General features: G+C 72.7%; 48 protein-coding genes (2 of these 48 only partly in view). 30 read left to right on the top strand and 18 right to left on the bottom strand.

Translation table 11 applies throughout. The features are described 5' to 3' along the window. The 3 genes from IE248_RS17045 to pgfA form a co-directional block, all read left to right on the top strand. A protein-coding gene (locus IE248_RS17045; protein ID WP_190031092.1) for a lytic transglycosylase domain-containing protein crosses the window boundary here: on the top strand, positions 1-309 show its final stretch. The gene continues 945 nt to the left of window position 1, outside the view; 309 of the gene's 1,254 nt are visible here — the last part of the coding sequence; its start codon lies off the left edge, out of view; it ends in the stop codon at positions 307-309. Between the two features lie 522 nt (positions 310-831). Then, a complete protein-coding gene (locus IE248_RS17040; protein WP_106433338.1) occupies positions 832-972 on the top strand; it encodes an SPW_0924 family protein in 141 nt (46 codons plus the stop codon). A gap of 13 nt (positions 973-985) precedes the next feature. Beyond that, the gene (gene pgfA / locus IE248_RS17035) at positions 986-1,981 is read left to right on the top strand and encodes a cell envelope lipid trafficking protein PgfA (RefSeq protein WP_190031091.1); all 996 of its coding nucleotides are present in this window, start codon (positions 986-988) and stop codon (positions 1,979-1,981) included. Here pgfA and IE248_RS17030 read toward each other — a convergent pair. Together IE248_RS17030 and IE248_RS17025 are read right to left on the bottom strand one after the other, a co-directional pair. Beyond that, positions 1,971-4,652 (bottom strand): ATP-dependent RNA helicase, encoded by a 2,682-nt coding sequence (locus IE248_RS17030; RefSeq protein WP_229895363.1) that lies wholly within the window; start codon positions 4,650-4,652, stop codon positions 1,971-1,973. The two genes, pgfA and IE248_RS17030, sit on opposite strands and share 11 nt — an antisense overlap. A 7-nt stretch (positions 4,653-4,659) precedes the next feature. Further along, positions 4,660-5,508: a class I SAM-dependent methyltransferase gene (locus tag IE248_RS17025; protein ID WP_100583420.1), complete on the bottom strand. Its 849-nt coding sequence runs from the start codon at positions 5,506-5,508 to the stop codon at positions 4,660-4,662. A 370-nt stretch (positions 5,509-5,878) separates the two neighbouring features. On the opposite strand from IE248_RS17025, the gene rpsA reads away from it, so the two are divergent. The 4 genes from rpsA (at position 5,879) to IE248_RS17005 (ending at position 9,707) form a co-directional block, all read left to right on the top strand. Continuing rightward, positions 5,879-7,390, top strand: coding sequence for a 30S ribosomal protein S1 (gene rpsA / locus IE248_RS17020; RefSeq protein ID WP_008741109.1), 1,512 nt, complete (start codon positions 5,879-5,881; stop codon positions 7,388-7,390). A 237-nt stretch (positions 7,391-7,627) separates the two neighbouring features. Beyond that, a complete protein-coding gene (locus IE248_RS17015; protein WP_008741108.1) occupies positions 7,628-8,566 on the top strand; it encodes a PAC2 family protein in 939 nt (312 codons plus the stop codon). Between the two features lie 58 nt (positions 8,567-8,624). Beyond that, the gene (gene coaE, locus IE248_RS17010; RefSeq protein WP_100583419.1) at positions 8,625-9,239 is read left to right on the top strand and encodes a dephospho-CoA kinase; all 615 of its coding nucleotides are present in this window, start codon (positions 8,625-8,627) and stop codon (positions 9,237-9,239) included. 135 nt (positions 9,240-9,374) lie between these two features. Further along, positions 9,375-9,707, top strand: coding sequence for a tetratricopeptide repeat protein (locus tag IE248_RS17005; protein ID WP_037792926.1), 333 nt, complete (start codon positions 9,375-9,377; stop codon positions 9,705-9,707). A 128-nt stretch (positions 9,708-9,835) separates the two neighbouring features. Here the strand turns inward: IE248_RS17005 and IE248_RS17000 are convergent, their stop codons facing one another. Then, complete coding sequence (locus IE248_RS17000; RefSeq protein WP_100583418.1) at positions 9,836-10,123, bottom strand: DUF6343 family protein; 288 nt, start codon at positions 10,121-10,123, stop codon at positions 9,836-9,838. A gap of 131 nt (positions 10,124-10,254) precedes the next feature. Between IE248_RS17000 and IE248_RS16995 the strand changes: the two genes are divergently transcribed. The 3 genes from IE248_RS16995 (at position 10,255) to IE248_RS38405 (ending at position 15,172) form a co-directional block, all read left to right on the top strand. Then, positions 10,255-13,065, top strand: coding sequence for an SCO1167/SCO6262 family helicase (locus IE248_RS16995; protein ID WP_190031090.1), 2,811 nt, complete (start codon positions 10,255-10,257; stop codon positions 13,063-13,065). After that, the gene (locus IE248_RS16990; protein WP_100583416.1) at positions 13,062-14,270 is read left to right on the top strand and encodes an SWIM zinc finger family protein; all 1,209 of its coding nucleotides are present in this window, start codon (positions 13,062-13,064) and stop codon (positions 14,268-14,270) included. Before IE248_RS16995 ends, IE248_RS16990 begins: the two co-directional genes overlap by 4 nt. Positions 14,271-14,443: 173 nt before the next feature. Beyond that, positions 14,444-15,172, top strand: a complete 729-nt coding sequence (locus tag IE248_RS38405) for a chaplin (protein WP_308438153.1) — start codon at positions 14,444-14,446, stop codon at positions 15,170-15,172. Here the strand turns inward: IE248_RS38405 and IE248_RS16980 are convergent. Continuing rightward, a complete protein-coding gene (locus tag IE248_RS16980; RefSeq protein ID WP_047960537.1) occupies positions 15,169-15,858 on the bottom strand; it encodes a DUF2293 domain-containing protein in 690 nt (229 codons plus the stop codon). The two genes, IE248_RS38405 and IE248_RS16980, sit on opposite strands and share 4 nt — an antisense overlap. A gap of 140 nt (positions 15,859-15,998) precedes the next feature. Between IE248_RS16980 and IE248_RS16975 the strand changes: the two genes are divergently transcribed. Continuing rightward, positions 15,999-16,370: a cupin domain-containing protein gene (locus IE248_RS16975; RefSeq protein ID WP_100583440.1), complete on the top strand. Its 372-nt coding sequence runs from the start codon at positions 15,999-16,001 to the stop codon at positions 16,368-16,370. A 55-nt stretch (positions 16,371-16,425) separates the two neighbouring features. Here the strand turns inward: IE248_RS16975 and IE248_RS16970 are convergent, their stop codons facing one another. Then, a complete protein-coding gene (locus tag IE248_RS16970; RefSeq protein WP_190031089.1) occupies positions 16,426-17,871 on the bottom strand; it encodes a WGR domain-containing protein in 1,446 nt (481 codons plus the stop codon). A 92-nt stretch (positions 17,872-17,963) separates the two neighbouring features. Here IE248_RS16970 and IE248_RS16965 point away from each other — a divergent pair, with 92 nt between their 5' ends. Continuing rightward, positions 17,964-18,608 carry a nucleoside/nucleotide kinase family protein gene (locus tag IE248_RS16965; protein WP_037797398.1) on the top strand — a complete coding sequence of 215 codons (645 nt, stop codon included), beginning with the start codon at positions 17,964-17,966 and terminating at the stop codon, positions 18,606-18,608. 41 nt (positions 18,609-18,649) lie between these two features. On the opposite strand, the gene IE248_RS16960 is transcribed toward IE248_RS16965, so the two are convergent. Both IE248_RS16960 and IE248_RS16955 read right to left on the bottom strand, forming a co-directional pair. After that, the gene (locus tag IE248_RS16960) at positions 18,650-19,573 is read right to left on the bottom strand and encodes a carbohydrate kinase family protein (RefSeq protein ID WP_229895362.1); all 924 of its coding nucleotides are present in this window, start codon (positions 19,571-19,573) and stop codon (positions 18,650-18,652) included. Next, positions 19,570-20,514, bottom strand: coding sequence for a pseudouridine-5'-phosphate glycosidase (locus IE248_RS16955; RefSeq protein WP_190031088.1), 945 nt, complete (start codon positions 20,512-20,514; stop codon positions 19,570-19,572). The genes IE248_RS16960 and IE248_RS16955 overlap by 4 nt, the downstream gene beginning before the upstream one ends. 353 nt (positions 20,515-20,867) lie before the next feature. Here IE248_RS16955 and IE248_RS16950 point away from each other — a divergent pair, with 353 nt between their 5' ends. After that, positions 20,868-21,248, top strand: a complete 381-nt coding sequence (locus tag IE248_RS16950; RefSeq protein WP_008741095.1) for a cupin domain-containing protein — start codon at positions 20,868-20,870, stop codon at positions 21,246-21,248. Here the strand turns inward: IE248_RS16950 and IE248_RS16945 are convergent. From IE248_RS16945 to IE248_RS16935, 3 genes are all read right to left on the bottom strand, one after another. Continuing rightward, the gene (locus IE248_RS16945; protein WP_073798901.1) at positions 21,238-22,542 is read right to left on the bottom strand and encodes an MFS transporter; all 1,305 of its coding nucleotides are present in this window, start codon (positions 22,540-22,542) and stop codon (positions 21,238-21,240) included. The genes IE248_RS16950 and IE248_RS16945 overlap by 11 nt on opposite strands. 233 nt (positions 22,543-22,775) lie before the next feature. Further along, complete coding sequence (locus tag IE248_RS16940; protein WP_190031087.1) at positions 22,776-23,339, bottom strand: methylated-DNA--[protein]-cysteine S-methyltransferase; 564 nt, start codon at positions 23,337-23,339, stop codon at positions 22,776-22,778. Between the two features lie 51 nt (positions 23,340-23,390). Continuing rightward, positions 23,391-24,311 (bottom strand): glycerophosphodiester phosphodiesterase, encoded by a 921-nt coding sequence (locus IE248_RS16935; RefSeq protein WP_073798899.1) that lies wholly within the window; start codon positions 24,309-24,311, stop codon positions 23,391-23,393. 280 nt (positions 24,312-24,591) lie between these two features. Between IE248_RS16935 and uvrB the strand changes: the two genes are divergently transcribed. The 4 genes from uvrB (at position 24,592) to IE248_RS16915 (ending at position 30,871) form a co-directional block, all read left to right on the top strand. Beyond that, entirely contained in the window at positions 24,592-26,727 is a 2,136-nt protein-coding gene (uvrB, locus tag IE248_RS16930; protein ID WP_008741090.1) for an excinuclease ABC subunit UvrB, read from the top strand. Between the two features lie 86 nt (positions 26,728-26,813). Further along, the gene (locus IE248_RS16925) at positions 26,814-27,392 is read left to right on the top strand and encodes a TerD family protein (RefSeq protein ID WP_008741089.1); all 579 of its coding nucleotides are present in this window, start codon (positions 26,814-26,816) and stop codon (positions 27,390-27,392) included. Positions 27,393-27,443: 51 nt separating this feature from the next. Next, positions 27,444-29,582, top strand: coding sequence for a TerD family protein (locus IE248_RS16920; RefSeq protein WP_190031086.1), 2,139 nt, complete (start codon positions 27,444-27,446; stop codon positions 29,580-29,582). Between the two features lie 305 nt (positions 29,583-29,887). Then, a complete protein-coding gene (locus tag IE248_RS16915; protein ID WP_073778739.1) occupies positions 29,888-30,871 on the top strand; it encodes a TerC family protein in 984 nt (327 codons plus the stop codon). Positions 30,872-30,886: 15 nt separating this feature from the next. Here the strand turns inward: IE248_RS16915 and IE248_RS16910 are convergent, their stop codons facing one another. The 3 genes from IE248_RS16910 to IE248_RS16900 form a co-directional block, all read right to left on the bottom strand. Continuing rightward, positions 30,887-32,203: an MFS transporter gene (locus tag IE248_RS16910; RefSeq protein ID WP_190031205.1), complete on the bottom strand. Its 1,317-nt coding sequence runs from the start codon at positions 32,201-32,203 to the stop codon at positions 30,887-30,889. 168 nt (positions 32,204-32,371) lie between these two features. Beyond that, entirely contained in the window at positions 32,372-33,028 is a 657-nt protein-coding gene (locus tag IE248_RS16905) for an MBL fold metallo-hydrolase (RefSeq protein WP_008741084.1), read from the bottom strand. 9 nt (positions 33,029-33,037) lie between these two features. Further along, positions 33,038-33,727: a maleylpyruvate isomerase family mycothiol-dependent enzyme gene (locus tag IE248_RS16900; protein WP_190031085.1), complete on the bottom strand. Its 690-nt coding sequence runs from the start codon at positions 33,725-33,727 to the stop codon at positions 33,038-33,040. 189 nt (positions 33,728-33,916) lie between these two features. Between IE248_RS16900 and uvrA the strand changes: the two genes are divergently transcribed. After that, complete coding sequence (gene uvrA, locus IE248_RS16895) at positions 33,917-36,901, top strand: excinuclease ABC subunit UvrA (protein WP_037797395.1); 2,985 nt, start codon at positions 33,917-33,919, stop codon at positions 36,899-36,901. Between the two features lie 699 nt (positions 36,902-37,600). Here the strand turns inward: uvrA and IE248_RS16890 are convergent. Continuing rightward, positions 37,601-38,473 carry a carbohydrate kinase family protein gene (locus IE248_RS16890; RefSeq protein ID WP_073798895.1) on the bottom strand — a complete coding sequence of 291 codons (873 nt, stop codon included), beginning with the start codon at positions 38,471-38,473 and terminating at the stop codon, positions 37,601-37,603. A 74-nt stretch (positions 38,474-38,547) separates the two neighbouring features. Here IE248_RS16890 and IE248_RS16885 point away from each other — a divergent pair, with 74 nt between their 5' ends. From IE248_RS16885 to pgi, 12 genes are all read left to right on the top strand, one after another. Continuing rightward, entirely contained in the window at positions 38,548-38,979 is a 432-nt protein-coding gene (locus IE248_RS16885) for a Rieske (2Fe-2S) protein (protein ID WP_073798894.1), read from the top strand. A gap of 185 nt (positions 38,980-39,164) precedes the next feature. Further along, positions 39,165-41,174 carry an excinuclease ABC subunit UvrC gene (gene uvrC / locus IE248_RS16880; protein ID WP_037792887.1) on the top strand — a complete coding sequence of 670 codons (2,010 nt, stop codon included), beginning with the start codon at positions 39,165-39,167 and terminating at the stop codon, positions 41,172-41,174. Beyond that, positions 41,171-42,136 carry an RNase adapter RapZ gene (gene rapZ, locus IE248_RS16875; RefSeq protein WP_073778715.1) on the top strand — a complete coding sequence of 322 codons (966 nt, stop codon included), beginning with the start codon at positions 41,171-41,173 and terminating at the stop codon, positions 42,134-42,136. The genes uvrC and rapZ overlap by 4 nt, the downstream gene beginning before the upstream one ends. Next, positions 42,133-43,188 carry a gluconeogenesis factor YvcK family protein gene (locus tag IE248_RS16870; RefSeq protein ID WP_008741076.1) on the top strand — a complete coding sequence of 352 codons (1,056 nt, stop codon included), beginning with the start codon at positions 42,133-42,135 and terminating at the stop codon, positions 43,186-43,188. The genes rapZ and IE248_RS16870 overlap by 4 nt, the downstream gene beginning before the upstream one ends. After that, entirely contained in the window at positions 43,179-44,174 is a 996-nt protein-coding gene (gene whiA / locus IE248_RS16865; protein WP_037792880.1) for a DNA-binding protein WhiA, read from the top strand. Before IE248_RS16870 ends, whiA begins: the two co-directional genes overlap by 10 nt. 153 nt (positions 44,175-44,327) lie before the next feature. Next, a complete protein-coding gene (locus IE248_RS16860) occupies positions 44,328-47,300 on the top strand; it encodes a M14 family metallopeptidase (RefSeq protein WP_190031084.1) in 2,973 nt (990 codons plus the stop codon). A 230-nt stretch (positions 47,301-47,530) separates the two neighbouring features. After that, positions 47,531-48,538: a type I glyceraldehyde-3-phosphate dehydrogenase gene (gap, locus tag IE248_RS16855; RefSeq protein ID WP_008741072.1), complete on the top strand. Its 1,008-nt coding sequence runs from the start codon at positions 47,531-47,533 to the stop codon at positions 48,536-48,538. A 138-nt stretch (positions 48,539-48,676) separates the two neighbouring features. Beyond that, positions 48,677-49,888 carry a phosphoglycerate kinase gene (locus tag IE248_RS16850; protein WP_008741071.1) on the top strand — a complete coding sequence of 404 codons (1,212 nt, stop codon included), beginning with the start codon at positions 48,677-48,679 and terminating at the stop codon, positions 49,886-49,888. Between the two features lie 6 nt (positions 49,889-49,894). After that, positions 49,895-50,671, top strand: a complete 777-nt coding sequence (gene tpiA / locus IE248_RS16845) for a triose-phosphate isomerase (protein WP_124288656.1) — start codon at positions 49,895-49,897, stop codon at positions 50,669-50,671. A gap of 120 nt (positions 50,672-50,791) precedes the next feature. After that, positions 50,792-51,022 carry a preprotein translocase subunit SecG gene (gene secG, locus IE248_RS16840; RefSeq protein ID WP_037792874.1) on the top strand — a complete coding sequence of 77 codons (231 nt, stop codon included), beginning with the start codon at positions 50,792-50,794 and terminating at the stop codon, positions 51,020-51,022. Between the two features lie 179 nt (positions 51,023-51,201). After that, positions 51,202-51,537 (top strand): RNA polymerase-binding protein RbpA, encoded by a 336-nt coding sequence (locus IE248_RS16835; RefSeq protein WP_007263454.1) that lies wholly within the window; start codon positions 51,202-51,204, stop codon positions 51,535-51,537. 145 nt (positions 51,538-51,682) lie between these two features. Beyond that, positions 51,683-53,338 carry a glucose-6-phosphate isomerase gene (pgi, locus tag IE248_RS16830; protein WP_190031204.1) on the top strand — a complete coding sequence of 552 codons (1,656 nt, stop codon included), beginning with the start codon at positions 51,683-51,685 and terminating at the stop codon, positions 53,336-53,338. A gap of 100 nt (positions 53,339-53,438) precedes the next feature. Here pgi and pgl read toward each other — a convergent pair whose 3' ends face one another. The 4 genes from pgl to tal all read right to left on the bottom strand — a co-directional run. Next, positions 53,439-54,221, bottom strand: a complete 783-nt coding sequence (pgl, locus tag IE248_RS16825) for a 6-phosphogluconolactonase (RefSeq protein WP_100583404.1) — start codon at positions 54,219-54,221, stop codon at positions 53,439-53,441. Positions 54,222-54,408: 187 nt separating this feature from the next. Next, positions 54,409-55,467 (bottom strand): glucose-6-phosphate dehydrogenase assembly protein OpcA, encoded by a 1,059-nt coding sequence (gene opcA / locus IE248_RS16820; RefSeq protein WP_100583403.1) that lies wholly within the window; start codon positions 55,465-55,467, stop codon positions 54,409-54,411. After that, a complete protein-coding gene (zwf, locus tag IE248_RS16815; protein ID WP_100583402.1) occupies positions 55,464-56,990 on the bottom strand; it encodes a glucose-6-phosphate dehydrogenase in 1,527 nt (508 codons plus the stop codon). Before zwf ends, opcA begins: the two co-directional genes overlap by 4 nt. A 5-nt stretch (positions 56,991-56,995) precedes the next feature. Continuing rightward, a protein-coding gene (gene tal / locus IE248_RS16810) for a transaldolase (protein WP_008741063.1) crosses the window boundary here: on the bottom strand, positions 56,996-57,671 show its 3' portion. Its footprint extends 443 nt past the window's final position; 676 of the gene's 1,119 nt are visible here — the last part of the coding sequence; its start codon lies off the right edge, out of view; the stop codon is at positions 56,996-56,998.

Here is a 57,671-nt window from a genome sequence, read left to right as displayed (position 1 = left end):
ACCCCGACGCCCACGCCGAGCACGAAGCCCACGCCGAGCCCGACCCCGACGCCGACGCCGACGCCGACGCCGACGCCGAAGCCCACGCCGACGCCGACGCCGACGCCGACGCCGACTCCGAGCACGAAGCCCACCCCGAGCCCGACGCCGACGCCGAGCACGAAGCCGACTCCCACACCCACCCCCGCCACGACGCCGTCGCCGAAGCCCAGCCCCACGGCGAGCGCGAAGCCGACCCCGAGTACGACCCCGAGCCCCACGTCGACGTCGAAGTCGGCGCCGAGTGCGAGCCCGTCTCGGACCCCTTAGGGAAAGCGGGTGGCGGCCGGGCACCCCGCCGTCACCCGGAGCCCTCCGGCCCCCCGTGGCGCCGGGCGGTACCCGCGACACCGCTTAGACGCGCGGGCCGGCTCGAACCCGGCCCGCGCGCACCCCGGGTCGCCGGTCGAGCGGCCCGGGCGCGGGAACCCCCCGGCGGCAGTCGGCCGCCGCCGCTGACGCCGGCCCGCCTCCGGCTACCTCCGGAGGGACTGGCCGCGCTGGTGCCGGCCCGCCTCCGGCCGCCCCGGCAGGGACGGGCCGCCGCGCTGGCGCCGGGCCGCCCTCCGCCCGCCTCCGGAGGGACGGGCCGCCGCGCTGGCGCCGGGCCGCCCTCCGGCCGCCCCGGCAGGGACCGGCCGCCGCGCTGGCGCCGGGCCGCCTCCGCCCGCCTCCGCAGGGACCGGCCCGCCTTCCGGCCACCTCCGGAGGAACCGGCCGGTTCTCATCTCGGCCGCGCGTTGCTACGGTGCCTCCGCCCTGACGCCCAATCAGATTCCGGAGGAGGCCGGCATGCGCGCACTCATCGCCGCCGCCATCGGGCTTGCCGCCGCGCTGGCCCTCGTGTTCGCCGTCACGGCGCTCGGGGCGCCCGACGGCAAGACCTCGCCCAAGCCCCTGCTCACCACCGCGCCCAGCGCGCCCGGACAGTAGAGGAGGCCCGGCCTTGAGACGGACCGCCAGCCTCGTCCTGCTCGCCCTCGCCGTGTTCCTCGCCGCCCTCGCGCCGCTGCTGCGCTGGTACGCGTACCCCCGCCTCGCCAAGATCCCGCCGAGCCAGTACCAGGAGATGGTCCTGGAGGCGAAGGACGCGACGCTCCTCGACTACACCGCCGGCATGCAGCCCAAGAAGGTCGACAAGGTCACCATCGTCCAGACCCTCAAGGGCAACGTGGAGGCGTCGAAGCAGATCGAGGCGAGCGCCGGCAAGGACGTCGTCGTCTGGGACACCCTCTCGTACATCATCGGGCCCGACGGGAAGATGGTCTCCCAGATCCCCGAGCGCTACATCTTCGACGCGCACACCCAGGACCCGGTGCACGCCACGGGCGAGGCGGTCGACGGGGACCCGGTCACGCGCGAGGGCATCGAGTTCAAGTGGCCCTTCTTCACGGAGCCGCGCGACTACCTCTACTTCGACGCGCAGACCCGCACCTCCTCGCCGATCCACTACGCCGGCCCGCGCACGTACAAGGGGATGAAGGTCTACTACTACGAGCAGACCGTCCCCTGGACGAAGGTCCCCCTGCCGAAGAAGATGCCGATCGAGGGCGTCGACCCGGCGACCTTCGAGCAGAGCACCGGCACCAGCCTCTGGTACCAGGCCAAGGCGATGTTCTGGGTCGACCCGGTCACCGGCGCGCCCGTCAACGCGGAGCAGGTCATCGAACAGGAGATGCGCGGCGGCATCGCGGCCGGCGCGCCCGACGGCAGGCTCACCGTCTTCGCCGGGCACGTGAAGATCCGCCCGGACTACGCCGCGTACACCCTCGACCTGGTCAGGTCCAACCGTACGAAGGTCCTCGCGCTGCACACGTACGCGCCGATCGGCCTCGCGGCCGGCGGGCTCGTGGTCCTCGGGCTGGCGCTGTGGCTGGAGGCGCGGGGCCGGGGCCGGGGCCGGCGGGACGGGGCCGGTGCCGGGGAGCGGCTCACCGCCTGAGGCGGGCGTTGGTGTGCCGGGTGGGCTCGGCGGTCGCCGGGTCCTGCGGCCACGGGTGCTTGGGGTAGCGGCCGCGCAGCTCGGCGCGGACCGCGAGGTAGCCGCCCTGCCAGAAGGAGGCCAGGTCGGCGGTGACGGCGGCGGGCCGCCCGGCCGGGGACAGCAGGTGTACGAGGACCGGCACCCCGGCCACCCTCGGGGTCTCGGCCAGCCCGAACAGCTCCTGGAGCTTCACGGCGAGGACGGGCTGCCCGTGCTCGGCGGAGTAGTCCAACCGGATCCTGGAACCGCTGGGCACCTCGATCCGTTCCGGGGCCAGCTCGTCGAGCCGGGCGGCCTCACCGGTGGCCCAGGGCAGCAGCCGGTTCAGGGCCTGCCCGGCATCGATCCGGGCCAGGTCGGCGCGGCGGCGGGCCCGCGACAGCTCCGGCTCCAGCCAGTCGTCGGCCCGCGCCAGCAGCGCCCCGTCGTCCGCCACGTCGGGCCAGGCGCCGCCGAGCGTCCGGTGCAGGAAGCCGAGCCGGGCCCGGAGGGCTCGCGCGTCCGGGGTCCAGCGCAGCAGACCGAGCCCGTCGGAGCGGAGCCCCTCCAGGAGGGCGGCCCGGACGAGGGCCGGGTCGGGGTTCTTCAGCGGGCGGACGGCGAGCGCGATCGCCCCGAGCCGGTGCGTCGCGCGGGCGGCCACGTCCCCGTCCTCCCAGCGGACCTCATCGCCGGAGGCGAGCAGGTGCGCGGCGGCCGCGCGGGCGGTGTCCTCGTCGAGGACGGCGCCGAGCCGGACGCGGGCGGACGCGGAATGCGGGCCCCGGTCCGCGACGGCGACCGCCAGCCAGGGGGCGCTGCGCAGCCGCGATCCGTCGCCGAGCTCGGCCGCGGTGCCGGAGGCCATCAGGAAGGCCCCTTCTCCCTTGGCCTTCGCCACCCGCTCCGGGAACGCCAGCGCGGCGACGAGCCCGGCGGCGGCGTCGTCACCGGACACCGCGCCCGCGGCGGTCGCCGGCGCGGCCGAACCGTCGGCCCCACCGGCGCCGGAGGCAAGGAGGTCCGGGGCCGGAGCCCCCACGGCGCGCCGAGACGCGGCCTCGCGTCCGGGCAGGGGCGCAGCGGCCTCGGGTTCCGGCAGGGTCGGGGTCGGGGAAGGTCCCGCAGGAGTGGCGGCGGAGCGGCGCAGGCGGGTGGCTTCCGCGCGCCAGCGGGTGGCGTACGCGTCGCCGCCGGCCCGGGCCCGCCGCCACGCGGCGGCCAGGTCGTCCCCGTACTCCCGCGGAGGCTCCTCGCTCAGCAGCGCCACCAGCTCCGCCGCCCGCCGCGGGCCGACGGCCGCGGCCCCGTCCAGCAGCGCCCGCGCCAGCCGCGGGTGCAGGCCGAGGCGGGACATGCCGACGCCGCGCGGGGTGGCCGGGCCGTCCGGCGTCACCGCGCCCACCGCGACCAGCACCTCCCGCGCCGCGGCCATCGCCCCGGCCGGCGGCGGATCCGGCAGCGCCAGCCCGGCCGCGTCCGGGTCGCCCCAGCACGCCGCCTGGAGCGCGAACTGCGCCAGGTCCGCGATCCGGATCTCGGGGGACGGGAACGCCGGCAGGCGGCCGTCCTCCGCTTGCGACCAGCAGCGGTACACCGCCCCCGGGGCCTCGCGGCCCGCCCGGCCCGCCCGCTGGCGCCCCGCCGCGCGGGACGCCCGTACGGTCGCCAGCGCGCCCAGGCCCCGCGCGTGGTCCACCCGGGGCTCGCGCGCCAGCCCCGAGTCCACCACCACCCGTACGCCCGGCACGGTCAGGCTGGACTCCGCGACCGCGGTCGCCAGGATCACCCTGCGGTGCGCCGAGGGGGCCAGCGCCGCGTCCTGGACGGCCGCCGGGGCCCGGCCGTGGATCTGGAGCACCTCCGCGTCGACCCCGCCCAGCTGCCCGGCCACCCGGGCGAGCTCGCCGACGCCGGGCAGGAAGCACAGGACGTCGCCGGAGCGTTCCGCCAGCGCCCGCCGGACCACCGACGCCACGTGCGTCAGCTGCGCGGGGTCCACCCGCATGCCGTGCGGCGGCCGCACCGGCCGGGCCGGCGGCGCCCACACCGTCTCCACCGGGTACGACACCCCCGCGGCCGTCACCACCGGCGCGCCGCCGGGACGGCCGTGACCGAGCACCCGCGCCCAGCCGGCGGCGTCGGTCGTCGCCGACGCCGCCACCAGCCGCAGCTCCGGGCGCAGGGTCTCCCGTACGTCCAGCAGGAACGCGGCGACGGTGTCGGCGTCGAGGTGCCGCTCGTGGCACTCGTCCAGGATCACCACGTCGACGCCGGACAGCTCCTGGTCGCGCTGCAACCGCTGGAGCAGCACCCCGGTGGTGACGACCTCGACCACCGTCCCCGGCCCCGCCACCCGCTCCCCGCGCACCGTGAAGCCCACCGAGCCGCCGACCTGCTCGCCCAGCAGCCAGGCCATCCGCCGCGCCGCCGCCCGGGCGGCGATCCGCCGGGGCTCGGCGACCACGACCCGGCGGCGGGGACCGCCGCCGACCAGGCCGGCCAGGACCAGCGGGACCAGGGTGGTCTTGCCGGTGCCGGGCGGGGCGCACAGCACGGCGGCGCCGTGCCCGTCGAGGGCGGAGACCAGCTCGGGCAGGGCCTCCCGTACGGGAAGCGCGTCGAGCTCGGCCTGGCGGATCGCGGTCACGGGGGTATCAGTCCCTCTCGCAGACGAAGACCGCGGTGCCGGGGATCAGGTTGCCGCGCAGCGGGGACCAGCCGCCCCACTCCTGGGTGTTCCAGGCGGGCCACTCCGGCTCGACCAGGTCCACCAGGCGGAAGCCGCCCGCGACCACGTCGCGGACCCGGTCGCCGAGGGTGCGGTGGTGCTCCACGTAGACGGCGCGGCCCTGCTCGTCCTGCTCCACGTAAGGGGTCCGGTCGAAGTAGGACGCGGCGACGGACAGCCCCTCGGGGCCGGGCTCGTCGGGGAAGGCCCAGCGGATGGGGTGGGTCACGGAGAAGACCCAGCGGCCGCCGGGGCGCAGGACGCGGCGCACCTCGCGCATCACGTTGACGGGGTCGGCGACGAAGGGGACGGCGCCGTACGCGGAGCAGGCCAGGTCGAAGGAGCCGTCGCGGAAGGGCAGCCGGCCGGCGTCGGCCTCCACCAGGGGGACGTCGTCGCCGATGCGCAGGGCGTGCTGGAGCTGGCGGTGCGAGAGGTCCAGGGCCACCGGGCGGGCTCCCTGGGCGGCCAGCCAGCGCGAGCACTGGGCGGCGCCGGCGCCGATCTCCAGGACGTCCTTGTTCTTCAGGGAGGCGGCGGGGCCCAGCAGCCCGGCCTCCGCCTCGTCCAGGCCCTCCGGCCCCCATACGAAGCGGTCGTCGCCGAGGAAGGCGCCGTGTTCGCTCTGGTACTCGTCGGCGTTGCGGTCCCACCAGCCGCGGCTCGCCCGGCTGCTCTCCGTGTCGTCCGCCTCACGCCGGGTGGCCTCGGCGTCGTCGCCGGCGCCGCCGTCGGCTTCGTACGCTTCTTCGGGGGCGTAGTCCTCTTGGTTCATGGGGCCCGTCGTCGTAGTCTGCGGAAAGAGGTCGGAAAAAACAGGTCCGAAAGTGACCGGGAAGGGCCATCGGCGCCCGCCCGCCCACGAATTGTGCCGGATATGAGGCGATCCGCCCGGGGTGTGCGCCTTCGCGCATTGACCCTGTCCGGCTGCCCCCGTATGCTACAAGTTGCGCTGCGAGCCTGTGCTCCTCAGACCTAGCAGGCTGCGCTTGCATCTGTTGATGTCCCCTCGGTTTTCGAGGCCCCGCCGCTCTTCTCGCGGATCGGGGGCCTCCTTGGCTGTCCGGTCTTCGGTGGATGCCGATAAGGGCTCCCGGCGTAGCAGTACCTACGACTTTCTGTCCGTAACCGGAGCCCTTTCCCACATGACGAGCAGCACCGAGACCACCGCCACCACTCCGCAGGTTGCGGTCAACGACATCGGCGACGCGGACGCGTTCCTCGCGGCGATCGACGAGACGATCAAGTACTTCAACGATGGCGACATCGTCGACGGCGTCATCGTCAAGGTTGACCGGGACGAGGTTCTCCTCGACATCGGTTACAAGACCGAAGGCGTCATCCCCAGCCGCGAGCTCTCGATCAAGCACGACGTCGACCCGAACGAGGTCGTCAAGGTCGGCGACGAGATCGAGGCCCTGGTTCTCCAGAAGGAGGACAAGGAAGGCCGCCTGATCCTCTCGAAGAAGCGCGCTCAGTACGAGCGTGCCTGGGGCACCATCGAGAAGATCAAGGAAGAAGACGGCATCGTCACCGGTACCGTCATCGAGGTCGTCAAGGGTGGTCTCATCCTCGACATCGGCCTCCGCGGCTTCCTGCCGGCCTCGCTCGTCGAGATGCGTCGCGTCCGCGACCTCCAGCCCTACGTGGGCAAGGAGCTCGAGGCGAAGATCATCGAGCTGGACAAGAACCGCAACAACGTGGTCCTGTCCCGCCGCGCCTGGCTCGAGCAGACCCAGTCCGAGGTTCGCCAGACGTTCCTCACCACCCTGCAGAAGGGTCAGGTCCGCTCCGGCGTCGTGTCCTCGATCGTCAACTTCGGTGCCTTCGTGGACCTGGGTGGCGTCGACGGTCTCGTGCACGTCTCCGAGCTGTCCTGGAAGCACATCGACCACCCGTCCGAGGTTGTCGAGGTCGGCCAGGAAGTCACCGTCGAGGTCCTCGACGTGGACATGGACCGCGAGCGCGTCTCCCTGTCGCTGAAGGCGACGCAGGAAGACCCGTGGCAGCAGTTCGCCCGGACCCACCAGATCGGTCAGGTCGTCCCGGGTAAGGTCACCAAGCTGGTTCCGTTCGGTGCGTTCGTCCGCGTGGACGAGGGCATCGAGGGTCTGGTCCACATCTCCGAGCTGGCCGAGCGCCACGTGGAGATCCCGGAGCAGGTCGTCCAGGTCAACGACGAGATCTTCGTCAAGGTCATCGACATCGACCTTGAGCGTCGCCGGATCTCGCTGTCGCTGAAGCAGGCCAACGAGTCCTTCGGTGCCGACCCGGCGTCGGTCGAGTTCGACCCGACCCTGTACGGCATGGCCGCGTCTTACGACGACCAGGGCAACTACATCTACCCCGAGGGCTTCGACCCCGAGACCAACGACTGGCTCGAGGGCTTCGACTCCCAGCGCGAGACGTGGGAGCGCCAGTACGCCGAGGCGCAGCAGCGCTTCGAGCAGCACCAGGCGCAGGTCATCAAGAGCCGCGAGGCCGACGAGGCCGCCGCTGCCGAGGGCGCTGCCGCCCCGGCCGCCGGTGGCAACGCCGGTGGCGCGGGCATCTCGGGCGGTTCGTACTCCTCGGAGTCGGACGAGACCTCGGGCGCCCTGGCCTCCGACGAGGCCCTGGCCGCGCTCCGCGAGAAGCTGGCCGGCGGCCAGAGCTGATCGCAGCGCGCACCACGCTCCGCGCCTCGGCGCGGGTGTGAGCTGAGCTGAAAGGAAAGGCCCGTCCCCTCAGGGGGGCGGGCCTTTCCGCGTGCCCGGCCGGTGCGCCCGGATCCGCCGCGAGGGGGCGGGGGCCGGGGACTTTCGCCCGCGTTCCTGTGAAAGCCGTCAACTGGGGAATGGCGGCGCCGCCTTGGACGTTCTTCGCAGAGAACGAGGCGAGGAGGAGTGGTGACGGTGCTTGATCCACAGGGTTTGTACGAATGGGACGCCAAGGGCCTGGCGGTGGCCGACCTGGCGCTCGCCCAGGACTCGGCCGGGCTGGTCATGCTCTACCACTTCGAGGGGTACATCGACGCGGGTGAGGCCGGCGAGCAGATCGTCGAGCGCCTCCTCGACACCCTTCCCCACCAGCTGGTGGCCAGCTTCGACGCGGACCGCCTGGTGGACTACCGGGCCCGCCGCCCGCTGCTGACGTTCCAGCGCGACCACTGGTCCGAGTTCGAGGAGCCCCGCCTGGAGGTGCGCCTCGTACAGGACGCCACGGGCGCGCCGTTCCTGCTGCTCTCCGGCCCCGAGCCGGATGTCGAGTGGGAGCGCTTCGCCGTCGCAGTGCGCCAGATCGTCGAGCGCCTCGGCGTCCGGCTCTCGGTCAACTTCCACGGCATCCCGATGGGCGTCCCGCACACGCGGCCCGTCGGCATCACCCCGCACGGCAACCGCACCGACCTGATGCCGGGTCACCGCAGCCCGTTCGACGAGGCGCAGGTGCCGGGCAGCGCGGAGTCGCTCGTCGAGTTCCGCCTCGGGCAGGCCGGGCACGACGTCCTGGGCGTCGCGGCGCACGTCCCGCACTACGTTGCCCGCTCCCCGTACCCGGACGCGGCGCTGACGGCGCTGGAGGCGATCACGGCGGCGACCGGGCTGGTCCTGCCGGCCGTGGCGCACGCCCTGCGCACCGAGGCGCACCGCACGCAGACGGAGATCGACCGCCAGATCCGGGAGGGCGACGAGGAACTCGTCAGCCTGGTCCAGGGGCTGGAGCACCAGTACGACGCGGCGGCCGGGGCCGAGACGCGGGGGAACATGCTCGCCGAGCCCGCCGAGATCCCGTCGGCCGATGAGATCGGGCGCGAGTTCGAGCGGTTCCTCGCGGAGCGCGAGGGCGAGGGCTGAGCCGTCCGTCCGCAGGGGGCTGTACGGGGGCCGGGGCGCGGGGGCTAGGGTGCCGGGCATGCTGAAGATTGGTCTGACGGGCGGAATCGGAGCCGGCAAGAGCGAGGTCTCGCGGCTGCTGGCGGGGTACGGGGCGGTCGTCGTGGACGCCGACCGCATCGCGCGGGAGGTCGTGGAGCCCGGTACGCCGGGGCTCGCGGCCGTCGTCGCGGCGTTCGGGGAATCCGTACTGACCCCGGAAGGGCGGCTGGACCGCCCGAAGCTGGGCTCGCTCGTCTTCGCCGACCCGGCGAAGCTCCAGACCCTGAACTCGATCGTGCACCCGCTGGTCGGGGCGCGCTCCGCCGAGCTGGAGGCGGCCGCGGGCGCCGATGCGATCGTGGTGCACGACGTACCGCTGCTCGCGGAGAACGGGCTGGCGCCGCTGTACGACCTGGTGGTCGTGGTGGACGCCGCGCCCGGGACGCAGCTGGCCCGGCTGACCGCGCTGCGCGGGATGGCCGAGGAGGAGGCGCGGGCCCGGATGGCCGTGCAGGCGACGCGGGAGCAGCGGCTGGCGGTGGCCACGCTCGTGATCGACAACGACGGGCCGCTGGAGGCGCTGGAGCCGCAGGTGCGCAAGGTGTGGGAGGAACTCGCGGCGCGGGCCGCGGCATCGGCGTCAGGAGCCTGAGGCCGGTGTGGAGCGGGGCGTGGAACGCTCCGCGGAGGGAAGGATCCGATCGTGTCCGAGACCAATCCGCCGTCGCGTCCGCCGCGTCCCTCGCAGCCGTCCTCCTCGGGGGCCGGCAGCCCGGAGACGCATGTCATCGACTACCGGGCCGCCGAGCAACTGCTCGCCGCCCGTGATCCGCGCGGCGCCGTCAAGCTCCTCGATTCGGTCATAGCCGCGCACCCGGAGAACACGGCGGCCCGGCTGCTGCGCGCCAGGGCCTTCTTCGCCGCCGCTCAACTCCGTCCGGCGACGCTGGAGTTCGAGCTGGTGCTGGAGCGGGAGCCGGACAACGCGTTCGCGCACTTCGCGCTGGCCCGGACCCATGAGCGCTCCGGGCGGCCCGAGCAGGCGCGCAAGCACTTCCGGCTCGCCGCCGCCCTGGATCCGCAGCCCGACTATCTGGCGGCGGCGCGCTTCGAGGAGTGAGCCGCCGGGCGTCTGGGACCGGCGGCCGGGGCGGGGCGGGGCGGGGCGGGGCGGGGCGGGGCGTCGGGCGTCGGGGTGAGTTGGCGGGCGTCGGGGCGGGCCGCCGGGGGCGCGGCGGCGTGGCCGGGTCAGCGGCGGCTCGGCGGTTCGTACGGGGGGATGTCCGGGCCCGGCTGGTAGTGCGGGCCCTGGTGGATGTGGTGGATCACCACGGCCAGGTCGACCGCTGCCAGCAGCACGACGACCGCGCAGGCGGCCGCCCACCCCGGACGGCCGGCCAGCGAGAACAGGACGGTCCCGGCGGCGGCCCAGATCAGCCCCCACAGGCTCAGCCAGAACCGCAGCCGCAACGGACTGCGGGCGGTCACCGGCTCGTTTCCGGAACGCATGGCCATCGCCTCGCTCTCCCCGTCCATGGTCCCACCGGTGGCGCGCCGAGGGCCCGCGCAGCCCTGGGTGGGGCTGCGTACGGGCTGGTCAGAGGGGTTGTCAGTGGCTCCGCCTAGACTCGTCGAAGGAGTGGAAGACCGACCCGGAGGGAGCCCGCGTGACCCCGCAGACCGCACTGCTGCGGCATGCCGCCGTGTTCCTCCCCGCCCCCGTTCCCCGCGAGGGCCGGATCGTTTTCTGGGCGCCCGACGGGGACCCCCTTCCCGGGGAGACGACCCCGCTGACGCTCGTCCGGCCGCAGGGCCCCACCGCCGCGCCCCGCACCCGCACCGTCCCCGGCCTCGTTCTGTCCGTCGCCGCCGCCCTGCCGCTCCTGGCGCGGGCCCCGCGCAGCGCCGGCGCGCATCCGGCCACCCGCGCCTGGGGCACCGCCGCAGTCCAGGCGCTCACCCTGGTCGCGCGCGGCCGGCTGCTCCCCGGGGTCACCCCCGACGGCATCGACGCCTGGCGCGCCGGCCCGCTCGACGCGGCGGATGTCGGGCACCTGCGGGCGATCGCCGCCGCCCTGCCCCACGAGGCGTACGCCACGCCGCTGGCCGGGGCCCGGCCGCTCCGGTTGCCGGAACCGGAGGCCCTGGTGCGGGCCTTCCTCGATGCCGTCGCGGACAGCCTGCCCCGGACCCCGGCCGCGCCCGCCGCCGTCGGGCGGCCGTTCGCCGCGCGGGAGCCGCAGCGGGTGCCGGGGATACAGGGCTGGGCGGCGCAGGTCGCGGCCGGCGCCGACACCGGGGTCGGGATCTCGCTCCGGCTGGACCTGTCCTCCTTCCGCCTCTTCGATGAGGCGGAGCCCGAGGACACCCGCCGCGCGGGCGCCGCCGTCGTCCAGGTCCACAGCCTCGCCGACCCCACCCTCGTCACCGACGCCGGGCTGCTGTGGGCGGGGGCGGCGGCCGCCGGGTTCGGCCCCCGCGCCCGGATCGATGCGGTGCTCGCGCTGCGCCGGGCCGCCCGGATCTGGCCGCCGCTGCTGCGGCTGCTGGACCAGCCCGTCCCCGATGCGCTGGCCCTGTCCGACCCCGAGCTCGAAGACCTGCTGGGCGCCGTCGCGCCCCGGCTGGCCGCCGCCGGGGTCGTGGTCCACTGGCCGCGCGAGCTGGCCCGTACGCTGTCGGCGAGCGCCGTCGTGCGGTCGATGGCGCCCGGTTCCGCCACCGATGGCACCGCGTTCTTCGACGCCCAGCACCTGTTCGCTTTCTCCTGGGAGCTCGCGCTCGGCGGCGACCGGCTCACCCCGGGCGAGATGGACGCGCTTGCGCAGGCGCACCGGCCCGTGGTGCGGCTGCGCGACCAGTGGGTGCGGGTCGATCCGGAGCTGGTGCGCAAGGCCCGCAAGCGGGAGCTGGGCCTCCTGGATCCGGTGGACGCGCTGGCCACCGTACTGTCGGGCACGGCCGAGGTGGACGGGGAGCCGGTCGAAGCGGTTCCGGTGGGCGCGCTGGCGGCCCTGCGGGAGCGGCTGACCGGGGAGCTGGCCCCGCTGCCGCAGCCGGCCGCGCTGAAGGCGACCCTGCGCGACTACCAGGCGCGCGGTCTGGCCTGGCTGGATCTGATGACCTCGCTCGGCCTCGGCGGCTGCCTCGCCGATGACATGGGCCTGGGCAAGACGGTCACGCTGATCGCGCTGCACCTGCACCGGGACAGACCCGAGCCGACGCTGGTGGTGTGCCCGGCGTCGCTGCTGGGCAACTGGCAGCGGGAGATCGAGAGGTTCGCGCCGGGCACCCCGGTGCGCCGTTTCCACGGCGCCGGCCGCAGCCTCGACGGGCTGGCCGGCGGGTTCGTCCTCACCACGTACGGGACGATGCGCGCGGGCGCCGCCCGGCTGGCCGAACAGGGCTGGGGCATGGTCGTCGCCGATGAGGCGCAGCACGTCAAGAACCCGCTGTCGGCGACGGCGAAGGCGCTGCGGACGATCCCGGCCCCCGCGCGAGTGGCGCTGACCGGCACCCCGGTGGAGAACAACCTCTCCGAGCTGTGGGCGCTGCTCGACTGGACGACGCCGGGCCTGCTGGGCCCGCTCACGGCGTTCCGGGCGCGGCACGCCCGTCCGGTGGAGCACCAGCAGGAGGAGGACGGCGGCAACGAGGCGGCCGTCGCCCGGCTCGCCGCGCTGGTACGGCCGTTCCTGCTGCGCCGCAAGAAGTCCGATCCCGGGATCGCGCCCGAGCTCCCGCCGAAGACGGAGACGGACCATCCGGTGTCGCTGACGCGCGAGCAGGTCTCGCTGTACCAGGCCGCCGTGGATGAGGCGATGTCCGTGATCGAGGCGAGCGAGGGCATGGAGCGGCGCGGCATGATCATGAAGCTGCTGGCCTCGCTGAAGCAGATCTGCAATCACCCGGCGCAGTACCTGAAGGAGGAGCAGCCCCGGATCGCGCACCGCTCGGGCAAGCTGGCGCTGCTGGACGAACTCCTCGACACGATCCTCGCGGAGGGCGGTTCGGTGCTGGTCTTCACCCAGTACGTGACGATGGCCCGGCTCATCGAGCGGCACCTCGCCGCGCGCGGGATCGCCAACCAGCTGCTGCACGGAGGGACGCCGGTGCCGCGCCGCGAGGAGCTGGTGGACCGGTTCCAGGCGGGCGAGGTGCCGGTGTTCCTGCTGTCGCTGAAGGCCGCCGGGACCGGGCTGAACCTGACCCGGGCGGGGCATGTCATCCACTTCGACCGCTGGTGGAACCCGGCCGTGGAGGAGCAGGCCACCGACCGCGCGTACCGGATCGGGCAGACCCAGCCGGTACAGGTCCACCGGATCATCGCGGAGGGCACGGTCGAGGACCGGATCGCGGAGATGCTGGAGGCGAAGCGCGCCCTGGCGGATGCCGTCCTGGGCTCCGGCGAGTCGGCGCTGACCGAGCTGACCGACCGCGAGCTGGCCGACCTGGTCTCGCTGCGGAGACCGGCGTGATCACCGCGCGGGACGACCGCCGCCGCACCTTCGAGACCGTGCCCCCCGGGGTGGAGGCCACGACCTGGTGGGGCCGGGCCTGGGTGGCGGCCCTGGAGGAGCGCGCCCGGGACGCGGCCCGGCTGGTGCGCGGTCGCGCGTACGCGGCGGAGGGCCATGTCGAGGCGGTCACGATCACCCCGGGCCGGATCGTCGCGTACGTCCGGGGCGGCAGGCCGCGCCCGTACCGTACCGAGCTGGCGCTGACCGCCTTCGCGGACGCCGAGTGGGCGGAGCTCCTGGAGGCGGTGGCGGCCGATCCGGCGGCGCTCGCCGCGCTGCTGGAGCGGGAGGTTCCGCAGGCGCTGGCGGGATCGGTCCTGCCCGGCGCGGGCGAGCTCGTCCCGCGCTGCTCCTGTCCGGATGTCGCGCGCCCGCCCTGCAAGCATGCGGCGGCCCTCTGTTACCGGGCGGCCCGGCTGCTCGACGAGGACCCGTTCGTGCTGCTGCTCCTGCGCGGCCGGGGCGAGCGGGAGCTGCTCGATGAGCTGACCCGCCGCAATGCCGCCCACGCCGCGCGCGAACAGCCCGAGGCCGAACCGGACTTCCCCGGGGTTCCGGCGCGCGAGGCGCTGGCGCGCACCGTGCTGCCGCCGCTGCCGGCTCCGCTCGCGGCGCCCGCCGCCGTGGGGCTGCCGCCCGCCTACCCGGCTGATCCGGCCGCCCCGGACCCCCTGTCCCTGGACCAGCTCGCCACGGATGCCGCCGCCCGGGCCCTCGCCCTGCTCACCACCGGCGAGGACCCCATCGCGGGCCTCACGCTCTGGCAGGACGCCGTCCGGCTGGCGTCCGCGCATCCCACGGCCGGGCTCACCGGCTCGGCCCGCGCCCTGTACCGGGACCTGGCCCGCGCCACCGGCCGTACGACCACGGACCTGGCCCGGGGCGCCGCGGCCTGGCGCCAGGGCGGCCTGCCCGCGCTCCTCGCCCTCGACGAGCCCTGGGATCCCCCGGCGGGCCCCTTCGACCGCGCCCGCCCGGCGCTGCTCGCCGCCGGACAGGGCTCGTTCCGACCCGACCGCAACCGGCTCACCGCCCTGAACCGCCAACTCCGCCTGAGCCGCGAGGGCCTCTGGTACGCCTACGAGGACCGCCTCGGCGACAACGACTGGTGGCCCACCGGCACCGCCTCCCCGGACCCGGTCACGGCCCTCGTGCGGCGCTGACCCGAGGACCGGCCCGACCGCCGTTGAGCCGAAGGCTCCCCGACACGATGGAGTGAAATGCCTATCCGCCGTATAACCCGAACGGGTTCAACGGCGTTGTGTCCGGTGCGGGCGTTGTGCTCGTGAACTCTCCGGAAGGCAGGAAGCTGATGCGTCACAGTCGTCGGAATGGCTTGATCGCGGCGGTGGTCGCGGGTGGCGGACTGGCCGTCGCCGGGGTGGGTGGCTTCGCCTACGCCGATGCGGACGCGAACGGGGCGGCCCAGGGGTCGCCGGGCGTGGCGTCGGGGAACCTGGTGCAGTTGCCGGTGCACCTGCCGGTGAACGTGTGCGGGAACACGGTGAGCGTCGTCGGGCTGCTCAACCCGGCGGCCGGGAACCGCTGCGCCAACGCGGGGTCGCCGGGGCGCGGGACCTCCGCGTCGGGGACCGGGTCCTCCGGGACCGGGACCGGGTCCGGAGCCTCGCACACGTCCGAACAAGCGTCCGGGACTAGTGGCGGGGCGAGCGCCCATGGGAGCGGAAAGGATTCTCCGGGTGTGCTGTCGGGCAACGGGATCCAGCTTCCCGTCGACCTCCCGCTGAACGTCAGCGGCAACGGGGTCAGCGTCGTCGGGATCGGCAACCCCACGTTCGGCAACACCTCCGTCAACGGGGAGCAGCCCAGCGGCGGCAAGCCCGTCCAGCCGCCCACCGTCACGAAGCCCGTCACCCCGGCGAAGCCCGTGGTGGTCACCCCCGTCACTCCGGTCACCCCGGCCCAGCCGGCCACGCCCGAGCCGCCCCGGCACACCGCGGCCCTCGCCCACACCGGGGCCGACGCCGTCGGCTACGCGGTGCCCGCGGGTGGTGCGCTGCTGCTCGGCGGAGTGCTGCTCTACCGCCGGTTCCGGGTCAGCTAGGCCCGCCCCGGGCCCGTCTCGGGCTCGGCCGCGGCGGTGCCCGTACGCCATCCGCCGAGGATCGCGTCGATGCGCGGCGCCAGCCGGGTCCGGGCCGCGAAGCGGGGGATGCCCGCCATCAGCAGGGCGTCGTACTCCGTGTCCAGGTGGCGTACCGCGGCCCGGACCGCCATCGACACCGCCTGCTCGTCGAGGGCCCGGCCGGCCGCGGTACGCCCCACCCGACCGCTCCCTCGCAGTGAGGCGTGCGCCGCGATCGCCTGGGCGCGGCCGGCCGGGCAGCCGGGGAACAGCCGCCGTATCTCGGCGGCGAACGCGGCCGTGAACCGGGTGTCCTCGGCGGCGCGGCGCAGCCGGTCGCGTTCCCGGCGGCGGGCCCGCGCCTCGGCGTCCGCGAGGCAGGCGCGCTCGGCGCGGGCCAGGGCGGCGTCCTCGACGAGCAGGCCCCGGCGTTCGTAGCGGCGGCGGCGCTTGTGGAGGCGGACCACGACCGCCGAGAGCGAACTGGCCTCCCGCGCCCGACGGGTGAGCGCCGCGTCGCCGCGCGGCAGGTAGACCAGGTGGCCCAGGTCGGCGCAGTCCAGGCAGCGGGGCACGCCGGCCTCGCGGACCACGTGCCGGATCGGGCCCCGCCGGCACTCCGCGCAGTGGATGTGTTTCACCGACTCGAACACGACGAGACTCATGCCGGAGTGATACCGCCTCCCGGCCCCCATATCACCTTGTGAAAGTGGGATGTTGGGGTTTCATCGATCCTCACTGGATTAGAGGATGTCCTCCTACGGTGTTCGAGGGACTGCGGCCGGAGGCCGCGGAGGGGGAGCACATGAGTGGACGGCAGGCAACGGCGCGGCGCCCCGGAGCGGTGGGCCATGCCGGACTCGAAGGCCGCGAGATCGTCATAGCCCCCGGGGGCTGCACCGGCTGGCACTACCACCGGGTACAGCTGATCGCGGTGGTCAGGTCCGGGACGCTGACCCGGATCCTGCACGACGAATCGGTCGAGGTGCACCGGGCGGGGACCAGCTTCATAGAGCCCCCGGGCGCCCGGCACATCCACCTCGGACGCAACCTCGGCAGCGAACCCGTCGTCCTGTACGTGACCTGCGAGGAGCTTCCCGAGGGCGCCGCCTTCTCCATACCCGCCCAGGGCCCGCCCGGGGCCACGACCTGCGCCTGCTCCGGACCCGCCCTGTGAAGCGGACGCCCGCGACCGGTCCCGCGACCGGTCCAGCGAACGGCGGACCGCCGCGTCACACCAGCCGGCGTATCTCCCCGCGCACCCGGTAGAAGCCGCCCGAGGACGCGTGCAGCCCGTCGACCACGTACCGGGCCCCGGCCTCCCGTATCCCGCGCGGGAACTGCACGTTCCACGAGGGCTCGAACCCCGTGGACACGACCTGGACGCGCATCCGGCCGCCCTGCTGGACGCACTCCACGACCACGGCGCCCGCCGGAGCCGCCGCCACCGACACCGTCGCCACCGCCGCGGCCGAAGCGGCCGGGGTGAACACCGGAAGGGCCGCCGCCGACTTCACGTCCACCGCCACCGGCACCGAACCCCGCTGGGCCGCGGTGATCGCCGCCTCGCTCGCGTCCACGCACACCAGCGAGCCGTCCGTGGTGACCAGGTACAGCCGCTCGTCCAGGTACTGCATCGACAGCGCGGAGCCGCCGCCGGTGCCCAGCTTCCACAGCCGCCGCCCGTCGGCGTCGAAGCAGTACACCGAGGACGACGAGTCGCCGGCGAAGACGTACCGCCCGTCGGGCGAGGTCGCGCACGAGTACACCGCCGCGTCACACCCGTACGTGGCCTCGACCGCCCCCGTCGCCTTCGCCAGCCGCTGTACGACCTTGCGGCCCGTGCCCGCGTACACCGCGTGCTCCTCCTGCCAGCCGAACAGCACCGAGCCGCCCGTCGCCGTGTGCCACAGCTCCCCGCTGCCGTCCGAGGCGTAGGCCGTGACACCCGCGCTGTGCCCGTGGTAGACCGCGCCCTCGTCGGCGCGGACCATCCAGGCGCCGCTGCCCGCGGACTTGCGGGACCACTGGAACTCGTCCTCGTGGTCGATGACCGTGAGGCCGCCGGCCGCATCCGACACGTTCAGCACGCCCTCGTGGATGTCGAGCCAGTAGATGTCCACATCCGCCGCGATGTCGTACGCGCCGAACGGCACCTTCGACGACAGGTCGTACACCGTGCCGTCATCACAGCCCGCGTAGATCCAGAAATCGTCCGCGACCAGGCACTTCACCCCGTCCGGCAGGGAGTAGCGGGCCAGCACCTCGCCGCCGTGGCTCAGCGTGTAGACATCGCCCGCCTGGTTGCCGACCCAGCAGCGGTCCTCGTCGACATGGATCCCGAAAGCGGAGGAGCCCGTACGGAACCGCCAGAGCACCGGGGCCACCGAACGCGCCGTCGACGGCGCTGAGGTCACCTGGCGGCGGGTCACCGCCCGCGCGGCGCGCTGCCCGGGCACCGCCGGGGCGTACCCCTTGCGGACCTTCTCGCCGACCTTCTTCGCGGCGGCGGCGCGGGCCTTCTCGGCCGTGGGGAAGGAGGAGTTCTGCAACTGGCCGTCCGCGCCGATGCGGCCGTAGCGCACGGAGACGGCCGTGCCGTCCACGGTCACCTCGTAGAACTTGTGCGCCCCGCCGCCGTCCTGCGACAGCTCCAGATACGTCGTTTCCCGAGCCATGACAGACCCCTCCCCAAAGCCGGGTCACCGGCTCCTGTCGCGCCGGTGATCCCTCGTGGAAAAAGCTAAGGGGCGGCACTGACAATGGGGTCGTGCAGCTGGAAGCGATCACATGGCAGCGGATGGCCGAGCGGCTCGCCGGTCACCTCGACGACCGCGACACCCCCTCCGAACAGGCCGTCCGGCAACGGGTGGGGATCGACGGCGCGCCCGCCGCCGACACCGGCGTGCTCGCCGGGCACCTCGCGGACGCGCTCCGCGAACGCGGCCGCGCGGCGCTGGCGGTCCCGGCCGCCGGCTTCCTGCGGCCGGCGTCGCTGCGCTTCGAGTTCGGCCGCGAGGACGTGGACGCGTACCTCGACGGCTGGTACGACACGGCCGCACTCTGGCGGGAGGTCTTCGGCCCGACCGACCCCGGCGGCAGCGGGCGGGTGCTGCCCGACCTGTGGGACCCGGTGACCGACCGGGCGACCCGCAGCCCGTACGCCGAACTCCCGCCGGACGGCGTGCTGATCGTGCACGGCCCGCTGTTGCTGGGCCACTGGTTCCCCTTCGACCTCGCCGTGCACGTCCGGCTCTCCCCGGGCGCGCTGGCCCGCCGCACCGAGCCCGCCGACCGGTGGACCCTGCCCGCGTTCGCGCGCTACGAGACCGAGACCGCCCCCGCGGACCGGGCGGACGTCCTCGTCAGGGCGGACGACCCCCGCCACCCGGCCTGGACGGGCCTGCCCGGCTGAACCCCGCACCGCGGCCGGGACATTCGCGCAGGCCTCGGCCGCTACGGTCGCCCGCCCAGCCGGGTGACCGCCACGGCGGCCGTCCGGCAGCCCGCCCGGGCGGCCTCCGCCGGGTCCGCCCCCGCGAGGCGGGCCGCGAGGAACCCACCGGTGAACGCGTCCCCCGCACCCGTGGAGTCCACCGCCTCCACCGCCTCCGCGGCGACCTCGGCGACGATCCGCCCCGCCTCGGCCACCAGGGCCCCGGCCGCGCCCCGGGTGACCACCACCAGCGGCACCCGCCGGCTCAGCTCCACCGCCGCCCGGGCGGCTCCGGACCGCCCGGGCAGCCCGGCCAGCAGCCGGGCCTCGTCCTCGTTGGGCAGCAGGACGCGGGCCCCCGCCACGGAGTCGAGGAACCGCCGCGGCCCGAGCGTGAGCAGGAATCCGGCCGAGGCCGGGTCCACGCTCACCGGCACCCCCCGGGCCGTCGCCGCCCGCAGCGCCACCAGGGCCAGCTCCCGGCTGCTGTCGGCGAAGAACAGGTAACCGGACAGGTGCAGATGGGCCGCCCCGTCCAGCAGGGCCGGGGCCCAGTCGTCCGGGGTGAGCCGCAGCGCCGCGCCGCTGTCGGTCAGGAAGGTCCGCTCCGTGTCCTTGCCGACCAGCGCCACCACCGTCCCCGTGGGCTCGGCCGGGTCGATCACCAGCCGCGGCCGCACCCCCGCGTCCACCAGCGCCCGTTCGTGCCACCGGGCCGATTCCTTGCCCACCCGCGCGAGGAGACGTACCTCAGGCGCGCCCGCGCGGGCCGCCCAGCAGGCCGCGTTGGCCCCCGCGCCGCCGGGCAGGGTGCGGATCCGGGCCGCCGTGTCGGTGGCCGGGGCCAGCGGCTCCGGATGCACCGCCACCACGTCGGTCACCACGTCCCCGACGACCAGCAGCGCCCCCGGCCCGCGTGCCGGTGCGGCCCCCGGCCCGGTCACCGCCGGGCCGCCCAGGCCCCCGCGATCCGGGCCCCGAGCCGCACGTTGCCCCGTACCGCCGCCAGATTGGCCTCCAGCGAGGCCCCGCCGGTCGCCCGTACCAGGTGGCCCAGCAGGAACGGGGTCACCGCCTGGCCCGTGATCCCGCGCTCGTGGCACTCGGCGAGGGCCTCGGCGAGCACCCGGTCGTGCAGCTGCGGATCCAACTGCTCCGCCTCCGGGACGGGATTGGCCACCAGGAGCGCCGATTCCGCTCCGCCCAGGGCGTCCTGGGCCGCCATCACCGCCGCCACCTCCTCCGGGCGGTGCACGGTCCAGTCCACCGGCTCACCGGAACTGGCCAGGTAGAACCCGGGGAAACGTTCCGTCCCGAACCCCAGCACCCCCACCCCCAGCGTCTCCAGCCGTTGCAGCGTGGCCGGCACGTCCAGGATCGACTTCACCCCCGCGCACACCACCGTGATCCGCGTCCGCGCCAGCAGCGCCAGATCCGCCGACTCGTCCTGCGTCCGCGCGTACTCGCGGTGTACGCCGCCCAGCCCGCCGGTCGCGAACACCCGCAGCCCCGCCCGCGCGGCGAGGAACGCCGTCGCGGACACCGTCGTCGCCCCGGTGGCTCCCGTCGCGAGCGCGGGCGCCAGATCCCGGTGGCCGAGCTTGCGCACGCCCTCACCGCTCGCGATCCGCTCCAACTGCTCCTTGCCGAGCCCCGCGTACGCCACCCCGTCCACGACCGCGATCGTCGCCGGAACAGCACCTTCCGCCCGGACCAGCGCCTCCAGCTCCATGCCCACCGCCAGATTGCGCGGACGCGGCAGGCCGTGCGCGATGATCGTCGACTCCAGGGCCACGACGGGCCGCTTCCGGGCGAGCGCCTCGCGTACCTCTTCGGAGAGGACGGGGACTTCGGGCAGGGGCGCGGATGCTGTGTGCTGTGGCATGTCCCCATCCATGGCACGGAATTCACGACCCCAAACGCACTCCAGCCTCACCCGTCACAACGTGTCCGAGTAGCTCCGGCACCGGATCACGGGCACCGGCCTCGGCCCCGCCGCCGCGGCCCGCGCCGGCAACGCCCGCCCGGATCTCCGGACCGCCGGGGACCCGCGCACCGCGCTGGCCGAAACCCGCCGGGTGCCGTGCCCCGGCGGCCCCGCCCGCGCAAGAGGGGGCGCGGGGTCGCCCGGCAGAGCGGGTCCGCCGCGACGCTGGACAGGATGACTCGTCCGCCGGGCCGAAGCTGGACGCTCTGGTCACCGCGCCGCGTGGCCCGCCCGGATTAGGCTGGCGCGCCATGAGCACCAGTGATCACTCCGCCCCCGCCCCCGCCTCCTTCGCCGTGTCCGTACCGGACGTCCCGGACGAGGAGCTGGAGACCGAGGAACTCGACCCCGCGCAGATCGTCTCCGGCGCGCCCGTGGTGACCGGCAAGGTGCTCTGGGAGGCCGAGGACGGCTCGCAGGTGCGCGGGATCTGGCAGATCACCCCGGGCGTGGTCACCGACACCGAGGCCAACGAGCTGTTCGTGGTGGTCAGCGGGCGCGCCACCATCGAGGTGGAGGGCGGCGGCACCCTGGAGGTCGGACCCGGTTCCGCCTGCGTGCTCCGCGAGGGCGACAAGACCACCTGGACCGTGCACGAGACGCTCCGCAAGGCCTACCACATCAGCTACTGACCCCTGCCTCCGTCTTCGCGGGCGCGGGGTGGCGGCGCGCGGTGAACAGGGCGAGCGCGGCCATCGGCAGCAGCAGGGCGGCCCCGATGGCGTTCAGCCAGCCGTAGCCGGCCTGGGACATGATCAGGCCGGCGGCCGCGCCGCCCACGCCCGCGGAGGTGTTCATCGTGAGGTCGCTCAGCCCCTGTACGGCGGCCCGCGCGGGCTGCGGCACCGAATCGGTCAGCAGCGCCGATCCGGAGACCATCCCCGCGGACCAGCCCAGCCCGAGCAGGAACAGGCCGAGCGCGCTCTGGCCGTGGCTCGGTCCCGCGGTGCCCGCGAGCAGGGCGGCGACCGACAGCAGCCCGGCGGCCAGGCCGATCACCGACAGCCGGCCGAGCCGGTCCGCGAGCCACCCCATGACGGGGGAGAAGGCGAACATGCCCGCGATGTGACCGCTGATCACCAGGCCGACGAGTTCCAGCCCGGCGCCGTGGTGACCGAGGTCGACCGGGGTCATCACCATGATCGAGACCATGGTGGTGTGTGACACCGCGACGGTGACCAGGGCGAGCCGGGCCCGCGGCGAGGCCTTGACGGCGGCGAGCCCGGCGCGCAGCGAACGGCCCGCCCGGGTCTGTTCCCCGGGCGCGGCCAGCGCGCGGGCCGTCAGGAGCGGGTCCGGCCGCAGGAGTACGGCGATCAGCGTGCCGGTGAGGACGAAGACGGCGCCGGCCCATACGAAGGGGCCCGCCGTCTCGGGTATGGAGGTGCCGGCGAAGCTGCGGCTGGCGGGGGCGGAGAGGTTCGGGCCGAGCACGGCGCCGATGGTGGAGGCCCAGACGACGATCGAGATGGCCCGGGCCCGCCGGTCCGGCGCGGCGAGGTCGGCTGCCGCGAACCGGGCCTGGAGGTTGGCGGAGGAGGCGGCTCCGAAGCACGCCATGCCGAGCATCAGCAGCGGGAAGCTCTTGACCGAGGCGGCGAAGACGACCAGGGCGGCGCCCGCCGCGCCGATCGCGTAGGCCACGACGAGGCCGGGCCGGCGCCCCCGCGCGGTCATCAGCGCGGCGAGCGGCAGCGAGACCAGCGCGGTGCCGATCACGGCGGCGGTGGAGGCGAAGCCGGACAGCGCCTCGGTGCCGCTGACCTGCGTCGCGAGTACCGGGGCGAGGGCGATGCTGATGGGCACGCCGAGGCCGCCCAGCATCTGGCTGGCGATCAGCACGGCGGAGGTGCGCCGCTGGAGCGCGGGCAGCGCCGCCAGGTCGACGGGCGCAACCGTCCGCTCGGTGCCCTGCGCGGCGCTCACGCCGATCCCCTTCGCGGGACCGAGACCAGGGCCGCGACCGAAGCCGGGGCCGGGAGGGGGGACCGGGGTGGGTGCGGGAGGCGGCTTAGGGGCGCGGTGGGGCCGGGGGCGGCGGGAGTGCTCACCGGCGCAGTGTCGCACCCCGCACGGCGCGGCGGAACCGGGTATCCGCCCCGGACCGAGGCGGATGCGAAACGCCCCGCCGGGCCGGTCGCCGCGCGGGAACGCGCAGGTCAGAACAGGGGTTGCGGAAGGACGCCCTCCAGCGCCAGCAACTGCCTCTTGGTCTCGACCCCGCCGCCGAAGCCCCCGATCCCGCCGTCGTTCTCGACGACCCGGTGGCAGGCGACCACCAGCGGCAGCGGGTTCGACCCCATGGCGTTGCCCACCGCCTGGGCCGCGCCCGGCTGCCCGACGCGGGCGGCCAGCTCCCCGTACCCGACGACGGCGCCGTACGGCACGGAGCGGTCCAGCTCCAGCAGCACCTGGCGGTTGAAGCCGGAGCTGAGCCGCCAGTCGAGGGGGAGGTCGAAGCGCTTCAGCGAACCGGCGAAGTACGAGGTCAGCTGGCGTATGGGCGCGGCCAGCAGCACTTCCTCGCCCGGCGGCGGCCGCCAGGCGTCGGCGCCGAGCCGGGAGACGAGCGAGCCGATCATCCTGTCGACCCGGTCCGGGGCGGCATGGAACTCGACCCGGACCAGACCCTCCGGGGTCGCGGCCAGGAGCAGGTGACCGATGTCGCTGGGGACCACGGTCCATTCGAGGCGCGGCCCGCGGGGCCGCTCGGTGCTGTCCACGCCTCCACGGTACGGCGCCCCACCGACAGCGCCGACCCCTCCGCCCCGGCGTCAGTACCCGCCGATCGCCTTCCTCACGACGTCGGGGGCGTTGGTGATGATCCCGTCCACGCCCATGTCCCGCACCTTCCGCGCGGTCGCCGGGTCGTCGACGATCCAGGTGTCGACCTCCATGGCCTTGCCGTGGGCGCCGAGCAGGTTGTGCACCGCCGCGACGTAGCCCGCCGAGATGGTGGTGTGCCAGGGGTTGATCCGGTCCGTGAAGCGGGCGTACTTCGGGAGGTCCGCCACCGCCGGCGTGCCGAGGAAGGCGGTCACGAGGTCCGGGCGCAGGTCGTGGACGGCCCGTACGGAGTCGGCGCTGAAGCTCTGCACGACCAGGCGCCCCGACACATGGCGCTCGTCGAGCCAGCCGGCCTCGTCGAGCACCTTCAGGGTCTCCCGCTCGATCCCGGGGTAGAGCTCCGGCTTCTTGATCTCCAGCAGCAGTCGCTGCTGGTTGCGCTGCACCCGGGCGAGGTACTGCCGCAGGGTCGGGACGCGGGCGCCCGCGAAGCCCTCGGAGAACCAGCTGCCCGCGTCCAGCCCGGCGATCTCCGCCGCGGTGAAGTCCTTGACCCTCCAGGGCTTCCGGTCCGGGTAGCGCTGCTCGACATCGGTCGTGCGGGCCAGGGTGTCGTCGTGCACGACCACCAGCACGCCGTCCCTGGTGCGCTGGACGTCGTTCTCGACCCAGGCGAAACCGAGCCGCATCGCGAGGTCGATCGCCGCCAGGGTGTTCTCCGGGGCGTACGCCGAAGCCCCCCGGTGGGCGTACACGACGGGGTTCGAGAACCCCGCGGGACCGGGGCGGGGGTCGGCGCGGGGGGCGGGAACAGGGCCGGACGCGGCGCACGAGGCCGTCCCGCCCAGCACGGTGAGGGTGAAACCCAGGAACGCGGCGGCGGCCGCGGCGGCGGGTCGGACGTACATGTGCGTTCTCCTCGGGTCGTGAGCCCTGTTCCCGCCCCAAGCGGGCGCGGAACGGCAGACGTTGCGGCGATGCACTTCAGGGGAGCGTGGTTCCTGCGGGTATCCCATGGCGATCATGGGGTTGAAGATCACCGAGCCGCCACCGAACTACGACAAACGGACCATGCCGCCACGAACCCGACCGTGGGCGCGGCGTTCCGCCGGGACCGCGCGGCCCCGCGGGAAGCCTCATGGGCGGCGGAGGCGCTTGAGTGTCAGTGGGGGGTCGTACGGTTGAGTCATGCGGCCCGTATCGAAGATCGAACGCACGGTGGCGCCTTTCGAGGTCGTCAGCCCCTACCAGCCCAGCGGCGACCAGCCGGCGGCCATCGCCGAGCTGGAGAAGCGCATCCGTGCAGGTGAGAAGGATGTCGTCCTGCTGGGTGCGACCGGCACCGGCAAGTCGGCGACCACTGCGTGGATGATCGAGAAGCTCCAGCGGCCCACGCTGGTGATGGCTCCGAACAAGACCCTCGCCGCCCAGCTGGCGAACGAGTTCCGCGAGCTCCTGCCGAACAACGCCGTCGAGTACTTCGTCTCGTACTACGACTACTACCAGCCCGAGGCCTACGTACCGCAGTCGGACACGTACATCGAGAAGGACTCCTCGATCAACGAGGAGGTGGAGCGGCTGCGCCACTCCGCCACGAACTCGCTGCTCACCCGGCGGGACGTCATCGTCGTCGCCTCCGTGTCCTGCATCTACGGCCTCGGCACCCCGCAGGAGTACGTCGACCGGATGGTCTCCCTCAAGGTGGGCGAGGAGATCGACCGCGACCAGCTGCTGCGCCGCTTCGTCGACATCCAGTACACCCGCAATGACGTGGCCTTCACCCGGGGCACCTTCCGCGTCCGCGGCGACACCATCGAGATCTTCCCGGTCTACGAGGAACTGGCCGTCCGCATCGAGATGTTCGGCGACGAGATCGAGGCCCTCTCCACGCTGCACCCGCTGACCGGCGAGGTCATCAGCGAGGACCGCGAGCTGTACGTCTTCCCCGCGAGCCACTACGTCGCCGGCCCCGAGCGCATGGAGAAGGCGGTCGCCGGCATCGAGGCCGAGCTGACGGAGCGCCTTGCCGAGCTGGAGAAGCAGGGCAAGATGCTGGAGGCGCAGCGGCTGCGCATGCGCACCACGTATGACCTGGAGATGATGCGTCAGATCGGCTCCTGCTCCGGTATCGAGAACTACTCGCTGCACATGGACGACCGTGAGCGGGGCTCCGCGCCCAACACCCTCATCGACTATTTCCCGGAGGACTTCCTCCTAGTCATCGACGAGTCGCACGTCACCGTTCCGCAGATCGGCGCGATGTACGAGGGTGACGCCTCGCGCAAGCGGACCCTGGTCGACCACGGCTTCCGGCTGCCGTCGGCGCTCGACAACCGGCCGCTGAAGTGGGAGGAGTTCCAGGGGCGGATCGGCCAGACGGTCTACCTGTCGGCCACCCCCGGCAAGTACGAGCTCTCGCGCGGCGACGGATTCGTCGAACAGATCATCCGCCCCACCGGGCTCATCGACCCCGAGGTCGTGGTCAAGCCGACCGAGGGTCAGATCGACGACCTGGTGCACGAGATCCGCGCGCGCGTCGAGAAGGACGAGCGGGTCCTGGTCACCACCCTCACCAAGAAGATGGCCGAGGACCTCACGGACTACTTCCTGGAGCTCGGCATCCAGGTCCGCTACCTGCACAGTGACGTGGACACCCTGCGCCGCATCGAGCTGCTGCGCGAGCTGCGGGCCGGCGAATACGACGTACTGGTCGGCATCAACCTGCTGCGCGAGGGCCTCGACCTGCCCGAGGTGTCGCTGGTGGCCATCCTCGACGCGGACAAGGAGGGCTTCCTGCGCTCCGGGACCTCGCTCATCCAGACCATCGGCCGCGCGGCGCGCAACGTCTCCGGCCAGGTCCACATGTACGCGGACAAGATGACCCCCGCGATGGAGAAGGCCATCGAGGAGACGAACCGGCGCCGCGAGAAGCAGGTCGCCTACAACACGGCCAACGGGATCGACCCGCAGCCGCTGCGCAAGAAGATCAACGACATCGTGGCCACCATCGCCCGCGAGGAGGTCGACACCGAGGAGCTGCTCGGCACCGGCTACCGGCAGGGCAAGGAGGCCAAGGCCCCGGTGCCCGCGCTCGGCGGCAGGGCCGCCCAGGCCAAGGGCGGCAAGGGAGCCAAGGGGGCCAAGGCCGCCGAGGCGCTCACCGACCGGCCCGCGCAGGAACTGGCCTCGCTCATCGAGCAGATGACCGAGCGGATGCGGGGCGCCGCGGCCGAGCTCCAGTTCGAGGTGGCCGCCCGGATCCGGGACGAGGTGGGCGAGCTGAAGAAGGAGCTGCGGCAGATGAAGGAAGCGGGCCTCGCCTGACCTGTGGCTGGTCAGTAGGGTTGGCATTCGGCCGCAGGTACACGCTGCGGGTCCACAAGGGCGGGCTTAAGGAGAGGGGACAGCGCGTGACGGTCAACATGACCAAGGGTCAGGCCATCAGTCTGCAGAAGGCGGACGGGGGCACGCTGACCGCGGTCCGGATGGGCCTCGGCTGGCAGGCGGCGAAGCGGCGCGGGCTGTTCGGTTCGCGGACCCGGGAGATCGACCTGGACGCGTCGGCGGTGCTCTTCGCCGACAAGCAGCCCGTGGACGTCGTGTTCTTCCGGCACCTGCAGAGCGACGACGGCTCCGTGCGGCACACGGGTGACAACCTCGTCGGCGGCGTGGGCCAGGGCGGGGACGACGAGTCGATCCTCGTCGACCTCCAGCGGGTGCCGGTGCACATCGACCAGATCGTCTTCACGGTGAACTCGTTCACCGGCCAGACCTTCCAGGAAGTGCAGAACGCCTTCTGCCGCATCGTCGACGAGACCAACGGCCAGGAGCTGGCCCGCTACACCCTCGACGGCGGCGGCCAGTACACCGCGCAGATCATGGCGAAGGTGTCCCGCGTCGGCGGCGGCTGGCAGATGACGGCCCTCGGCAACCCGGCCAACGGCCGGACCTTCCAGGACCTGATGCCGGCGATCCTGCCGCACCTGTAAGGAACCAAGGCGACAAGGCACCAGGCGCGAGGCACGGGGGAGGGCTGCACGATGACGGCCGAACTGGTCCGGGGGCAGAACCACCCCCTGTCCCGGAGCCGGGTGGAGATCAGGGTCTCGGCGCACACGCCGGTGCTGGCCCTGGTCTCCGCCGGCGACGACGCGGACCGGCTTCCCGGCCCCGAGGCGGTGGCCCACCCCGGTGCCCGTGCCCTGGCCGGGCTGGAAGTCCCCGGCGAGCTGTCCGGCCGGCACCGGTTCACCGTCGACCTCGACTCCGTCGGGCCGGCCGTGCACCGGGTCGGGCTGGTGCTCGTCCTGCCGCCCGGCGGCCCGGCGCGCTTCGGCGCCGTCCCCGCGCCGTACGTGGCGGTGGCGGAACCGGAGGGCGCCGAGATCGCCGGGTACACCCTGACCGGGCTGGACTCCGAGACCGCCGTCGTGGCCCTGGAACTGTACCGGCGCCAGGGCGCCTGGAAGGTCCGCGCCGTGGGCCAGGGGTACGCCGCCGGGCTCGGCGCGCTGCTGGCCGACGCGGGGCTGCCCGGGCCCGCAGCCGTTGCGCTGGCCGCGCAGGTGATGGCAACGGCGCCGCCCGAGCCCGCCGCGTCCGCGCCCGCCACGGCCGTCACGTCTGCGCCTGCCACGGCTGCCGAGGGCGCCACGCCCACGGCGCCCGCTCCGGCCGCGCATGCAGAGGCCGCGTCCGCCGCGTCCGTAGAGGTCGTCATGCCCATGGCGCCCGAGGCCGCCGCGCCTGTGGCGCCCGCTCCGGCCGTGCCCACACCGCCCGCGCCCGCAGAGGGCGCCGTGCCCGCGTCCGCGGAGGCCACGCCTACGGTGCCTCAGGGGGTGAGGGTGTCGCGGGAGGTGCCGCCCGCTCCGCCAGCGGCGCAGCCGCCGGATCCGTACGTCGAGGCGCCGGGGTCCGCGTCCGGTGACGCGCCGCCCACCATCAGCTACGCCCACCCGCGCCGCCGCCCGACGAGCGCCGAGCCGCCCGAGCCGGGGCCGCAGCGGGCACAGGCCCCCGGGCCCGGCGAGCCGCCCCGCCCCGTCGCCGGGGACGCCGCCGGCTGGTCCATGGAGGAGCGGCTCTACAACCAGGTCTGGGGCATGTTCGAGGACCTGGCCCGTACGGTCTCCGCCTACCGCAGCGCGGTGGAGTTCGCGGACGCCCGCATGGACCGGGAGCTCGGCGAGGCCCTGTCCGACCCCCGCCAACGCCTCGGCGGCTCCGGGGACGCCGCCCGTGACGCCGCGCGCGAGCGCCGCGACGAGCTGGTTGACCGCGCGCGGGCGGTCCTCGACCGGGACCTCGCCCAGCTGGTCGCGGAGACCGAGGTGGTCGAGCCCGCGCTGCCGGCCCCGTACGCCCGCTGGGACAGCCCCGTCTGGCACGACGGCCGCGCCGCCGCCCTGCCCGAGGAGAGCCCGCTGGCCCTGCGGCTCGGCGACCTGCACCTGCCCGAGCGGCCCGACCTGCGCATCCCGATGCTGATGCGGCTCCCGCTGGAGCGCGGCATCTGGATCGACAACGGCCGCACCGGTTCCGAGGCCGCCATGGCCATGGACACCGACCGGCTGCGCCTGGCCGCCATGGACATGGCCGTCGCGCACGCCGTGCGGCTGCTGGCGGTCCACCCCGGCGGCCGGTACGCCGTCCACGTCATCGACGCGGCGGGGGCCGGTGCCGCCTCGCTCGCCCCGCTGGTGCGCTCCGGGGTGCTGGCCGAACCGCCCGCCGCCGGGCCCGGCGGTGTCACGCGGACGCTGGCCGCGCTGACCCGGCGGGTGGACCTCGTACAGATGGCGCTGCGGGCCGGGGCCCCGGAGGACCTGCCGCCGGACGTGGACACGGCCGGGCAGCTGCTGATCGTCCACGACTTCCCGCACGGGTTCGACGACCGGGCGGTCACCCAGCTGCGCTACCTGGCGGACGAGGGCCCGGCGGTCGGCGTGCACCTGCTGATGGTCGCCGACCGCGACGAGGCCTCGGCGTACGGGCCGCTGCTGGATCCGCTGTGGCGTTCGCTGATGCGGCTGTCGCCGGTCCCGGACAGTCATCTGGCCGATCCCTGGGTCGGGCACCACTGGACCTTCGAGCCGGATCTGCCGCCGCGGGGCAGCCAGGTCCTGGACCGGGCGCTCGACCGGATCGCGGCGGCCCGCAGGGGGCCCCGGCCCTGACCGCAGGCGCCGGGTCGCGCGCCGGCCCATGACCGCCGGGTGACCTGTCACTGACCCGCCGCTGACCAGTCTTTGGTACTCCCTTTACCTTTCCGCTCCTCTGCCGGTACCCTGGAGACCGCGGAGGGGAGTATTCCTGCTTTCCTGCTACGGCGTACCCGTCAATACGGACCACTGCGGTCGTCTCTGAAACGCAGTCGTCCCGGGGCGTCGGCCCACGGCCTCCAGGCCGCCCGGGTGGAAGAGACCTCCGGCAGCGATGACGCTGACGAAGTGCTGAGCCATCTGCCGGAGGCGTAAGAACAGTGGACGTTTCGTTGTACACCTGGGTGCTGACCATTCTCGGTCTGAGCATCCTCATCGGCGCCGATTTCTTCATCGGCCGCAAACCCCATGACGTGTCGGTGAAGGAAGCCGGCATCTGGACGGTCGTCTGGATCGTCCTCGCCGTGCTCTTCGGCCTCGGCCTGATGTTCTTCGGTCACGGCCAGGCCTCGCAGGAGTTCTTCGCCGGCTTCATCACCGAGAAGTCCCTGAGCGTGGACAACCTGTTCGTCTTCGTCCTGATCATGGCGAAGTTCGCGGTGCCCTCCCAGCTCCAGCAGCGCGTCCTGCTCATCGGCGTGCTGATCGCCCTGGTGCTCCGCGCGATCTTCATCGCGGCCGGCGCCGCGATCATCACCAACTTCTCGTGGGTCTTCTACATCTTCGGCGCGTTCCTGATCTACACCGCCTGGAAGCTCATCCAGGAGGCCCGCCAGGACCAGGACGAGGAAGAGTTCGAGGAGAACCGCCTCCTCAAGTCGATCGAGAAGAAGTTCGGCGTCGCCGACCAGTACCACGGCACCAAGCTCTTCATCCGGAACAACGGCAAGCGGATCCTGACCCCGCTGATGATCGTGATGCTGGCCATCGGCACCACCGACGTGCTGTTCGCCCTGGACTCGATCCCCGCGATCTTCGGCCTCACCCAGGACCCGTACATCGTCTTCACCGCCAACGCCTTCGCCCTGATGGGTCTGCGCCAGCTGTACTTCCTCATCGGCGGCCTGCTCAAGAAGCTGGTCCACCTCAGCTACGGCCTGTCCGTCATCCTGGGCTTCATCGGCATCAAGCTGGTGCTGCACGCCCTGCACGAGTCCGGGGTGCACGTCCCGCAGATCTCCATCCCGGTCTCGCTGGGCGTCATCTGCGGTGTCCTCGTGATCACCACGATCACCAGCCTGATCGCCTCGAAGAAGCAGGCGGCCGCCGAGGCCGCCGCCCGCCCGGAGAGCATCGACGCCTAACGAGGACCCGGGGAACTACGCGGGGGCGGCCGCTTCGGCCGCCCCCGCCGTCGTGCCCGCGCCCGCCGCCTCCTTCGCCCGTACCAGCGCCGGGTTCGTCTCCGGCAGCAGCGCGAAGCAGACCAGGCTGACCAGGGCCACGCCGGTCAGGTACACCGCGACGCCCCACGGCGGACCCGAGCCGTCCGCCAGCGCCGTCGCCACGATCGGGGTCAGCGCCCCGCCCAGCACCCCGCCGAGGTTGTAGCCGACGGCCGCGCCCGTACAGCGGATCCGCGGCGCGTACAGCTCCGGGAGGTACGCGCCGACCACCGCGAACATCGCCACCATCCCCAGCAGCGCCACGAAGCAGCCCGCGGTCATCAGCAACGGGTCCGCCGTCCGCAGCAGCGCCACGAAGGGGAACATCCACAGGGCGCAGGCCGTACAGCCCGCCAGGCACAGCGGCCGCCGCCCGTAGCGGTCGCCGAGCACCGCCATCACCGGGGTCGCCAGAGCCTTGAGGGCGACGGCCGCCATGACGCAGGCGAGCATCACGGTGCGCTCCACCCGCAGGTGCTCGGTCGCGTAGGCGAGGGACCAGGTGGTGACCGAGTAGAAGACGGCGTACCCGACCGCGAGGGCCCCGCCGGTCAGCAGGAGCAGCCGCCAGTGGCCCCGTACCACCTCGGTCAGCGGCGCCTCGGCGCGCCCGCCCGTCTCCGCGAGCGCCCGGAACTGCGGGGTCTCCTCGACCGATCGCCGCAGCCACAGCCCGGCGAGCGCCAGCAGCCCGGCCGCCCAGAACGGCACCCGCCAGCCCCAGGCGGTGAACTGCCCGTCGGTCAGGGTCGCGGACAGCCCCAGCATCAGGCCGTTGGCCAACAGGAAGCCCACCGCCGGGCCGGTCTGCGGGAAGCTCGACCACAGCCCGCGCCGGCCCTCGGGGGCGTGCTCGGCGGTCAGCAGCACCGCACCGCCCCACTCGCCGCCGAGGCCGAGCCCCTGGAGGAAGCGCAGCAGGAGCAGCAGGACCGGCGCGGCCGCCCCGATCGAGGCGTACGAGGGCACGCAGCCCACCGCCACCGTGGCCAGGCCGGTGAGTAGCAGTGAGCCGAGCAGTACCGGGCGCCGCCCGTAGCGGTCGCCGATGTGGCCGAAGACGGCCGATCCCAGGGGGCGGGCGAGGAAGCCGACGCCGAAGGTGGCGAAGGCGGCGAGGGTCCCGGCGAGCGGGGAGAAGGACGGGAAGAAGAGCGGGCCGAGGACCAGGGCTGCGGCCGTGCCGTACACGAAGAAGTCGTAGAACTCGATGGCGGTGCCGGCGAGGGAGGCCGAGGCGAGCCGCAGCATCGAGGGGGAGCGGGGCGGGGAGGGCGGGTGAGAGGCGGAGGAGGGGGAGGGGTGGTCTTGTTGCATGGTGCAGCAATTACCCCGCCCCACACCTCCGGGACGTGCGCCGGTCATCATCGACCGGAAGGAGTGCAACCCTTCGCGGTGTTGACCGAGGCCGGTCGGGAACTACCAGCCGCGTTCGCGCCACTCGGCGAGATGCGGCCGCTCGGCGCCGAGCGTGGTGTCGTCGCCGTGGCCCGGGTAGACCCAGGTCTCGTCGGGGAGCCGCTCGAAGAGCTTCTGCTCGACGTCGTCGATCAGCCGCTCGAAGGCCTTCTGGTCGCCGTGGGTGTTGCCGACGCCGCCCGGGAAGAGGCAGTCGCCGGTGAACACGTGCGGGTGCCCGTGCGGGTCGTCGTAAATCAGGGCGATCGAGCCGGGGGTGTGCCCGACCAGGTGGCGGGCGGTCAGGGTGACCCGCCCGACCGTCACCGTGTCCCCGTCGGCCACCAGGACGTCGGTGGCCACCGGGATGCCCTCGGCGTCGTGGGCGCCCGCGTAGGTGCGCGCACCGGTCGCCTCGACCACGTCCGCGAGCGCGCCCCAGTGGTCGCCGTGCCGGTGCGTGGTGACGACGGAGGTGATGCCGTCGTCGCCGATGAGCCGCAGCAGGCTCTCCGGCTCCGCCGCCGCGTCGATCAGCAGCTGCTCGTCGGTGGCCCGGCAGCGCAGCAGGTACGCGTTGTTGTTCATGGGGCCCACCGCGACCTTGGAAATCATCAGGTCCGGGAGTTCGTGCACGTCGGCCGGACCGCCGACCTTGACCGCTCCGCTGTACGTCATGAACCGATCCTAGAGGGGGGGAAGGGCGGGCAGGGGTCCGCCCGCGGTGGTCAGGGAGGCGCCCTTGTCGCCGCGGCCGGCCAGCCAGGCCAGCAGACCCGCGGCGGTGCCGGACACGGTGACGGCCGGGTCACCCGCGGACCCGGTGCGCCAGCTGCGCCCGTCGGCCGCGACCAGGGCGGTCGGCGGGACCTCGGGACGCCCGGACCAGCGGTCGGCGAGGAAGTCGATCTCCCGGCCGGTGAACTCGTCCGGGAGGTCTTCGAGCGCGTAGCCGATGTTCAGGTCGACGTGGTGCAGCTCGATCTCGACGAGCCGGCGGAACGGCACGTTCGAGGCGAGGTCGGTGACCCCGTTGCGCAGCTCGACGGTGCGGGACCAGTCCTGCTCGGCGCCCTCCTGGGCCAGGAAGCGCTCGCTCGCCTCCCGTACGTCGGCGAGCTGAACCTCCAGCGGGCGCGGGGCGTCGCGCTCGATGTCGCCGTCGCGGGCCTCGGCGCTCTCGTACATGGGGCGGCCCTCCAGGACGTTGACGAGGGCGTCCGCGTTCCGGGCGACGTGGGCCAGGATGTGGCCCCTGGTCCAGCCGGGGAGGTGTGACTCTCCGGCCAGGGCGGCGTTGTCCAGTTTCGCGACGTCGATCAGCAGCCGGTCGCCGGCCTCGCGGACGGATCGCAGGTCGTGCACATGATCAGTCATGGATCCGAGCCTAGTGCTCCGGGGGCCTGCGCCACACGATCGGGTGAAGCGGTCTGCGCAGTGCCGTAAATCGAATGTGCGTGCTATACGCTCGGAAGTCCACTCACCACACTCCATCGCAGAGGCGCCCCCCATACCCTGGGACGGGGGCCCCGTGCCCCCGCTCTCTCAAGAAAGGTGCGGACTGGCGTGACCGACCGTCTCATCGTTCGTGGCGCTCGCGAGCACAACCTCAAGAACGTCTCGCTCGACCTGCCCCGCGACTCGCTCATCGTCTTCACCGGACTCTCCGGGTCGGGCAAGTCCTCCCTGGCCTTCGACACGATCTTCGCCGAGGGCCAGCGCCGCTACGTCGAGTCGCTCTCGTCGTACGCCCGCCAGTTCCTCGGGCAGATGGACAAGCCCGACGTCGACTTCATCGAGGGGCTCTCGCCGGCCGTCTCGATCGACCAGAAGTCGACCTCGCGCAACCCGCGCTCCACCGTGGGCACCATCACCGAGGTCTACGACTACCTCCGCCTGCTCTTCGCCCGCATCGGCAAGCCGCACTGCCCCGAGTGCCGCCGCCCGATCTCGCGGCAGTCGCCGCAGGCGATCGTCGACAAGGTGCTCGCGCTGCCCGAGGGCAGCCGCTTCCAGGTGCTCTCGCCGCTGGTGCGCGAGCGCAAGGGCGAGTTCGTGGACCTCTTCGCCGACCTCCAGACCAAGGGCTACAGCCGGGCGCGGGTGGACGGGGAGACCATCCAGCTCTCCGAGCCGCCCACGCTGAAGAAGCAGGAGAAGCACACCATCGAGGTGGTCATCGACCGCCTCACCGTCAAGGACAGCGCCAAGCGCCGCCTCACCGACTCGGTGGAGACCGCGCTCGGGCTCTCCGGCGGCATGGTCATCCTGGACTTCGTCGACCTCGCCGAGGACGACCCCGAGCGCGAGCGGATGTTCTCCGAGCACCTCTACTGCCCGTACGACGACCTGTCCTTCGAGGAGCTGGAGCCGCGCTCCTTCTCCTTCAACTCGCCCTTCGGCGCCTGCCCCGAGTGCACCGGCATCGGCACGCGCATGGAGGTGGACCCGGAGCTGATCGTTCCGGACGAGGACAAGTCCCTGGACGAGGGGGCGGTCTCGCCGTGGTCCCTCGGCCACACCAAGGACTACTTCCAGCGGCTGATCGGCGCGCTCGCCGGAGAGCTGGGCTTCCGTACGGACATCCCCTGGGCGGGGCTGCCGCTGCGCGCGCGCAAGGCCCTGCTGTACGGGCACAAGACGCAGATCGAGGTCCGCTACCGCAACCGGTACGGGCGGGAGCGGGCGTACACGACGGCCTTCGAGGGCGCCGTGCCGTTCGTCAAGCGGCGGCACTCGGAGTCGGAGAGCGACGCGAGCCGCGAGCGCTTCGAGGGCTACATGCGCGAGGTGCCCTGCCCGACCTGTGAGGGCACCCGGCTCAAGCCGATCGTGCTCGCGGTGACGGTGATGGAGCGGTCCATCGCCGAGGTCGCCGCGATGTCGATCAGCGAGTGCGCGGACTTCCTGGGGCGGCTCAAGCTCGACGCCCGCGACAAGAAGATCGCCGAGCGGGTCCTGAAGGAGGTCAACGAGCGGCTCCGCTTCCTCGTGGACGTCGGTCTGGACTACCTCTCGCTGAACCGCGCCGCCGGCACCCTGTCGGGCGGCGAGGCGCAGCGCATCCGGCTGGCCACGCAGATCGGCTCCGGCCTGGTCGGTGTGCTGTACGTACTGGACGAGCCCTCCATCGGTCTGCACCAGCGCGACAACCACCGGCTGATCGAGACGCTGGTGCGGCTGCGGGACATGGGCAACACCCTGATCGTCGTCGAGCACGACGAGGACACCATCAAGGTGGCCGACTGGGTCGTGGACATCGGCCCCGGCGCCGGTGAGCACGGCGGCAAGGTGGTGCACAGCGGTTCGCTGAAGGAACTGCTGAAGAACCCCGAGTCGATGACGGGCCAGTACCTGTCGGGCAAGCGCTCGATCGCGATCCCGGATGTCCGCCGGCCGGTGAACGGGGAGCGGAAGCTGACCGTCCATGGCGCCCGGGAGAACAACCTCCAGGACATCGACGTGTCGTTCCCCCTGGGCGTGCTCACGGCGGTCACGGGTGTCTCGGGGTCCGGCAAGTCGACCCTGGTCAACGACATCCTGTACACCCACCTGGCGCGCGAGCTGAACGGCGCCCGGTCGGTGCCGGGGCGGCACACGCGGGTGGACGGCGACGACCTGGTCGACAAGGTCGTCCATGTCGACCAGTCGCCCATCGGGCGGACGCCGAGGTCCAACCCGGCCACGTACACGGGCGTCTTCGACCACGTGCGGCGGCTGTTCGCCGAGACGATGGAGGCGAAGGTGCGCGGCTACCTGCCGGGCCGCTTCTCCTTCAACGTGAAGGGCGGACGGTGCGAGAACTGCTCCGGCGACGGCACGATCAAGATCGAGATGAACTTCCTGCCGGACGTGTACGTCCCGTGCGAGGTGTGCCACGGCGACCGGTACAACCGGGAGACGCTGGAGGTCCACTACAAGGGCAAGTCCATCGCGGAAGTCCTGAACATGCCGATCGAGGAGGCGCTGGACTTCTTCGAGGCGGTGCCGACGATCGCGCGGCACCTGCGGACGCTGAACGAGGTCGGGCTGGGGTACGTGCGGCTCGGGCAGTCGGCGCCGACGCTGTCGGGTGGTGAGGCGCAGCGCGTGAAGCTGGCGTCGGAGCTGCAGAAGCGGTCGACGGGGCGGACGGTGTACGTGCTGGACGAGCCGACGACGGGTCTGCACTTCGAGGACATCTCGAAGCTGATCAAGGTGCTGTCGGGGCTGGTGGACAAGGGGAACTCGGTGATCGTCATCGAGCACAACCTGGATGTCATCAAGACCGCGGACTGGGTCATCGACATGGGCCCGGAGGGCGGTTACGGGGGCGGCCTCGTCGTCGCCGAGGGCACGCCGGAGCAGGTCGCGTCGGTGGGTACGAGCCACACCGGCAAGTTCCTGCGGGACATCCTGGGGGCGGACCGGGTGCTGGACGCGGCGCCGGTGCCGGCGGCGCGGAAGAAGGCCGTCGCGAAGAAGACCGCGGCGCCGGCGAAGAAGGCGGCCGCGGCGAAGAAGACGGCGACGGTGAAGAAGACGACGACGGCGCGGGCCCGCAAGTCCTGACCGCGGTCGCGGCCGCGGGTCGTGCGGGGGCATGCGGGGCCCGGGCCGCCTGGGGGCCGCACCCCCCGGGGGCGCCGCCGGGGCCCGGGCCGCTGGTCGCCGCTTGGTGGCCGCGCTCCGGAGGGTCCCGTAGGGGGCTCGCGCCGCGGGGATCGCCGCCGGGGCCCGCGCCCGCGCTCCGGGGCTGGCGCGGGGGCCGCGCCGGGGGCTTCCCGGGTGCTGTGCGCGGGGCTGCCGGAGCCCTGCGGGCGGGAGCCTGCCCCACCCCGCCCTTCCACCGTTCCCCGGGGCTCTGCCCCGGACCCGCCGGGTGTCCGGCGCTTCGCCCGGATCCCGGGTGCGGTGGGGGCTGCCCCGTCCTGCCCTTCCATCGTTCCTTGGGGCTTCGCCCCGGACCCGCCGGGTGTCCGAGGTTTTGCCCCGGATCCCGGGTGCGGTGGGGGCTGCCCGGCCCCGCCCTTTCGCCGTTCCTCGGGGCTTCGCCCCGGACCCGCCGGGTGTCCGGCGCTTCGCCCGGATCCCGGGTGCGATGGGGGCTGCCCGGCCCCGCCCTTTCGCCGTTCCTCGGGGCTCCGCCCCGGAGCCTGGGCGCTGTGGGGCTGCCCTGCCCTTGTTCGTTGTTCGCGGGGCCGAGGGCCGAGACCACCGCGTCCCGGCCCGTCAGGAGCGGCAGCGCCTGGGCCGCGCTGCGCTGAGGCGTCAGAGCTCGGCCGCGTAGGGCGGCTCGGCGCCCGCCCGGGTGCAGGTCAGCGCCGCCGCGTGGGCGGCGTACTCCAGCACCCCGGGCCAGTCCACGGGCCCGGCCCGGTGCCCCGCCAGGCGGTGCAGGAGCGCCGCACCCACCGTGTCGCCCGCGCCGATGGTGTCCGCCACCGTGACCCGGCGGGACGGCACCGAGTGCTCCGCGCCTTCCCGGGTCCACACCGTCAGCCCCTCGGAGCCGCGGGTGAGCACCACCGCCGACGGGCCCGCCGCCAGCCAGTCGCGGACCCGCCCGCCGAGCCAGGCCGCGTCGTCCTCCGACAGCTTCAGCACCGAGACGTACGGCAGCCAGCCCTCGAACCGCGACCGGTAGGCCGCCGGATCCGCGATCAGCGCCGGCCGGATGTTCGGGTCGAGCAGGGTCAGCAGCCCGCGCTGCGACTCCCGGCGCAGCAGGGCCTCGTAGGCACTGGCCCCCGGCTCCAGCACGAGCGAGCAGGTGCCGAGCCCGAGCGCCCGTACGCCGGCCGGCAGTGCGGGCGGCAGCGTGAACAGCCGGTCCGCCGTGCCCTCCACGTAGAAGCGGTAGGCGGCCGAGCCGTCGGGGGCCAGCGAGGGCACGGCCAGCGTGGTCGGTTCCGGACCGCGCTGGACCAGCGACAGGTCCACCCCGGCCGCCCGCAGCCCGGCCAGCAGGCTCTCGCCGAAGCCGTCCGCCGAGACGCGGGAGCAGAACGCCACCCGCGCGCCGAGCCGGCCCAGCGCGAGCGCGGTGTTGTACGGGCCGCCGCCCGGCCGGGGCAGCAGCGCGCCGGGCGGCGCCGCCGCGGGCACCAGGTCGATCAGGGCTTCTCCACCGACGACGATCACGCGGGGGAAGCTACCCCATCGGGCGCCGGTATCGTCGGGTGGGCCGAGCCGAACCGTCCCGCCAGGAGATCCGCATGTCCGCGTCGCAGTCCGCAGCCCGCCGTACCGTGCTCAAGGGCGCCGCCGCCCTCGCCGGGGCCGCCGGAGCCGGGCTGACCCTCGCGGCGTGCTCCACCGAGGGCAACAGCGGCGCGGGCTCCCCGGCGGTCCCGGCCGAGCCCGTGGAGCTCGGGGCCGCGGCCGAGGTCCCGGTCGGCGGCGCCAAGCTGTACCGCGAGCGGAAGCTGATCGTCAGCTGCCCGGCGGAGGGGCAGTACAAGGCGTTCAGCGCGCAGTGCACGCACGCCGGATGCGTCCTCGACAAGATCGACGAGGGCCAGGGCAACTGCCCCTGCCACGGCAGCCGCTTCGACGCGGCCACCGGCAAGGTGCTGCGCGGCCCGGCCACCGACCCGCTGCCCGCCGTCCCGGTCAGGGCCGAGGGCGGCAAGCTCATCGCGGGCTGAGTCCCTCCCGCCGGTGCCACCGCACGCGCCCGGTCCGGCAGTTCTCCAGCGCCCGCACCCGAACCCGGGCCGGATCGCAGCCCGGGTCGCCGTGGTGGACGGCGAGGTACCGAGGGGCCGGTGCGGCGGGGAGCAGGGGTTGTGGTGTGGCTCCGTTGTCGGAGGCCGCAAGTAGGGTGGATGGCATGGCCGACCCTTCCAGCTACCGCCCCAAGCCGGGCCAGATCCCCGACTCGCCGGGGGTCTACCGGTTCCGCGACGAGCACCGCCGGGTGATCTACGTAGGGAAGGCCAAGAGCCTGCGCCAGCGCCTGGCCAACTACTTCCAGGACGTGGCGAGCCTGCACCCCCGCACCGCCACCATGGTGACGACGGCCGCCTCCGTCGAGTGGACCGTCGTCTCCACCGAGGTCGAGGCGCTCCAGCTCGAATACTCCTGGATCAAGGAGTACGACCCCCGGTTCAACGTCAAGTACCGGGACGACAAGAGCTACCCCTCCCTCGCCGTCACGATGAACGAGCAGTACCCCCGGGTCCAGGTCATGCGCGGGCCCAAGAAGAAGGGCGTGCGCTACTTCGGCCCCTACGGGCACGCCTGGGCGATCCGCGAGACCGTCGACCTCATGCTGCGGGTGTTCCCCGTACGGACCTGCTCCGCCGGGGTGTTCAAGCGCTCCGCCCAGATCGGCCGGCCCTGCCTGCTCGGCTACATCGGCAAGTGCTCCGCGCCCTGCGTCGGCCGGGTCACCCCCGAGGAGCACCGCGAACTCGCCGAGGACTTCTGCGACTTCATGGCCGGCCGCACCGGCACCTACCTCTCCCGCCTCGAACAGCGGATGCACGAGGCCGCCGAGGAGATGGAGTACGAGAAGGCCGCCCGGCTGCGCGACGACATCGGGGCGCTGCGGCGGGCCATGGAGAAGAACGCCGTGGTGCTCGCCGACGCCACCGACGCCGACCTGATCGCGGTCGCCGAGGACGAGCTCGAAGCGGCCGTGCAGATCTTCCACGTGCGTGGCGGCCGCGTCCGCGGCCAGCGCGGCTGGGTCACCGACAAGGTCGAGGCGGTCGACACGGCCGGCCTCGTCGAGCACGCGCTCCAGCAGCTGTACGGGGAGGAGAAGGGCGAGGCCGTCCCCAAGGAGGTGCTGGTCCCGGCGCTCCCCGAGGACACGCCCGCGCTCAGCCAGTGGCTGGCCGAGCGCCGCGGCGCCCAGGTCAGCCTGCGCGTTCCGCAGCGCGGCGACAAGAAGTCCCTCATGGAGACCGTCCACCGCAACGCCCAGCAGTCCCTGGCCCTGCACAAGACGAAGCGCGCGAGCGACCTCACCACCCGCTCCCGGGCCCTGGAGGAGATCGCCGAGGCCCTGGAGCTGGACAGCGCCCCGCTGCGCATCGAGTGCTTCGACATCTCGCACCTCCAGGGCGACGACGTCGTGGCGTCCATGGTCGTCTTCGAGGACGGGCTGGCCCGCAAGAGCGAGTACCGGCGCTTCCAGATCAAGTCCTTCGAGGGGCAGGACGACGTCCGCTCCATGCACGAGGTGGTCTCCCGGCGCTTCCGCCGCTACCTCCAGGAGAAGCTCAAGACCGGCGAGTGGTCCCCCGAGGAGGGGGAGGACCCCCTCGCCGAGGACGACGGCCGCCCGAAGCGCTTCGCGTACCCGCCGCAGCTCGTCGTCGTCGACGGCGGACAGCCGCAGGTCGCGGCCGCCAAGCGGGCCCTGGAGGAACTCGGCGTCGATGACGTCGCCGTGTGCGGCCTGGCCAAGCGGCTGGAGGAGGTCTGGCTGCCGGGCGAGGACGACCCGGTCGTACTGCCCCGCACCAGCGAGGGCCTCTACCTGCTCCAGCGGGTCCGTGACGAAGCCCACCGCTTCGCCATCCAGTACCAGCGCAGCAAGCGGGGCAAGCGGCTGAAGTCCGGGCCGCTCGACGAGGTGCCCGGCCTCGGCGAGAGCCGCAAACAGGCCCTGCTGAAGCACTTCGGTTCGGTGAAAAAGCTGAGACAGGCGACAATCGACCAGATCTGCGAGGTGCCGGGCATAGGCCGCAAGACGGCCGAGACCCTGGCCGCGGCCCTCGCCGGGGCGGTCCCCGCCGGCCCTGCCGTCAATACGGCGACAGGCGAGATCATTGAGGATGAGACGCCCGCGCACGCGGGAACATCGTTCGAACGGGGGACCGGGCAATGAACGAGCACGAGACCGCGCACGACCGAGACGCAGCGCACGACCGAGACGGAGCACAGGTGAGTACGGGCACGACAGTGGAGCCCGGCGGGGCCGCCGAGGCGGCCATCCCCGAGCTGGTGATCATCTCCGGCATGTCCGGAGCCGGCCGCAGTACGGCGGCCAAGTGCCTGGAGGACCTGGGCTGGTTCGTCGTCGACAACCTGCCGCCGGCCCTCATCCCCACCATGGTGGAGCTGGGCGCCCGCTCCCAGGGCAACGTGGCGCGCATCGCCGTCGTCGTCGACGTCCGCGGCCGCCAGTTCTTCGACGCCCTGCGCGAGTCCCTCTCCGACCTGGAGTCGCGCGGGGTCACCCGGCGCATCGTCTTCCTGGAGTCCTCGGACGACGCGCTGGTCCGCCGCTTCGAGTCCGTCCGCCGCCCGCACCCGCTCCAGGGCGACGGCCGCATCGTCGACGGCATCGCCGCCGAGCGCGACCTGCTGCGCGAGCTGCGCGGTGACGCCGACCTGGTGATCGACACCTCCAGCCTCAACGTGCACGAGCTGCGCGCCAAGATGGACGCCCAGTTCGCGGGCGACGAGGAGCCCGAGCTGCGGGCCACCGTCATGTCCTTCGGCTACAAGTACGGCCTCCCCGTCGACGCCGACCTCGTCGTCGACTGCCGCTTCATCCCCAACCCCCACTGGGTCCCCGAGCTGCGCCCCTTCACCGGGCTCAACCCGGAGGTGTCGGGGTACGTCTTCAGCCAGCCCGGCGCCAAGGAGTTCCTCGATCGCTACACCGAGCTGCTCCAGCTCATCGCCACCGGCTACCGCCGCGAGGGCAAGCGGTACGTGACCATCGCGGTCGGCTGCACCGGCGGGAAGCACCGCAGTGTCGCCATGTCCGAGAAGCTCGCCGCCCGCCTTGCCTCCGAGGGAGTCGAGACCGTCGTCGTACACCGGGACATGGGGCGCGAGTGACCGGACGCACCCTGCGGCTGCGCCGTCTGCGCCGGCTCACTTCGGGCCGGGGCGAGGACGGCGGCGCCCGCACCGGCCGCCGTCGCGGCGCGACGCCCAAGGTGGTGGCGCTCGGCGGTGGACAGGGCCTCTCGGCCTCCCTCACCGCCCTGCGCCGGATCACCGGTGACCTCACGGCCGTGGTCACCGTCGCCGACGACGGCGGCTCCAGCGGCCGGCTCCGGGAAGAGCTCGGCGTACTGCCGCCCGGCGACCTGCGCAAGGCGCTGGCCGCGCTGTGCGGGGACGACGACTGGGGCCAGACCTGGGCCCGCGTCATCCAGCACCGCTTCCAGTCCGCCGGCGACCTGCACGAGCACGCGGTCGGCAACCTGCTGATCGTCGCCCTGTGGGAACAGCTGGGGGACCCCGTCCAGGCCCTCGACCTGGTCGGCAAGCTGCTCGGCGCGCAGGGCCGGGTGCTGCCCATGTCCGCCGTGCCGCTGGAGCTCCAGGCCCTGGTCAAGGGCCATGACCCGGCGCGCCCGGAGGACGTGGACACCGTACGGGGGCAGGCGACCGTGGCGCTGACCCCCGGCGAGGTGCTCTCCGTACAGGTGGTGCCCAGCGACCCGCCGGCCGTGCCGGAGGCGGTCGCGGCCGTCCTCGACGCGGACTGGGTGGTGCTCGGACCGGGGTCCTGGTTCTCCTCCGTGATCCCGCACCTGCTGGTGCCGGAACTGCTCGACGCGCTGATGGTGACGAAGGCCCGGCGGGTCCTCTCGCTGAACCTCGCGCCGCAGCCCGGCGAAACAGAAGGCTTCTCTCCGCAGCGTCATTTGGAGGTTTTGGCCCGACACGCCCCTAAACTCGCCCTGGACGTGGTGCTGGCCGACGAGGCCGCCGTGCCCGACCGCGAGTCCCTCGCCGATGCCGCGAAACGGTTCGGTGCCGCGGTCGAGCTGGCGCCCGTGGCCAGGCAGGACGGCTCTCCGAAGCACGATCCGGAGCTGCTGGCCGCCGCGTACGACCGTATTTTTCGGATGCATGGAAGGATCGGCCCATGGCGATGACGCCCGCGGTGAAGGATGAGATTTCCCGCCTCCCCGTCACCCGGACCTGCTGCAGGAAGGCTGAGGTCTCGGCGATTCTTCGGTTCGCGGGCGGCCTCCACCTGGTGAGCGGCCGCATCGTCATCGAGGCGGAGCTGGACACCGGGATCGCTGCCCGGCGCCTGCGCAAGGACATCCTGGAGATCTTCGGCCACTCCTCGGACCTGGTGGTGATGGCGCCCGGCGGACTGCGCCGCGGCAGCCGGTACGTGGTCCGGGTCGTGGCGGGCGGTGACCAGCTGGCGCGCCAGACGGGGCTCGTGGACGGCCGCGGCCGCCCGATCCGGGGCCTTCCCCCGCAGGTGGTCTCCGGGGCCACCTGCGATGCCGAGGCGGCCTGGCGCGGCGCCTTCCTGGCCCACGGCTCGCTCACCGAGCCGGGCCGGTCCTCCTCGCTGGAGGTGACCTGCCCCGGTCCGGAGGCCGCCCTGGCCCTGGTGGGCGCCGCCCGCAGGCTCTCCATCGCCGCCAAGGCGCGCGAGGTGCGCGGAGTGGACCGGGTCGTGGTCCGCGACGGAGACGCGATCGGCGCGCTGCTGACCCGGCTCGGCGCGCACGAGTCGGTGCTGGCCTGGGAGGAGCGGCGGATGCGGCGCGAGGTGCGCGCCACCGCCAACCGCCTGGCCAACTTCGACGACGCCAACCTGCGCCGCTCGGCGCGGGCCGCGGTGGCCGCCGGAGCCCGTGTGCAGCGCGCGCTGGAGATCCTCGGCGAGGAGGTCCCCGAGCACCTCGCCGCGGCGGGCCGGCTGCGCATGGAGCACAAGCAGGCCTCCCTGGAGGAGCTGGGCGCGCTCGCGGACCCGCCGCTGACCAAGGACGCGGTCGCGGGCCGGATCCGCCGGCTGCTGGCGATGGCCGACAAGCGGGCGCAGGACCTCGGCATCCCCGGCACCGAGTCGAACCTCGACCTCAGCGAGGAGCTGGCCGACAACATGGCCGGCTGAGGAAGCTCACCGGCGCCGGCCGTCGTACGCCGGACAGGGGCCCGCGCGATCACTCGTGCGGGCCCCTTTCGGCATGCCCCATTGACATGAGCATGGGCTGATCGTGAGCCTGTCGGCGAACGCTTTGGTGGCAGACGACGCCCAGGGGGGCACATGAGGCACCGCGCGAGATCGATCCTCGCCGCAAGCGCACTCGTCTTCGGAACCACACTGGCCGCTCTTCCCGTCACGGCCCAGGCGCAGGCCCAGGCCCAGCCCTCGGCCACGGCGGCGCCCGACGCCGACGAGGTGCGGGTCTACGACGCCGACATCACCCGCGAACAGGTCCCGCTCGTCCTCGCCGCCGGCCAGGACGCCCACGAGCTCTCCGAGCGGGCTCCGCAGACCGGGACCGCCAAGGTGGAGCTCTTCCTCACCGCGGGCCAGGCCAAGGGCCTCGCCGCCCAGGGCGTCAAGCTCGCCGAGCGCAGGGTTTCCGCCAAAGCCGCGGCCCGTACCGAGGCCGCCGGGGACGGGGTCTTCCGCCCGTACAGCGGCAAGGGCGGCCTCCAGGAGGAGATCCTGCGGACCGCCCAGGAGAACCCCGGCCTCACCAAGGTCGTCTCCATCGGCAAGACCGTCCAGGGCAAGGACATCCTCGCCCTCAAGGTCACCAAGAACGCGAAGAAGACCCGCGACGGCGAGAAGCCGTCCGTGCTGTACATGTCCAACCAGCACGCCCGTGAGTGGATCACCCCCGAGATGACCCGGCGGCTGATGCACCACACCCTGGACAACTACGGCAAGGACCAGCGGATCACTCAGCTGGTGGACTCCACCGAGCTCTGGTTCCTGATCTCCGCCAACCCCGACGGCTACGACTACACCCACGCCCCCGACGGCGAGCGCCTCTGGCGCAAGAACCTGCGCGACAACAACGGCGACGGCAAGATCACCTCCGGCGACGGCGTCGACCTCAACCGCAACTTCGCCTACAAGTGGGGCTACGACAACGAGGGTTCCTCCCCGACCCCGGCGAGCGAGACCTACCGGGGCACCAAGGCGTCCTCCGAGCCCGAGACCACCGCCCTCGACGCGTTCGAGAAGCGCATCGGCTTCACGTACGCCATCAACTACCACTCCGCCTCCGAGCTGCTGCTCTACGGCGTGGGCTGGCAGGTGGCCACCCCCACCCCCGACGACGCGGCCTACAAGGCGCTCGCCGGAACCCCGGAGAACTCCGCGATCCCGGGCTACTACCCGCAGATCTCCTCCGAGCTCTACACCACCAACGGCGAGGCCGACGGCCACGCCTCCAACGTCAACGGCGTCATGATGTTCACGCCGGAGATGACCACCTGCCAGACGGCCTCCGCCGCCGACCCGGACGACCGGTGGAAGCCCGAGGACTGCGCCTCCGGGTTCAACTTCCCGGACGACGAGAAGCTCATCCAGGCGGAGTTCGCCAAGAACGTCCCCTTCGCGCTGTCCGTCGGCGAGAGCGCCGCGCGCCCGGACCAGCCGAGGTCCTCGGTCGGCCTGAGCGCCGCCGACTTCACGCTCGACCCGTTCACCACCTCCTACGTGGCCAAGGGCGAGGACCAGACGGTCTCGGTCACCGCCCGCAAGGCGCTGCGCGACAAGCAGCTCAAGTTCCGGATCAACGGCGGCCGTACGCACGACGACGGGCTGAGGGCCTGGAAGGGCGGAGACGTCTACGGCGGCGAGGACAACAACTGGTTCGACGAGTACCGGGCCAAGGTGGACGGCGCCAGGCCGGGCGACACGGTCGAGGTGTGGTTCACCGGTCTCGACCGCTCCGACAAGCAGGTCTCCAGCGAGCACTTCACGTACAAGGTGGCCGAGCGGCCGCGCGCGGACGTCCTGGTGATCGCCGAGGAGGGCGCCAAGGCCGTGCACGCCAAGGAGTACGTCGACGCCCTGCGCGCCAACGGCACCTCCGCGGCCGTCTGGGACGTGGCCGTCCAGGGCGTCCCGCACCACCTCGGGGTGCTCTCGCACTTCGGCACCGCCGTCCACTACACCGGCGCCAAGGCCCCCGGCGGCGAAACCCAGCTCGCCGTAAGGGACTTCCTCAACGAGGGCGGGAAGCTGATCGAGGCCGGTGAACTGGCGGGCGGCAACGCCCAGGTCGGCCGGGCCGTCACCAACGACTTCAGCCAGTACTACCTCGGCGCCTACAGCCGCGCGAGCGCCAAGGGGGCCACCGGCTTCACCGGCGCGGGCGCCCTGAACGGCGCCAAGGGCGGCCTCGGGGACGCGGCGGACAACCCGCTGAACGCCCCCGGCTCCTACACGGCCACCTCCGACACCCTCGCCGCCGCGCAGTTCCCGCAGTTCAAGAGCGCGCAGGCGGGCCAGTACGCCGGGGTCGTGAATCCGTACGCCCCCTTCGCCGGCGCCGGGATGGCCGCGGCCGTCCACACGGACAACGACTGGAAGCGGCTGGTCCGGACGATCGACCTGACCGGGGCCACCGCCGCCGACAGGCCCCAGCTGAAGATGGCCCTCAACTGGAACACCGAGGACGGCTACGACCACGCCGTCCTGGAGGCCCACACCACGGGGGCCGCGGACTGGACCACGCTGCCCGACGCGGGCGGCCTGAGCAGCTCCGCCGTCCCGGAGGACTGCGCGGCCGGGTACTTCATCAACGGCCACCCGTTCCTGCGCAGCTACCTCACGCTGGGCGCCGGCGGCTGCACCGCGCAGGGCACCAGCGGTACGTGGAACAGCTTCACCGGATCCTCCGGCGGCTGGAAGCAGGTCGCCTTCGACCTGAGCGCGTACGCGGGCAAGAAGGTGGAGGTGTCCCTGTCCTCCATCACCGACCCGGGCTCCGGTGGCCGCGGGGTCTTCGCGGACGAGGCGCGGCTGTCCGTCGGCGGCACCGACCAGGCCGCCGAGGGCTTCGAGACCTCCCTCGGGACCTGGACCGCGCAGGGCGCACCGGCCGGAAGCCCCGAGACTCCCGGGGATTGGTCCCGCTCCGCGGAGCTGTTCAAGTCCTACGCGGCCATCACAACGCGTCACACGGTTCTGCTCGGCTTTGGCCTGGAACACGTGCCGGCGGCTGCGGATCGAGCCGTACTCGTCGGTAAGGCCCTTCGTTCGCTGAACCACTGAGCGCGGGCCCCGTCACCCCTCACGGTGCGTGACGGGGCCCGAATTCCGGGCGCCCCGTGCCGGAGCGATTGGTACAGGGCGTCGCGGAGTCCCCCCAGGCAGTCGGGGGAGTGTCAGGCCTCGACCGATGTCACTCCGAAGCTCACGGAGAGGTAGGGTCGTAAGCGGTCGGGGACATCCCATACAGCTCGCCGGCGGACTTACCGGCGCACATACGAGGAGATCGGTTCGTGACGATCCGCGTAGGCATCAACGGTTTTGGCCGAATTGGCCGCAACTATTTCCGGGCGCTCCTGGAGCAGGGAGCGGACATCGAGATCGTCGGTGTCAACGACCTGACTGACAACGCCACCCTGGTTCACCTGCTCAAGTACGACACCATCCTGGGTCGCCTCAAGGCCGAGGTCTCCCACACCGACGACACCATCACCGTCGACGGCAAGACGTTCAAGACGTTCGCCGAGCGCGACCCCGCGAACCTCCCCTGGGGCGAGCTGGGCGCGGACATCGTCATCGAGTCGACCGGCATCTTCACCAAGAAGGCCGACGCCGCGAAGCACATCGCCGCGGGCGCGAAGAAGGTCCTCATCTCGGCTCCGGCCAAGGACGAGGACATCACGATCGTGATGGGCGTCAACCAGGACAAGTACGACGCTGCCAACCACCACGTCATCTCCAACGCCTCCTGCACCACCAACTGCGTGGCGCCGATGGCCAAGGTCCTCGACGAGAACTTCGGCATCGTCAAGGGCATGATGACCACGGTCCACGCGTACACGAACGACCAGCGGATCCTGGACTTCCCGCACTCGGACCTGCGTCGTGCCCGCGCCGCCGCCGAGAACATCATCCCGACCTCCACGGGTGCCGCCAAGGCCACCGCGCTGGTCCTCCCGCAGCTCAAGGGCAAGCTGGACGGCATCGCGATGCGCGTCCCGGTCCCGACCGGCTCGGTCACCGACCTCGTCCTGGAGCTCTCCCGCGAGACCACCAAGGAAGAGATCAACGCCGCCTTCCAGAAGGCCGCTGAGGGCCAGCTCAAGGGCATCCTCGACTACACCGAGGACGCGATCGTCTCCTCCGACATCGTGAACTGGCCGGCCTCCTGCACCTTCGACTCCTCCCTGACCATGGTTCAGGACGGCACGCAGGTGAAGGTCGTCGGCTGGTACGACAACGAGTGGGGCTACTCCAACCGTCTGGTCGACCTCACCGTCTTCGTCGGCGGTCAGCTCTAATAGTCCCAGGGCAAGGCACCACGATGTGAGCACAGGGTCCGGCAGCGCGATGGAGCGCGGCGCGGGCCCTGTCGCTTGTTCGTTCCTCACGCCCGGGATGGGCAACAGCCTGGACCGGTATAAGGAGTAGCAAAAGCAATGAAGACGATCGACGAACTTCTCGCCGAGGGCGTCCGCGGCAAGCGGGTCTTCGTCCGCGCCGACCTCAACGTGCCGCTCGCGGGCGGCACCATCACCGACGACGGCCGCATCCGCGCCGTGCTGCCGACCATCGCGAAGCTCGCCGAGGCCGGCGCCCGCGTGGTCGTCGCCTCGCACCTGGGCCGCCCCAAGGGCGAGCCGGACCCGGCCTTCTCGCTGGCGCCCGCCGCCCGGCGCCTCGGTGAACTGCTCGGCCAGGACGTCGCCTTCGCGACCGACACCGTCGGCGCCTCCGCCAAGGAGACCGTCGCCGCCCTCGCCGACGGCCGGGTCGCCGTCATCGAGAACCTGCGGTTCAACGCCGGTGAGACCTCGAAGGACGACGCCGAGCGGGGCGCCTTCGCGGACCGCCTCGCCGAGCTCGCCGACGTCTACGTCGGCGACGGCTTCGGCGCCGTGCACCGCAAGCACGCCTCGGTCTTCGACCTCCCGGCGCGCCTCCCGCACGCGGCCGGCTACCTCATCGCCACCGAGGTCGGTGTCCTCAAGAAGCTCACCGCCGACGTCAAGCGTCCGTACGTGGTCGTCCTCGGCGGCGCCAAGGTCTCCGACAAGCTGGCCGTCATCGACCAGCTGCTCGGCAAGGCCGACCGCATCCTCATCGGCGGTGGCATGGCCTACACCTTCCTGAAGGCCCAGGGTCACGAGATCGGCATCTCCCTCCTTCAGGAGGACCAGATCCCCGTGGTCCTCGAGTACCTGGCGCGCGCCGAGAAGCTGGGCGTCGAGCTGGTCCTCCCGGTGGACATCCTGGCCTCCTCGGACTTCCCCGACCTCAAGGGCAAGACCCCGGCCGAGTTCATCACCGTCGACGCGGACAAGATCCCCGCCGACAAGGAGGGTCTGGACATCGGTCCCAAGACCCGCGAGCTGTACGCGTCGAAGATCGCCGATGCCGAGACCGTCTTCTGGAACGGCCCGGTCGGCGTCTTTGAGCACCCCGACTACGCGAACGGCACCAAGGCCATCGCGCAGGCGCTCACCGAGAGCGGCGCCTTCACCGTCGTGGGCGGCGGCGACTCGGCCGCGGCCGTGCGCACGCTCGGTTTCGACGAGAACGCTTTCGGACACATCTCGACCGGCGGCGGCGCCTCCCTCGAATACCTTGAGGGCAAGACGCTCCCCGGCCTCGCCGCACTGGAGGTCTGACCCTTAATGAGCACCCGCACCCCGCTGATGGCGGGCAACTGGAAGATGAACCTCAACCACCTTGAGGCCATCGCGCACGTCCAGAAGCTCTCCTTCGCCCTGGCCGACAAGGACTACGACGCCGTCGAGGTCGCGGTCCTGCCGCCCTTCGTCGACCTGCGCTCGGTCCAGACCCTGGTCGACGGCGACAAGCTGAAGATCAAGTACGGCGCCCAGGACCTCTCGGCGCAGGACTCCGGTGCCTACACCGGCGAGATCTCCGGCGCCATGCTGGCCAAGCTGGGCTGCTCGTACGTGGCCGTCGGCCACAGCGAGCGCCGCCAGTACCACGGCGAGAGCGACGAGCTCTGCAACGCCAAGGTGAAGGCCGCCTACAAGCACGGGATCACCCCGATCCTGTGCGTCGGCGAGGGCCTGGACGTCCGCAAGGCCGGCGAGCAGGTCCCGTACACGCTGGCGCAGGTCGACGGCGGCCTCAAGGACGTCCCGGCCGAGCAGGTCGAGTCCATCGTGATCGCGTACGAGCCCGTCTGGGCCATCGGGACCGGCGAGGTCGCCACCCCCGAGGACGCGCAGGAGGTCTGCGGGGCGATCCGCGGCCGCCTCGCCGAGCTCTACTCGCAGGAGCTGGCCGACAAGGTCCGCATCCAGTACGGCGGCTCGGTCAAGTCCGGCAACATCGCCGCGATCATGGCCCAGCCCGACGTGGACGGCGCCCTGATCGGCGGCGCCGCGCTGGATGTGGACGAGTTCGTCAAGATCGTCCGCTTCCGCGACCAGTGAGTATGCGGTAGGGCGGATCCGTCGTACCCTTGCGGGGGCCAGGGGCTGACCACCAGCCGCTGGCCCCCGCGCACATCCCTGCAGAGCCGGAAAGCCAGAAAGTAGGAATCAGCCGTGATTATGGGGTTCTCGATCGCCCTGATCGTGTTCAGCGCCCTGCTGATGCTGCTCGTGCTGATGCACAAGGGCAAGGGCGGCGGCCTCTCCGACATGTTCGGCGGCGGTATGCAGTCGTCCGTCGGAGGCTCCTCGGTCGCGGAGCGCAACCTGGACCGGATCACCGTCGTCATCGGTCTGCTCTGGTTCGCCTGCATCGTCGCGCTCGGCCTGCTGATGAAGTCCAGCAGCTGACGGTTCTGGCCATTTCGGCCGTCCGCCGGGTCCCCCCTGCCTATCATGGGAACCGGCGTCCGCACCCGGAGCGAGTAACTCCGGTCGCTGGACGCGCGTTGGGCCTTACGTAGACTGGGGCGCCCGCAGCGGATATTCCACTCACGCTCCGCGGCACCATCACGCAGGGAGTTACGACCGTGGCAAGTGGCAACGCGATCCGTGGTAGCCGGGTCGGAGCGGGGCCGATGGGTGAGGCCGAGCGCGGCGAGTCCGCGCCCCGCCTGCGCATCTCCTTCTGGTGCTCGAACGGGCACGAGACGCAGCCGAGCTTCGCCAGCGACGCACAGGTGCCCGACACCTGGGACTGCCCGCGCTGCGGGTTCCCGGCCGGCCAGGACCGGGACAACCCGCCCGCGCCGCCGCGCACCGAGCCGTACAAGACGCACCTGGCGTACGTACGGGAGCGGCGCACCGACGCCGACGGCGAGGCGATCCTCGCCGAGGCGCTCGCCAAACTCCGCGGTGAGATCTGAACATCCGAACGAACGTGAGAACGAGGCCCGGCCCGCAGGAATCCTTCCTGCGGGCCGGGCCTCTTTGTGTCCGTTGCCCGCCCGCTGATCCCTTAGGTTGGTGACCGGCGGGGCACGACAGGATGGAAGAGGGCTGATGTCCGAGATGAACGCAGAAAGCCGCGCGAGGCTCAACCGGACCCCCGAGTGGCAGGCACTCGGAAAGCACCGGGACGAGCTGGGACAGACGCATCTGCGGGACCTGTTCGAGACGAATCCGGGCCGGGGCACCGGCTACACCCTGCGGGTCGGCGACCTGCACATCGACTACTCGAAGCACCTCGTGACCGACGAGACGCTCGCACTGCTGCGCGAACTGGCCGCGGCGACGGGCGTGGCGGAGCTGCGCGAGGCGATGTTCCGCGGGGACAAGATCAACACGACCGAGGACCGGGCGGTCCTGCACACCGCCCTGCGCGCGCCGCGCGACGCGGTCGTCGAGGTGGACGGCGAGAACGTCGTCCCCGAGGTCCACGCGGTCCTCGACAAGATGGCGGCGTTCTCCGCCCAGGTCAGGTCGGGGGAGTGGACCGGCTTCACCGGAAAGCGCATCAGGAACGTCGTCAACATCGGCATCGGCGGTTCCGACCTGGGCCCGGCGATGGCGTACGAGGCGCTGCGCGCCTTCACCGACCGGGATCTGACGCTGCGTTTCGTGTCCAACGTGGACGGCGCGGACCTGCACGAGGCCGTGCGGGGGATGGACCCGGCCGAGACGCTGTTCATCATCGCGTCGAAGACCTTCACGACCATCGAGACCATCACCAACGCCACCTCCGCCCGGGAGTGGCTGCTGGCGGGTCTCGGCGGCGACCGGGCCGCCGTGGCACGGCACTTCGTGGCGCTGTCCACCAACGCCGAGAAGGTCACCGACTTCGGCATCGACCCGGCCAACATGTTCGGGTTCTGGGACTGGGTCGGCGGCCGCTACTCCTTCGACTCCGCGATCGGGCTCTCGCTGATGATCGCGATCGGCCCGGACGCCTTCCGGGAGATGCTGGACGGCTTCGAGCAGATGGACCGGCACTTCCGCACGGCCCCGCCGGAGGAGAACGCGCCGCTGCTGATGGGCCTGTTGGGGATCTGGTACGGGGCGTTCTTCGACGCGCAGTCGCACGCCGTCCTCCCGTACAGCCACTACCTCTCCCGCTTCACGGCCTACCTCCAGCAGCTGGACATGGAGTCCAACGGCAAGTCCGTGGACCGGCAGGGCAACCGGGTGGACTGGCAGACCGGGCCGGTGGTCTGGGGCACGCCCGGCACCAACGGGCAGCACGCGTACTACCAGTTGATCCACCAGGGTACGAAGGTGATCCCGGCGGACTTCATCGGCTTCGCCCGGCCCGTCGGGGAGCTGCCGCCGGCCCTGGAGGCCCAGCACGACCTGCTGATGGCGAACTTCTTCGCGCAGACGCAGGCGCTGGCCTTCGGCAAGACGGCCGACGAGGTGCGGGCGGAGGGAGTCGCGGAGGCCCTGGTCCCGCACAAGACCTTCCAGGGCAACCACCCGACGACCACGATCCTGGCCACCGAGCTCACGCCCTCGGTACTGGGCCAGCTGATCGCCCTCTACGAGCACAAGGTCTTCGTGCAGGGCGCGGTGTGGAACATCGACTCGTTCGACCAGTGGGGTGTGGAGCTGGGCAAGGTCCTCGCGAAGAGGGTCGAGCCCGCGCTGACGGACGGTGCGCCCGTGGAGGGCATGGACGCCTCCACGCGCGCGCTGGTCGCCACCTACCGGTCGCTGCGCGGCCGGGACTGACCTCGAACGCCCGCGGGGTCCGGAAGCGCTGCCTCCGGACCCCGCGGGGATGTTCGTCAGGCCGTGCCCGAAAAGGCCGTGCCCGTGAAGGCCGTGCCCGTCAGGACGCGGCCGGGGGGTACAGGCCCGCCGGCAGCTTCGCGGCGGCCGCGCGGTCCAGGAGCCACAGGGTCCGGGAGCGGCCGTAGGCCTGCGCCGCCGGGGCCTGGACACTGCCCGCGCCGCCCAGCGCGATCGCCACCGCGCCGGCCTTGTCCTCGCCGGCCGCCAGCAGCCAGACCTCGCGGGCCGCCCGGATCGCCGGGAGGGTCAGCGAGACCCGGGTCGGCGGCGGCTTGGGCGCGCCGTGCACGCCGACCACCGTGCGCTCGCTCTCGCGCGCCGCCGGGTGCTCAGGGAACAGGGACGCCACGTGCGTGTCCGGGCCGACGCCCAGCATCAGCACGTCGAAGCGGGGGACCGGTCCGTGGTCCTCGGGGCCAGCGGCCCGGGCGAGCTCCGCCGCGTACGCCGCCGCAGCCGCGTCCACGTCCGCCCCGTACGGACCGTCGGAGGCGGGCATCACGTGTACGCGCGCCGGATCCACCGGGACGGAGTCCAGCAGGGCCTCGCGGGCCTGGGTGTGGTTGCGCTCGGGGTCGTCGGCGGGGACGTAGCGCTCGTCGCCCCACCAGAGGTCCAGCCGCGCCCAGTCGATCGCGTCCCGCGCGGGCGCCGCGGCGAGGGCCGCGAGCAGCCCGTTGCCGTTGCGGCCGCCGGTGAGGACCACCGACGCGGAGCCGCGGGCCGCCTGCGCGTCCACGACCTTCGTGATCAGCCGGGCCGCCGCGGCCTGCGCCATCAGCTCCTTGTCCCGGTGGACGACGACCTGGGGAGTCGTCATACCCATGTGCTGCCGCCTTGTCGTTGATACGGGTGGGTGCCGCCGCGCGGTGCTTGCTCCCCGCCCCGCCCCGCCCCTTCCCCGTTTCCCGGGGCCTGCGCCCCGGACCCCGGTCCCCGAACGCCGGACGGGCTGAAGATCCAGCCTCGCCGGCGTTCGAGGGGCGGGCCCGCGCGGCGGGTACGGGTTACTTGGCCGGGGCCTTCTTCGCCGGCTTCGCGGCCGGCTTGGCCGCCGGCTTCGCGGCCGCTGCGTCGGCCTTGGGGCCGGTCACCGTCTCCGGGGAGTCGGTCGCCTTCGCCGGAGCCGCCTCCGCGGAGGCCTCCAGCCGGGCCACGCCGAACTTCAGCGAGGCCTCGTAGGTGTTGTCCGGGTCCAGCCGGCGCAGTTCCTCCGCCAGCAGCTCGGCCGTGTCGCGGCGCTTGAGCGCCACCCCGCGGTCGGGCTGCCCCGGCATGCACAGCGTGGCCAGGGACCCGTCCGCACGGTCCAGGACGATCTCGCCGTCCTTGGTGCGCAGCCGCACCGAGGTCAGGCCGGGGCCGGCCGAGACCGTCCGCTTGACCGGGACCTGGAGGCGGTCCGCCAGCCACATGGCCAGCAGCTCGCAGCTCGGGTTCTCGTCCTCGCCGTCGACGACCGCCGAGGTGACGACCGAGACGGTCTGCTGGTCCAGTGCGGCGGCCAGCATCGAGCGCCAGGGCGTGATCCGGGTCCACGCCAGGTCCGTGTCACCGGGCGCGTACGCACCCGAACGGGCCGACAGGTACCCGATGGGGTCCTCGCAGGCGTACGTGTCCGTGATCCGGCGCTGCCCCAGCGCGCCCAGCGGGTCGCGCGCCAGGTCCGACGGAGCACCGTCCGGCCACCAGACGACCACGGGGGCGTCCGGCAGGAGGAGCGGGAGGACCACGGACTGGGCGTGGTCGACCAGTTCACCGTGGAGCCTGAGCACCACCGTCTCACCACTGCCGGCGTCCGCCCCGACGCGGACTTCCGCGTCGAGACGGGCGTCGCGGCGGGCGCGCACGGAACGGCCGGCCCGCTTGACGACGACGACGATCCGTGAGGGGTGCTCGTGGGACGCGTCGTTCGCCGACTTGAGCGCGTCGTACGCGTTCTCCTCGTCGGTCACGATCACCAGCGTGAGGACCATGCCGATGGCCGGCGTGCCGATGTCCCGGCGCGCCTGCACCAGCGCGGCGTTGATCTTGCTGGAGGTGGTCTCCGTGAGGTCGATCTTCATGGCCGGCGCCAGCTCCGTCCGTCTCGTGCGAGCATCTCGTCCGCCTCGACCGGTCCCCAGGTGCCCGCCGGGTACTGCGCGGGCTTGCCGTGCTTGTCCCAGTACTCCTCGATCGGGTCGAGGATGTTCCAGGACAGCTCGACTTCCTGGTGACGCGGGAAGAGGTTCGCGTCGCCGAGGAGGACATCGAGGATGAGCCGCTCGTAGGCCTCCGGGCTGGACTCCGTGAAGGACTCGCCGTACGCGAAGTCCATCGTGACGTCCCGCACCTCCATGGAGGTGCCCGGCACCTTCGAGCCGAACCGCACCGTCACGCCCTCGTCCGGCTGGACCCGGATGACCAGGGCGTTCTGCCCCAGCTCCTCGGTCGCGCCCGACTCGAACGGCAGGTACGGGGCCCGCTTGAAGACCACCGCGATCTCGGTCACCCGGCGGCCCAGGCGCTTGCCCGTCCGCAGGTAGAACGGGACGCCCGCCCAGCGGCGGTTGTTGATCTCCAGCCGGATGGCCGCGTAGGTGTCGGTCTTCGACTTGGGGTCGATGCCGTCCTCTTCGAGGTACCCGACGACCTTCTCGCCGCCCTGCCAGGCCGCCGAGTACTGGCCGCGCACGGTGTGCTTGCCCAGGTCCTCGGGCAGCTCCACCGCGGTCAGCACCTTCAGCTTCTCCGCCACCAGTGCCTTCGGGTGGAAGGATCCGGGCTCCTCCATCGCGGTCAGCGCGAGCAGCTGGAGCAGGTGGTTCTGGATGACGTCACGGGCCGCGCCGATGCCGTCGTAGTACCCGGCCCGGCCGCCGATGCCGATGTCCTCGGCCATGGTGATCTGCACGTGGTCGACGTACGACCGGTTCCAGATCGGCTCGAACATGGTGTTGGCGAAGCGGAGCGCCAGGATGTTCTGGACGGTCTCCTTGCCGAGGTAGTGGTCGATCCGGAAGACCTCGTCCCGGGGGAAGACCTCGTGGACGACCTTGTTGAGTTCCTCGGCGCTCTTCAGGTCGTGGCCGAAGGGCTTCTCGATGACGGCGCGCCGCCAGGAGCCTTCCTTCTGCGCCAGACCGTGGTCCTTGAGCTGCTGGACCACCTTCGGGAAGAACTTCGGCGGGACGGACAGGTAGAAGGCGAAGTTGCCGCCCGTTCCCTGCGCCTTGTCGAGTTCCTCGATCGTCGCCTTCAGGGTCTGGAAGGCCTCGTCGTCGTCGAAGTCGCCCTGGACGAAGCGGCAGCCCTGCACCAGCTGCTGCCAGACCTCCTCACGGAAGGGCGTGCGCGAGTGCTCCTTGACGGCGTCGTGGACCACCTTGGCGAAGTCCTCGTCCTGCCACTCGCGCCGGGCGAACCCGATCAGCGAGAAACCCGGCGGGAGGAGGCCGCGGTTGGCCAGGTCGTAGACGGCCGGCATCAGCTTCTTGCGCGACAGGTCACCCGTAACGCCGAAAATGACCAGGCCGGACGGCCCCGCGATGCGCGGGAGCCGCCGGTCCTGTGCGTCACGAAGCGGGTTCGCTCCGTTTACAGACAAGGTGTTCAGGCCTCCGTGGGGGCGAGGCGCGCGAGCTCCGCCTCGGTCGACTTCAGCAGGTCGTTCCAGGACGCCTCGAACTTCTCGACGCCCTCGTCTTCGAGCAGCTGGACCACATCGTCGTACGAGATGCCCAGCTTGGCGACCGCGTCGAGCTCGGCGCGCGCCTGCGCGTAGGTGCCGCGGACGGTGTCACCGGCGACCTGGCCGTGGTCGGCGGTGGCCTCCAGCGTGGCCTCCGGCATGGTGTTCACCGTGTTCGGGGCGACCAGGTCCACCACGTACAGGGTGTCCTTGTACGCCGGGTCCTTGACGCCGGTCGAGGCCCACAGCGGGCGCTGCTTGTTGGCGCCGAGCCGCTCCAGGGCGTTCCACCGGTCGGAGGAGAACACCTCTTCGTAGGCCTCGTAGGCCAGACGGGCGTTCGCGAGGGCCGCCTTGCCCTTCAGGGCCTTCGCCTCGTCGGTGCCGACGGCGTCCAGGCGCTTGTCGATCTCCGAGTCCACGCGGGACACGAAGAAGGAGGCGACCGAGTGGATCAGGGAGAGGTCCAGGCCGGCGGCCTTGGCCTTCTCCAGACCCGACAGGTACGCGTCCATGACCGCGCGGTAGCGCTCCAGCGAGAAGATCAGCGTGACGTTGACGCTGATGCCCTTGCCGATGACCTCGGTGATCGCCGGC

This window comes from Streptomyces goshikiensis, assembly GCF_014650555.1.
Lineage (GTDB): Bacteria > Actinomycetota > Actinomycetes > Streptomycetales > Streptomycetaceae > Streptomyces > Streptomyces goshikiensis.
Note: the sequence above shows the minus strand (reverse complement) of the source record. Positions and strands in the feature narration are given on the sequence as shown.

Coding starts and splice junctions, on each gene's coding strand:
- IE248_RS16850 (WP_008741071.1), top strand. CDS start 48,677: ATGAAGACGATCGACGAACTTCTCGCCGAGGGCGTCCGCGGCAAGCGG.
- IE248_RS16900 (WP_190031085.1), bottom strand. CDS start 33,727: ATGACTGATCATGTGCACGACCTGCGATCCGTCCGCGAGGCCGGCGAC.
- IE248_RS17000 (WP_100583418.1), bottom strand. CDS start 10,123: ATGGACGGGGAGAGCGAGGCGATGGCCATGCGTTCCGGAAACGAGCCG.
- IE248_RS16860 (WP_190031084.1), top strand. CDS start 44,328: ATGAGGCACCGCGCGAGATCGATCCTCGCCGCAAGCGCACTCGTCTTC.
- IE248_RS16920 (WP_190031086.1), top strand. CDS start 27,444: ATGACGGCCGAACTGGTCCGGGGGCAGAACCACCCCCTGTCCCGGAGC.
- pgl (WP_100583404.1), bottom strand. CDS start 54,221: ATGACGACTCCCCAGGTCGTCGTCCACCGGGACAAGGAGCTGATGGCG.
- opcA (WP_100583403.1), bottom strand. CDS start 55,467: ATGAAGATCGACCTCACGGAGACCACCTCCAGCAAGATCAACGCCGCG.
- IE248_RS16950 (WP_008741095.1), top strand. CDS start 20,868: ATGAGCACCAGTGATCACTCCGCCCCCGCCCCCGCCTCCTTCGCCGTG.
- IE248_RS16910 (WP_190031205.1), bottom strand. CDS start 32,203: ATGCTGCGGCTCGCCTCGGCCTCCCTCGCCGGCACCGCCATCGAGTTC.
- uvrC (WP_037792887.1), top strand. CDS start 39,165: ATGGCCGACCCTTCCAGCTACCGCCCCAAGCCGGGCCAGATCCCCGAC.
- pgi (WP_190031204.1), top strand. CDS start 51,683: ATGAACGCAGAAAGCCGCGCGAGGCTCAACCGGACCCCCGAGTGGCAG.
- IE248_RS16980 (WP_047960537.1), bottom strand. CDS start 15,858: ATGAGTCTCGTCGTGTTCGAGTCGGTGAAACACATCCACTGCGCGGAG.
- IE248_RS17040 (WP_106433338.1), top strand. CDS start 832: ATGCGCGCACTCATCGCCGCCGCCATCGGGCTTGCCGCCGCGCTGGCC.
- IE248_RS17025 (WP_100583420.1), bottom strand. CDS start 5,508: ATGAACCAAGAGGACTACGCCCCCGAAGAAGCGTACGAAGCCGACGGC.
- IE248_RS16885 (WP_073798894.1), top strand. CDS start 38,548: ATGTCCGCGTCGCAGTCCGCAGCCCGCCGTACCGTGCTCAAGGGCGCC.
- coaE (WP_100583419.1), top strand. CDS start 8,625: ATGCTGAAGATTGGTCTGACGGGCGGAATCGGAGCCGGCAAGAGCGAG.
- IE248_RS16905 (WP_008741084.1), bottom strand. CDS start 33,028: ATGACGTACAGCGGAGCGGTCAAGGTCGGCGGTCCGGCCGACGTGCAC.
- uvrB (WP_008741090.1), top strand. CDS start 24,592: ATGCGGCCCGTATCGAAGATCGAACGCACGGTGGCGCCTTTCGAGGTC.
- rpsA (WP_008741109.1), top strand. CDS start 5,879: ATGACGAGCAGCACCGAGACCACCGCCACCACTCCGCAGGTTGCGGTC.
- whiA (WP_037792880.1), top strand. CDS start 43,179: ATGGCGATGACGCCCGCGGTGAAGGATGAGATTTCCCGCCTCCCCGTC.
- IE248_RS16975 (WP_100583440.1), top strand. CDS start 15,999: ATGAGTGGACGGCAGGCAACGGCGCGGCGCCCCGGAGCGGTGGGCCAT.
- IE248_RS16955 (WP_190031088.1), bottom strand. CDS start 20,514: ATGCCACAGCACACAGCATCCGCGCCCCTGCCCGAAGTCCCCGTCCTC.
- rapZ (WP_073778715.1), top strand. CDS start 41,171: ATGAACGAGCACGAGACCGCGCACGACCGAGACGCAGCGCACGACCGA.
- tpiA (WP_124288656.1), top strand. CDS start 49,895: ATGAGCACCCGCACCCCGCTGATGGCGGGCAACTGGAAGATGAACCTC.
- secG (WP_037792874.1), top strand. CDS start 50,792: ATGGGGTTCTCGATCGCCCTGATCGTGTTCAGCGCCCTGCTGATGCTG.
- IE248_RS16935 (WP_073798899.1), bottom strand. CDS start 24,311: ATGTACGTCCGACCCGCCGCCGCGGCCGCCGCCGCGTTCCTGGGTTTC.
- IE248_RS16970 (WP_190031089.1), bottom strand. CDS start 17,871: ATGGCTCGGGAAACGACGTATCTGGAGCTGTCGCAGGACGGCGGCGGG.